Below are 57,671 nucleotides of genomic sequence, written 5' to 3' on the forward strand. Positions count from 1 at the left end.
TTGCTTACAATTTTGCTGAGAAAAAACCATCTTTAAAAAACAACTTTGTAGATACTAAACAATTAATTCTTTTTCAATAATTTTATGTCGAACTCACGTTATTTAGTATCTTTGTCTCGTTAGACATTCTAATTTGGTTGATCGACATACCAATAGCATCTAATAGGGCAGTGGCTCCTCTTGGAGTATATCTTGCACTACTTAGAGACTCGAAGTTGTTGATAGCAACATGTGATTGCACATGATCGATAACGTCATCAAAAATTGTTAGGGATACTTCAAATTCTTGTTCTGGAAATTCTTCTTGTAATTTCTTGATTGTTTCTACTTGAGCATTGAATCCGCTAATTGTTGTTTCAGTGCAGTTTGACATCGAACCACTTCGGTCTAATACAAAATGGTAAAGTGTTTTTTTGTTTTTCATGATATGGATTGTTTAAAATTATGGGACAAAATTAAATGGACCATATCAAAAACAACCATCTTTGCAACCTTGCAATTGAGAAAAAAGGATTAGATAGTATCTGATATTTTTAAATTTTATCTAATTGAATAGTACAATCCATTGCTGTTGGAATTATAATTGTATCCGAATTAGTATTGGTAATTTTAAAATTATATTGTTCTTTTTTAATAGTTATTTTTTTTTCAATCATACCATCTTTAAATACAATATCTAAAGGTAGTTTAGGATTGTAAAGGATAGTGTTTTCTTGAAATTCGGTAGTGTTTAGTACTAATTTCAAACATTGAATTTTATTGGTTGAGGAGTTAATTATCAGTTCAGAAGTAGCTTGGTTGATAAGGTGCTTGGTACTTATTTCAACAGCATTTCTACTTTCTGCTAATGTTATTAATACATGAACAAGTATTCCTAAGGGTATTCCTAACAAGATTGAAAAGCCGAATATGTTTTCTAAAGTCGCGTAATTATAATCTACGTTATACACAAAAATGTACAATTGAAGGAAACCGATGAGCACTAACCCTAGTAGTATTCCAAACCAATAATAAGTTGCTGTTTTTATGGATAACAGCACATATTTGTTCTTGGTTTTTAAAGGTTTGTTACTTGCAGTTAACAAGAATATAAATAATCCTAAAGGCAGTCCACTTAACAAACCGGTTTTTATTATAGTCGGAAGTTCAGGATAGGAATAAAAGGTATCAAATAGCAGTCCATAAATATGTATGAATCCCACTATTATTAGCGACATAACCACTCCATAAAGGTAGAATTTCAGAATTGATTTTAAAATGATCATAGTATTTGTTGTTAAAAGTTGTTGTTATAGTCTAATTTGATGTTTAAATTCCCTTTCAATCGATGTTTAATCGTTGAACTAAATTCAAATTCAATATTGGAAACCAAAAAATTACCAACCTGATTGAATTCAATAGTGTCATTCTTACTACCAAAATAAACGGCAACACCAATTACTACATCATTAAATAGGTTTTCTTTAATCGTTATTTCTTGGTTGATTAAATCACTTGGTCTAAGGTCAACTATTCGTAAATCTTCTTCCGGAAATTCAGGTATAATTGTGGTGCCCGATATATAATATCGGTTTGTATTGATAGTATAAAGCACCATTTCGTTAGTTGCATCTTCTTCTTGAATTACAATAAAATAAGCTTCTTTTTCGTCTTTATTCCGTCTGTAATTTTTAAATCGAACTACTTGGCCTTGTTTAAATTGTGTTTTCATTCTTAATTCTCGTTTATAATTCTAATTACTGTTGGTGCGTTATGTTGCAGTGCCACTCTGAAAAAATTGAAGAATGTTCCTTCGGCTAGTCTTTCAATAATATCGATTTGTTTCACACTTTTTGGTAATGCAGGAAAAATCAATGTGAAATGATGTACCTGTCCTTTACTTTTAAAGTAATATTTTGCAGGCGCTATGGGTATGTTGATGGCACTAACCATTTTATACCGCACTTCAGAACCTATAGGTCTAATATAGCATCCCGAATCCATTTGAATCCACCCACCATTGATGTATTGCTTTGGTGCTATGTACACAAAGTCAATTCTGGTGAAGTCATCCTCTAAACTAATTTTTTCAATACCTAAATGTTCATTTGGAGTGTATTGTGAAATAGGGTTTTCGAATACATAAGATTCAGTTTCTGTAAGCACTTCTTCGAGTGTTTCTTTTTCAAAATTTGATTTCATAAATAGTAATATTTTTAAATTATAGAGCAAAGCTAAAGAGGTCAACCGTATTCTATATACGGAATGATTTTTTTTACTATTTTTATAAAAAAATTAACAATGCCAATTTCTAAATCAGCCTATAGAAGATATAAAGTAATTGATTCCCTTATCAGGAATACTAGCAAGCCTTATCCAACCTTGAATGATATTCAAGAAGCTTGTTTGAATAAATTGGATGTTTTTCCTTCAGAAAATACTATTGAAAAGGATATCAAAAATATGAAACTTCCAGAGCCAGATGGTTTTGATGCACCCATTAAATACAGTAGAAGTAATAATGGTTATTATTATACTAATCCAAATTTTTCAATTAATACTGTTGGATTAACGGATCATGATATTGAAAGTATTAAAGAGGCCATTGAGTTGTTACAAAACATTGGTGGTTCTAGAGTTAGTATCCGTTTTAATCAAGCTTTAGATAAAATTTTAACCACTTATCAAGAAGAATTCCCACAAGGAGACACCAATCGAAAACTGATTCAAACGGATTATGTGAATGGTTCTAGAGGATTTAAAAATTTTGATGTTTTATTTTCTGCTTGTAAAAACAAAACACCTATTTCATTTATTCATTATTCCTTCCAGAAAAGAGAATACAAATCAGTTATTGTTCATCCAATTCTGTTGAAAGAATTTGATAATCGTTGGTATTTAATTGGGTTTTCTGAATATCATACTACTTTGCGAACTTTTGGTTTTGATAGAATTTATGAGCCAATACCCTTGAAAAGAAAATTCATCCTAATAAATCAAACTGATATTGATTTGTATTGTAACGATATTTATGGTGTTTATCCTTATGAAGATCAATCCAAGCAGAAAGTAGTTTTTAGAACGACACCTTTGATTACTAATTATTTTGAATCCTATCCTATTCATAAGAGTCAGAAAGCAAAAAAGAGTCAATATGGCTATTGTGATTTTTCAATAGAGGTGGTTCCTACAGTTGAATTAGTTAGGGAATTGCGATCGTATGGTAAAGAAATAGTAGTAGTATCTCCTGAATGGTTAATTAATGAAGTTAAAAATAATTGATATGAAGTCGCAAAAAAAGAACTATCTATTTCATCCTAAAGTAATCAAAAATCACCATGGCAATCCAGATTTGCTTAGAATACATTTGACACCTGAGTATACTAAAATTGATTTTGGTTATGTTGCTAAAGATATTTATATCAATGGAGGATGGATTAGAATAGCCCCAGAAACTTTCATTGAAAATAAGATAACAAAAAAGCGTTATACTCTTGTCAATGCTGAAAACATTCCCATAGCACCAATGCATCACTACTTTGAAACAAAAAAAGATTGGAGGTTTTTTTCATTGCTATTTCCTCCAATACCTCAGAATGATTGTGTTTTGAATATTATTGAAATTGAAAATGGAAATTCAAACGATTTTAACTACTACAATATCGAATTAAAAATCTCCGATGGAATAGAGGTGATTTAAAATCAATTAAATCTCAAAACTATGATAACGCGTGATGTTACTATCGGTTTTTAATTCTTTCAATACCTTACCATTATATTTAAAACTATCTTGGAGCAGCAGTGTATTATTGTTTTTAAAAAAGTTAAATTCTAACAGTTCTTTTTTAAAGTCGTCTATTAGTATTTCGCAAGAAGCAATTTTACCAAATTCGTAGGTTTCGATGTAAATGCCATTAGAAAGAGTCGTTTGTTGTTCTGAGAATTTTACATTATAAATAGGGAAGAGGGTACTGTTTTTTAAATTAGCCACCCATATTTTTTCTTTTTTTCCGTTGTACCAAATCTCAATTTGATTGGAAGTGTTTTCAGTAATACCGGAAATTACTTCACCTTTTAAATCCAAAAAAGAAGTCGTCTTTTCTAATCTCAGTTTTGGATAAAAGAAAGGATCTAACAAAGCTTCATGAAGCAGTTGATTCGTTCTAGAAGCAATACTCTCATAATACTCAAACTCAATAGGTGTAAGTGCGACTTTCTTTAAAGTCCATAACTCTCCAAAGACATTTATTTTGAGTTTTTGGAGAGATGGGGACATATTAATAAATTATTTTAAAAAATAATAAAAAGTATTAGAAATTAAAAGGAGTTTTATAATTGTTAAGGTTGTAAATCAAATGTATTTTTGATAAAAGTTTTGTGAGGTACTGTTTTTGCACCACTATAGCAACAACATTTATAACTTGGTATTTCTTTTTGTCCTGCAACATCATATTTATTATTTAATAAAATTGTAATTTTTATTGTGCTATCATTTACTAATGTTGTCATTGCTCCTAATTTATTTTTAGTAATATCGAGATCTAAAAAATTACTTTCAACTACGATATCTTCTTTTTCGATTAATTCAGCTAAATAATTACAAATTGTTGGAGGAGTAACAAACGCACTTTTATAAGCTGGTCTTGGTTCTATTTGTCCGGGAAGTTCTTTTATTCTTTCTAAACAAGACTTAAAAAAAACTTTAGTTATTTCCCCATCATTTAATCTTCCACGAAAAGTATACTTAATAGCAAATGGAAACATATCAATTAAAACAACTCCTTTTTCTGCCATTTTAATTAATCTATCTTTTGTTTCCATTTTATCAATTTCTAGTAAGTCAAAAGCATTGAGTATCGAAGTTATATATTGGCCACCTTTAGGGATGGTATTATAAATATATGTTAAATTTTCAACTGCGTTTTTATTTTCTTTTGTTTCTTTCTTTTTTGGAGCAGCTTCCCCTATCAATATATACTGAATACAAGGTTTTTCTTTTGATTTTGGAGTTCCATCAGGATTAAAAAAAGGATGGTCATAATACCAATTTTCGGGTACTATTGGTCTGATAGTTTCAGTATTTCTAGTATTTTTTCCTCTAAAAATATCAAGATAATCCTCGAACATATTTTCGCGAATAACATAGTCAGCGTATGGAGGCATAAATGTGGCAGCTGGAACAATTGGAACAAAATGAAGATTCCATAAATCTTCGTATTCTAATTCAGTAAGCATAATTTATTGGTTTTTAAAGGTTAATATTTTTTCAAAAGTATTATTTTTTTTGTTAAATTTTCTTACATCCTCTCTAAAACGACCAAGTAAATTTTCTAATTCAACAGTATCGAAGACATAAAGATGAACGACACAAAAAATTTCTTCTTTACCGTCAACCATTTCTTTTTGAATTCCCAAGGGAATACGCTGTGAAGGATGTAATTTTTTTTTAAAAACTTGACTACAGGCCCATCTGTAAAATTTTAGTTTGATATGTTTTGGGTCTTCTTTTTTACCTCCATGGTTGGGGTTAAATATTCCAATGCAATGAGTAAAATAATCTTTTAAATTTGTTTCTTTTTCAGCTAAATCTTTATAGTTATAAATCAACTTAATTTTTTCGTTCTCCTTGTTTATTATTTTTGCTTCTTTAACTTTTAAGTTTTCAATCATATCAATTCTAAAAGTATTTATTTGAGGTACAAATTCAGTGTGCTGATACTTGCAACCAACTAAAAAATACATGTCATTGCTCAATCGTATTTGAAGAGGCGCTATCACATATGCTGCTTTTTCATAGGTATTTACTTTTCGGTATTCAAATTCAATGGCTTGACCTTGTTTCATGTAATTTATGATCTTGATACCTAATTCAATAATTTCATCATTGTGTTGTTGAATAAAGTTACTAGAGAAATAAGTTTCATTTTCCCACAAATATTCATTGATGTTGTATTTTTGGTGAAGTTCTTCTTTTAACCATTCTACTGAAGGTAAATGTTCTCCCACATTTAACAGGCTAAAGAGAATGGGTAAATCATTAATGCACTCCTCAGAAATCAACATTTTTTTATTTTTCTTAGGAAATTCAGTTATTTCATAACCTTTGGTATCTGAATTATATTCAATAATGACTCCTTCTTTTTTTAAAAGTGCTTTGTCATAAGAAAATTGCCTATTTACATTTTTACGGTTAAATACTAATTTGAGTTTTCTTTCATAATTGTCTAATATGTTATTTAAAGTAGCACCTTTATGCAGCTCAAGATAAGATAATAGACAATCTATTCGTTTAATCTGTTCTTTTGAGTTTCCGTAATTGTAATCCATATATCTTTTATTACAGTGCAAACATACAAAAAAACTATGCAAACCCACTTTGCATACTAGTATATTATTTTTGCATAGAAATTAAAACACAATACCAATGGTCACTATTCAATCCAAAGTTCTCATCTATCAATCGGAGTTAAATTTTCTCTCCCAATGCACCTTAGACTTTCCCGAAATCGAAACAGGTTGTGACCTTTTCGGCTTCTGGTCGCACACAGGGCATCCTGTAATTCAATACATAATTGGTCCTGGCGAACGATGCAAACGTACTGAAACCACTTTCCATCAAGACGAAGATTATCTAAAGTCTATTGGGGATGAGCTGCGAACTAAACACGGCTTACAGCATTTGGGAAATTTTCATTCGCACCACACCTTTAAATTGAAAAAGCCCTCTCAACAAGATTCTACTACAGTTGTAAAAGCTATGAATACCTATCAACTGGATCGTTTTCTGTTGATGATTGGCAACATAGTGAACGACGATAGTACTACTATTAATGCCTATCAGTACAACAGAGGAAAAGAACATCTTTACGATCATTCAGGATTTGTTGTGTTGCCTGGGGAGTCGCCTATCAGAACCATTTTTGATGCTACTTGTACCTCGTATTTATATCAGCCGAAAACAGAACATGCTCGTGTAGTTAATTTGTTAGAAACTACGCTTGAAGACCAAGTCTATTCCAAACCGAATTATCCGGAAAACTACTGGCTACGAATCAAAAGTAATCGCGAAGTTTTAAATGGCATCATGCACAAATTGAACCAAGAATTTGGATATGTTAAAGCAAAACAAGAGGATGCGACAGACTTGGTTTATTTGCTGTTTGGTTCTGAAGAATCAGGCCTATGTAAAGTTACTTTTCCTGATGCTTTTCCTACTACCGCTCCTTTAGTATACAAATTTGATTTGGACAATATAAGATTTCGTAAACTGTTGGAATCCTCAGATTGGAATTCTGATGGCTCCTTGGTTTTAAATACGTTTAATTATATAGTTGAAATGGCAACTAAAGTAATTGAACCTAATGAAGAATGTCATGAATGAGTCACGCCTTCTTTTTGAAACTGCCATCTTGAAAAGGTATTTTGCCAATCGATTTCTTTTTTCAGAAGTTGATGGAGAAGAAATGTTGTTGGTAGGTGTGAAATCGCAATCTGGTAAAATTTATCAAATCAAGATTGAACTCTCAGAAATCTATCCATTGGAGATGCCCAATGCTTTTATTGTTTACCCAATAGGTTTGAAAAATTTTAAAGGAAAACGTTTGCCTGAGTTCTCGCATCAAATGCACATCCTTGAAAACAGTTCAAAAGGAGTACAGATATGTCATTTCCTTCCTGGTAATTGGAATCCTAACCAAAGCTTATACAAAGTTATTCTCAAGGTAAAGATTTGGATAGAAGCATACGAAGGGCATTTAAAAAACGGCAAACCAATCAATGATTATTTACAATGTTAGGATTCTTAATTATAATTATATACTATCTCTTTATGAACAAAAATGCTATTATTCCTGCTAGCAATACCGAAGTATTGCAATCCTTGGACCAACTTAACAAAGGCAATCGTAAGCCTGCAACTCAATTGGTCTTTGATCCTTCCACTGGTGAATTTGTCATTGCTAAAACCAGTGATAATTTGCCAGCTGATGCTACTACTATCAATTCTATTGCTCAAGATGGCTTTGCAAATAAAGCTAAGTGATGAAAAATAAAGTATTTTTATACGAAGAACAATTATTGGAAGTTCTAGCTTCCAATGTGGAACAAACTACGGCTGTCGCTTATGAATGGCGAGGTGAAGGCGTTTACCATGTATATACCAAACCACCTAAAGTTGCTCCTGCTGGTTATCCTGCAGTGGCTTATATTCGAGTATTCGAAGATAAAAAAGCTTTTGAGGAAAGTAGAGAAGCCTTTTACAATTACTTGTTTGACCATTTTCCAAAAGACGGAGCACATTTGCTATTGATATGTCTGTATCAAGGAACTGAAAAATTAGAACATAAAGCACACCTATTTGATATTGATACTGTAGTAGATTGTGATATTCATTTTATTCCTAAGAAGAGCGAGCTATACTCAAGAAGCAAAGGCTTGTTAGAAACGGAGTATATGGAACAATGCAAGGTGTTAATTATTGGTCTAGGAAGCTTCGGTAGTACCATTGCTGTTGAATTAGCAAAGTCTGGAGTTGGTGAGTTTATCCTAATAGATATGGATTTTATGGAGTTGCACAACATATCCAGACACCAATGTGGAATAAACGATTTGGGAAGGTATAAGACAAAAGCAGTCAGGGATTTGATTCTTCAAAAAAATCCTTTTGCCAAAATTGATACTCATGAAGTTTCAGTGGTTAAGAAGTATCAATTACTTCATACGCTTATGGCTAAATCCGATTTGGTTATCTGTGCTACCGATAATAACACGAGTCGTTTTGCCATAAATCAAGCAGCCATCAAGTTACAAAAAACAGTGATTTTTGGTAGAGCCATAACTAGGGCAGAAGGTGGCGATGTTTTTATATTGAAACCCGATGCTAGAACTTGTTACTCTTGTTTAATTAACGATGATGGCACCAATAAATACAGCCAAGAAGAGGAGATATCTACCAATAAACAATTAGAAGGATTACTGCCAGCGTATGTTTCACCTGAAGATAAGGACGTCTTAGTACAAGTTGGGCTTTCTTCTGATATTATGCCAATCTGCAATATGATAGTTAAATTATGTTTGATAGAATTGAATCGCTTTACTCCAACTGCTATGCCTTATCTAGTAAAAGAGTTCACCTATAACTATTATTTCTGGGCTAATAGAAGAAGCATGTACTATACTAATTATAGACCCTTTAATGATGCACAAGGTCTTCCTACTATCTTGAAGTGGTACGGAACCGACATACCAGCAAACGAAAACTGTACTTGTTGTAATTAATAACTTAAGAAAAATGAAAAATAACCTATATCAAAACGAATTAATTAGCAGCTTGTGTGCTGTTTATGAATATAAAGGAAAATACTTATTAGAAGATTTTGAATTGCAACTTGAGTTAAAAGAGGACATAGACCGAATCCGATTCTTTTTTGATGTGGACAGTAATACAGCGACTGTTATGGCTGTATTGTTGTGCGAACAAATTGCAGGAAATAAGTTTAATGTCAATCAAACGATGAAGTATCTTGGTTACAAAACCATCAATTATTTAGAGGTAAGCGCTAAATTAAATGAGCTTAAAAAGAAAGGTTGGATGGTTCCTAACAAGAATAACTATGATGTTGAGAGTATTAACGATTATAATTTCTCTCAAGAGGTCATGAATTCCATTTTATTGCAAGATAAATCCTTATTGGACATTATTGTTCCTGATAATGTTATCAAAGCCATGTTCAGTATTATGAAATTTCTTAAGAATACTATGGTCGATACTGATAATGAATATTTGGTAGAGGCGGTCTTGGACTACGTGGCGCATTTTAGATGTTTTCCGGTTATTGATTCCATTTTTAAAAATGAACTAATCACCAATCCTGAAAAAACAGTTTTGTTCTATGTTATGGCATTCACTGCAGCAGGTGTAGATGAGTTTGACTTGAATTATGAATTGGATAAGTTTTGTGCTGACCCTTCATTTCCTTATGTTTTTAAAAACAGAGTGAGTTCAGAAAAAAGCATTCTCTTTAAAGAAGAATTTTTAGTTTTTAACGAACCTTTTTTAGCTGATTTTTCTAGAGTAAGTCTAGGTAATCGATTGAGAGACGAGCTTGAAATTATGGAGTCGGATGTAAAGAAACCCTTTAGACCCAAGTTGTCACAAGTTATTCTGCCAGATGCTATTAGTGAGAAGAAGTTATTTTTCAACGAAGAAAATCAAGAGCAAATTGACGAAGTGTTTCAACTGACATCCGATGCTTATGATGAGGTAATGACTCGATTTGAAGAACATGGTTTGCAGTCGGGATTGACACTATTGTTTCATGGAGCAGCTGGAACGGGTAAAACAGAATTGGTAAAACAATTGGCTAAACAAAATAATAGGGTTGTTTTGATGGTTGATATTAGTCAATTGCATAACATGTTTGTTGGGCAATCAGAAAAGAACATTAAACGGGTTTTCAAAGAATACCGAGAGGCAATGACTTATTATGATAGAACTCCAATACTCTTATTTAATGAAGCAGACGCCATTATTAGCAAAAGAGGTATTGTAGAAAAATCAGTCGATCAAATGTATAACTCGGTCCAAAATATGTTGCTGCAAGAACTCGAAGACTTTAAAGGTATTTTCATAGCTACCACTAATATGTTGATTAATATTGACACGGCCTTTGACAGAAGAATGTTGTATAAACTTCAATTTGAAAAACCTAACAAAGAAACAAGATTAGCTATCTTAAAACAGAGTTTTAATGAAGATGTTGATGAAGATTTATTAGTTAAAGCTAGTATGGACTATTCATTAACCGGTGGGCAAATTGACAATGTTAAGAAAAGATGTCTAACAGAACAATTGTTGTTTGGAACATCCTCGTCAGAATCAAGTAAATTTATTTCGTATATTGAACAAGAATTAAATTTCAGAAAAAACAAAAGTGATAAAATTGGATTTGCTTAAAAAATAAACATTATGAACACAAATTGGGACTTATTAGACTTACTAAAAACAGATTTGCAAAAGCGTTATCGAATAACAAACCTTACAAAACAGTCGAATATATTTGCTTGCGTAGACCAACTTAAATTTTTTAAAAAAGAGCTGGAATACGATACCATTGTGATTATGAATTCAAGTTCCGAAAATGAAAACTTTTTTCATCATTATTCAAATACTAAAAAGGTACTTGATGATGAAAATACCATAGCACATATTAAGGTTTTGTCAAAACAATCTCAATCTTTAAGAGAGTCAAACCATTTTGGTTCTCTTAAAGAAAGTAGCATAGAACAATTTTTAGAAGTTCATTCCTATTATTCCTTTAATTTGAATGATCCCTTTATAATCAGGTATCAAATTGATTACAGTGGAAAGGAAAAAAGCGTCTATGTAATAAACTGTGATGCACCAATAGTCTTTTTATTGTTGCAAGGGATTTTAGGGTAATTGGTTGTAATTTATTTCGAAAGAATTTATTAAAATCTTAAATACATCTCAATAATTCTTTCCATAAAATTACCATTCCTTCGGTATCTCGTTCGCAATACACTAAAAGATTGTTTTTTAGATCGGGAGTAAACTCGATAGTGCCTTCAATCAAAGATGAAAAAGTGGAGCTAGCAAGACCACCATCAGAAATTTCTAAATCTTTATAACTGAATTCAGGTGCAATGGCAGGCAAAACCGATTTTATAGAAGCCGATGCTTTCATTTCGGGTTTATAGTACCAGCCATTTTTGAATACCACTAATAAATCCACAAAACGATTTGCCAAATCATTCAGAAAGTTTGCGTCTTCAGGATAAGCAAGTGCTAATTTTTTTAACACATCAATTTCAAAGGTGGCGTTATAGGCCAAAATACTTCCTGTAGTTCCAATGTCTGATTGTAATTGTTCAATTAGTTTCTTTCTTGGATCTTTTGTTTTGTTATTTGTTTTAAAATAGGAGGGTTCCGCTAGAAATTCTTTGTGTAACAATGGAGCATTTTCATCTTCCAAAATATGCAAAGAATATTGAAAAGGGATTTGTTGAAACGGACTTGAATTATCCACTATGGGTAGGGCAGGAAAGATGGTTTCGAAATCAAAAAAATAGAGCGGGTAGTGGCATTTAGAGACAAATTCAACTATTGACGTTTTATCAATATAAGAAGTTCCATTTTTTAATCCTTCCACCTGAAGGTGTTGACGATGGGATAATTCAATGTCATTCGGAATATTTATTAATTCTACTATTCCTTTATTATACAATTCCCAATCTTTTCCTCTAGCATTTCCTAATTCAAAAACAGAATTTTTAGGAATATGTTGCCAACAATGTTCTTTATAATCACAATCAAAAGGAGAGGAGCATTGTTTTCCAATAGCAATTATAGGTTCTGTTTCTTTTGATAGTCCTTTAAATCTAGAAAGATTGTTTTCAACCATTTCTTGATTTGTAATTACTTGATGCGTAATATCGACTAAAGTAAACAGTTGTTCTACTTCAATGGCACCATTTTTAACATAACTATTATTGATATGCATCAAATAAAACCGATCTGGCTTAAATCCCGATTGGGTCATTACCCAGTATTGCAAAGAAGCATCAAGAATATGATAGTCTTTTAGCGAAGTACTACTTTTAACTTCAATAGCCCATCGCTCATTATCTTGATGATGCAAAATATCTAGTGCAGCCAACACTTCATCATGAAAAAAAGCAGCTTCATAAATGGTAGTCACTCCTTCACTAATCCATGATCTTGTTTGTTCAATTGATTTTGAGAAGTCATAATAACTTTCTGGACTGGCATCTTTTCCGTTTGGAAACACTTTTTGCGCCAATTCACCAACTAGATTTCCTGATTCAAAAAGTGCTTTTTGTTGTTCAGATAGTGTGGGTTTTAAATCACCTCTGAACATATCAAAGTATAATTTTTTCTCACATTGCATTCCCGAAACAAAACGAGATTTGGATATTTTGTGTTTGTATGGAGGCATTTGTTATTTGGATAAGTTTTAAGAGGTACTAAATTTATAAATTTAATCTATTGATTGGTTGATATAGATACAACATTTATCAACGGTTTTTGATTTTTAAAACATTTTTTTAAATACCCAAAAATAGAATACAATTAAAACAACAAACCCTATTATCAAACCTACAATACCAATGACTTTGATTAATTTTATTCCAAAATTATCTAATTCAATATTCAGCTTTAAATTATTTTCTTCTATTGTATCTTTTCTCTTAATTCTATTTGTTTTTAACGGAAACTTCATTAACTTCTTTACATTAGATCAATTAATAATACTCTTTTATAATGGTTTCACAACATTGTAAAACTTTATTTTATTCATCATTTCAATATGAAATTTTAATTCCATTAGTAAAACTAACATTAGATTTAGAAATACCAATAGGAGGCGATGCATCATACAAAATAGTTAATGTATTTATGAATTTAACATGAGAGGTCAAAGTAAATGTCAGGCTACTTTGATTGTTTAATCTGTAATTGTTAAAGTCATTAATACAAGGTTGATAATAGGTTACTGTAGTGAATTCCCCAATATCTTTAGCTATTTTTATAGAACCCGATAAGTAGGTTGATATTCTATTTAAGTTAGAATAGTAAATTAGATTATTTTTATTAATGGTTTTTTCATTTTCATGCATATACAATAGACCATAATATAGTTTTAAATCCTTTTTGTTAGGGATTTTGAATCTTGGTCCAATTCCAATCAATTCTCTATAATCTATTCCTAAAAGTTTGTTGGTTTGATATTGCAAAAAGGCTTCTAGTCTAATAAATTTGGATAATTTTCTATTATACCTTCCATGTATTAATAAAGAATTACTGAGATCATCATCATTTACTTTAGAATAATTAGCGTTCGCTAATAAAAGAAAAATATCTTTTAATGACTTAGTTTTTAATTGTGATGTAAATGATGCCCCAAAAACTGAAAATTTTTCATTGTTATTTTTCTGACTAGAATAGCTTAAATCACCATTTATAACAAATCGAATTGAATCTGTTTGAATCCGTTGACTTTCTATATTAACCAATTGAGAATAAGTATTGTTAAAAAACAATATGCATAAAATAATGGTCAAGTTATACTTGTTGATTAGGAACCTCATTTATTTACCAAAAATGGTGTTTATAATTGTTCTACCTATTTTTCTTTCAATTCCTCCTTTTGTGGTAGGAATACCTGTTTTTCTAGCTATACTATTCTTTAAGCCACTGATACCAATTAGTCTATTTAGAGAGAATGAAACTCCATATTTTCCTTTAAATCCAAACATAGTTACTTTAATTGTTTAGTTGATAATTCATTAAAACGTATTTTTAATTCCGATTTTACAGTATCATTAAAATCAGAGATTATGCTAATCAAAACTGTCTTGCCAGAATATTCAAATAAAACAGATTCTTTTTTTAATCTAATAAAAATTATAGTTCTAGATCTTGAACTAGGATATTTACAAGCTATGGTTAAAAAGTTTGGAGTATAATTAAATTGAATTAAATCTTTATATTCTGTCTCAAAATAATCATGAATAGTTTTTAAATCAGGCAAAAATGTAGTAATCGCTTTATTTCCTTTCAACATTTGTTCAAATCCCTGCCAACCTTCAAACCTTATTTTTTCACCTTTTTTAGCTTGTTTTGGAATACTATCTAAACTCACACTTGTTACCGAACTAGCACCTAATATTCTAGCTATTTCATCTCCAAAGTCTAAGTTGTTTGGAACTATTTCGCTTAAATAATTTAATAATAATGAAATCTGAAATGCTCTCGAAGATAGATAAGGATCATTTTGACAAATCCTAAAAAGTACTATTTCCCATTCTTCATCAAATTCGGTAGTATCTTTCAAAGCAATTGACTGAGATTCTGATAACTCCATCAATCTCATTTTTTTAGCAGTTTTATCTGTCCATGATTTATAATCGGGCTCTTCAATAAGTGCCTGGTAAATTTTAGGATAAGCAATTTGGATACATACTAAACCAAAATTGACCACTAATTCATATACTTGTTTTCCATTCTCATTTTTTTGTTCACCAATAATTTTAAGTAATGATATTGTGTTGATTAATCTTTTTAATGATCTAGGGTTAGTCCCAACAGAAAGCATAGCAAAATCGGTTAATCGATCCTTCATAGACTCATTTTCGACAAACTTTTCATCTATGTAGCCAATATCTTCTAACGATTGAATTAGAAAATGATTTACATCATACATAGCGACAGGCATAGAAAATGGTAGTTGAATAATTTTATCAAAAAACGATCTAAATTCTCTTTCATTTTTATCTGTTAAAGGGCCAAACTTAGGAACCAATCCTTTGACTACTACTTCATAATCAATAGCTAATACAAAAATACAATTGTCAACTTCAAAAATATTTTTGATTAATTCTAATATCTCGACCGCTACAGGAGGATCAATTCGATCTAAGTCATCAATAAAAAAAATAAAACCTCTATTGTTATTTCCTTGTTTTTTATCTAATTCTAAACAGGTATTTATGGCTTCTTGTAAAGAGTTTTTAAAATTTAACAAATCAACAGTGTCTTCGCCATTTCCTATAACGGCATCAATTAAGTCACCTTCTAAACCAATTTGAGATACAGCAGCTTTAGCTCCAGCCTTTGCAATTTTTCCAAATAAGCTAGAAACTTTATTTAAAACGGCTTGCGATTGCGTCTCATGTTTTCGCTTTATAATTTTAGAAATTTCATTAGTTAGTCCGCCAATGATTGCCATCAAGGTTTCCTCTCTGGTTTTCATTATAGAATACTGCCATGTATTAATCCATATACCATAATAAGGTAATTTGTCGTCTAACTCCTTATTTAGACCTGTTTCGCAAATTTCATGTTTAATTTGGTTAAGCATCGAAGTTTTTCCGCTACCCCATTCGCCTTGAACGGCAATTGTTGTTGGCATATTACTCGTCTCCACAAACTTAATTAAAGCTTTCATATAATCATCTACCCCTAATAAATCGGGAGCACCAGCTTTTCTTGGTTTGTCAATTATGTTAGAATTTTTCATTTTTAAAATTATGATTTAGTTACCAAATATAAAGTGATTAGACTTATAACTATTGCTACTGCAATGCCTAAAAACAAATAATTTGTTTTTTTGAAATTATTAACTTCTTTCAAAAGCTCATTATTTAGAATATATAATTTGTAACTACCTGTTTTTAAAGGTTCAGATGTAGGTTCTGTGTCGTTAACAATTATTCCATATTGTTTAACATGATTAATTAAATTTTGTAAATCATTTTCACCTGTAAGCGTGTCAGAAGACTCCCAGCTTTTGCTGACTAAAACTTCTATACCATCGCTCGTTATAAAGGTTTCTTCTTTTTCAGTAAAATGAGAAGCGTTGATGTCTAATCCGTTTTCAATAGCTTCTTTTTTAATTGCACCTGGTTGCACAACACCATATTTTCTATTAGGGTTGTAGGGTGCAAATAATGATTTGTAATTTTTGGGTGCAGATGGATTTATAGTATCTGGTAACATCTCCTTAAGTTCTTCAAAAGTTAATTTTGGATATACTATTAAGAGTGCATCTACAATTCCAAGAGCTGTTCTATTCATGTGTTTTCCAATAACCAATATAATTCCTTTTTGAATTTCTTGTTTATTGCGTTTTAAAAAAGAGCTGTATTTCATAGGTGAACGTTTTATATTTACATTTTTTTTTCAATATGGTTATAGATTTAATAATCATTATTACGTTAATTATCGTATTATATTTGATTTTTTACTTATCCTTCCATAAATTTTATTTTCTAATATACTTATCTTTTCTACCTTATAAAGAAAACATGATTGTTTATGTTTTTTACAAACTTAAAACGATTATAGTGTGTGTAACACAACTATAATCGTTTTAGGTTATTCTCTATAAAAGTAGAATTTATGCATAGGATGTAATATCTGTTAATACAATTTTCTCAGCATTCTCACTTTCTAAAGTTCTGTTTGCCTCTGAAATACTCAAAGAATCATATTTTCCTCCGGTTTGTAAATGTTTTCCATTTTTTCGGTAGATTACTTGACATGGTATTCCAAAACACTCCATGAAACGTTTCTCTAATGTACCAACTAGTAAATTACCATTGATAGATAAATCATCAACCTTAATTGGCGAATACTCTCCATTAACTAATGTATTACATTTTGCAATGGTATAGTCATTACTTAATCTTGTTCCTTCTTTATTAACAATTGTAGGAACTAAAAAAGGAAATTTTTTACAAAACTCTGATTGAAAGGTTTTTAATTTCATTTTACCGCTAATTTTAATATCTGCCATACTTTTTTAAATTTAAGTTTATACAAAAATATAAATTAAAATAGTTGAATTTTAGTTCAACTTGGTTCAACTTTATTTTACAGGTCGGTAATGCAATAAACCATTAGCTTCAAAGTAGGGTAGGGATTTTTTGAGTGGTTTTTCAAAAAGGTAATTAGGAATGGCTAAAAACTCTTCTTTAAAAAGGTTTTTTAGTAGTAAATGATATTTAGTGTTTATATTTGAAAGGCAGAATACTTCCGCGATGCAATGAAAAACGATTTTTCTTCCTAGGCTATCAAGTGCATTATAATTGTTTTTGCAATACTCCATTAATTCAATAACATATTCTTCAATAGTATTTTTTGGCTTTCCAATCAATTGATAATACCATATTTTGTAGGCTCTAAATCGAATGTTTGGAAATATAAAAATGCTTTCTAAATCAGTATCAGTGATTGTAGTTTGGGTATATATTTTAGTCCCAATGGAGAATGCTTCTTCACGATTTCCAATTAAAAAATAATGTCTGAATAAAACAGATTGCGAAAACACATAATCTTGAATAGATTCTAATGAATTATTTATAGTACTGTCTTTACAATAGAGTTTATAGGCATAATCATAATTTTTAATTCTAAAAATAGGATCAAAAGCATCTTCTAAAACGTATTGTTTTACGAATTTATTATTGTGAAATTTTGAGAAAAATAATTCTGGTTTTTTGACTTCTAATAAACTATCATAAACATCTAAGGCAACCTTAACTTTGAATTTGTATTCCATATCCTCAATACTTTCAAAAAAAGCATTCAAAGGTTTTGTGGCACCAGATGCTATGCAATGGTAGATTAAGGTATTGGTAACATCATTTTGCTGGTTGATGGAGTAGTTATAGTTTTTAACTTCTATTTTTTCAACAAAATCAGACCAGCACGAATAGCCAATATAATTGACTAACATATCTAACGTATTTTGATATGGAATTATACCATTATAGTTTATAAATAAACGATATAATGTTGTAACAGAAACACTACCATAACCTTCTTTGAGAAGGATTTCGCTTAACTTAAAACAATCCTGTTTTCCAATAACAGGAAAAGTTAATTTTACAGCTATCTGACTTTTTAATTCAGAAAGCGTGAAGGTGTTTAAAGTGTATCTTGATTTGGTCATAAACTTAAATAGTATTTCAAATATAATAAAATAGGTTTAATTATAATCTTTATTGAATTACTTTTTGCTTTTAGGCATTAAGTTAGGACTCTTTTATTATAAAATTGAACTTATCAGTATCGTGTTTTTATTTCATACTGATAACTTTTTAAATTCATCACTATAAATTTTATTATATATGTACGACACTTAAATAAAAGATGTACGATACTTAAATAAAAGATGTACGGTATTCGTATAAAAGTCGTACATCTTTTGCTATATTTGTACTTATCAAACTATTTTATATACCTTAACAAACTATTTTTATGTCAGTACAATTTAAAATGATTCCCAAGCAGAACAATTTGGTATCACCTCCTGAGGTAAAATATTACCCTTGTGCAGTAAGTAAAGGAGAAATGCAATTGGAGGATTTGGCTAAAATTATTTCAGGACGTTCCTCTATGAGCAAAGCGGATTGTTATGGAGTAATTATGGCTCTAAGTGATGTGATAGGAGAAGCTTTGTCTAACGGAAATATAGTTAAAATAGATAGCTTGGGTACTTTTCAACTTATTTTGCAAGGTGTTGCTGCCGAAACAGAACAAGTTTTAGGAAAGTCAAATATAAAAGGTGCAAAAATAAGTTACAAACCTTCTAAGGAGTTGAAGAGTAAAATAAAGCGAATTACATATAAAAGAATGCGATAAGATTTGAAAAACTGGCTACAAAAAAAACAGACCATAATAGGAACTAATCTATTTTATTCCAAAAACGAATCTTGGTGGCTCATTGGCTTTTCTATGTTATTAGCAAGTGGCATCATGATAGAACCGCAATTAATTTGTTCCTCTTTATTAAATGGGCAACTTTCGGATATGTGGTTGTATTGGTGTGCCGCTATAGGTTCGGCTTTTAGTGTATCGTTTTTTGCTCATTTATGGAGAAAAGTTCCGGTAAAAACCGAAAATGAGTTCTTGTTTTTTAGATACTCAGGAACAGGAGCCAAGGTACTTCATAATTTTAGGAGTTTGTATTTAGGCTTGTTGATTGTTCCTTTTATTATCAGTTTTAGTCTTTTGGCTTTTAGTAAGATTTTCTGTTTTATTGTTGGAATAGAAATCAATTTAGCAATACTACTATTGACTTTTCTTGTTATACTTCTAACGTTCTTTAATAGTTTGAAGCAACGTTTAAAATTAGATTTTGTTTTATTTATAGTTTTTATAGTGCTATTTCTAATTATCATAGTTTGCTTATTTCTAAATACTGGAGGTTTATTCCATTTATCAGCTACACTACAATCTTCAAAAACCAATTTCAATATTATTCCGTCTATAGGTTCTAAAACTTTTAATGCTTTTATTGTTTTTGTGTTGGTGCAATGGTGGTCAGCTTCAATATTAGATTATCCTGATATGAATGGACAAAAATTGATGGCAACCAATACTAGTAAAGATTTACTGAAAAGTGTTTTTATTCCTTCCTTATCAATAGTGCTTTTTAGGGTATTACTGTTTACCTTACCTTTTATGGCTGTTTGTTATGGCTATGCCAGTGGTTCGGCAGATAGCGAATTGGCTTTTACTTCCTTATTTGTAAAAGTATTACCATCTTGGATGTTAGTTTTGGTAGTTGTAATATTTATGATTCCTTTTCTTTCGTTTGTTCAAAACACACAAAATTGGGGTGGTTCCTTATTAATTGAGAACTTTTACAAACATACTATCAATCCAAATCTGAGTGATGCTAAAGCAAAGAAGTTCGGAATAATAGCCATGATCTATATTATTATAGTATCTGGAGGTATAGCCATCTATGCCGATTCGTTAGTAGGAATTACGAAGTATTTGTTTGCAATAACAGCAGGAGTAGGTCCAGTTTTTATGTTGCGATGGTATTGGTGGCGCATCAATGCTTGGTCGCAGTTATCGGCAATGCTAGCTGCTTTAATTTATCCACCAGTTTTAGATTGGTTTTATGATAATAATAAAGTATTTCATCAATTCCTTGTTAGTTTAGAACAGAATTTTAACATGGACTATTATCCAATTAAAATCATCATTTTAACCATTGCCGTTTGCATTACTTGGTTGGTGGTTACTTACTGTACAGCTCCAACAGAAGCTAAAGTTTTACAAACCTTTGCCACAACCATAAAACCTGGTGGTTTTTGGAAACCATTTAACAATAGTGGAAAAACTTTTTCTAAACTAAGACTTTTAGCGTGGATACTTCAAACCGGTAATGGTTTTCTATTGTATTTTATCTTTTGGAATTTCTTAATTGGACGCTATGCCTTATTTACTGGATTACTAGTTTTGTTTATATTGAGCTTCTTTATTTCTTATAAGCTTATTCAGAAAGCGAATGCCAGATATGATTTGGAGTTGAGCAAGTAAACTATTGAAATTTCCGGTTTTATCTCATAATCAAAAAGGTAAGTTGATTATAAAAAGTTCAAAAAATGCTATTTCAATAATTTGATACGTAAAATAGACAGCAACTAATAAGATAACAAAAAGAATTAATGCAAATACTCCAGCACCTTCGCCTCCAGCTCTAAAAAGAGCTGAAAATAATAAAGGATAAACAACAAAAAGTACAATTAGTCCTAATATTGAAATAACTATAATTCCCAAACTCTCTGCCCATTTTAATGTGAAAAAACTAATTTCTTTTCTATCGGTTAATTTGGAGGAGAAGTAAACTTTTTTAATACTACTATTTTCTTCAAAATAAAATCCTTTTCTCCAATTTGAGTTTTCATAATTATCATCTATTAGGAGTTCATCGCCATTTTCTAGTTGACTAATTACATTGAAATTCTTTCCTGGACCAGATCTAAGATTTAATTTTTTAACTAATATGCTTGATAATTTTATGTTATTTGAAATAGATTTGTCATTCAAATCCCAATCAAATGTTACATATTCTTTACCATTCGCTGTTTTTACGAAAATAGTATCTACAATTTTAGTTTCTGCAATTAAATTCCCTTTAGTTTTAAAATAATCTAGTACTTCTTTATTACTATTGTTACAATTAAGTGTTAATTTGTAGCTTTCATCATTTAATTTTTCAATAGTTTCAATATCAAAAGACAACAAATCGTTTTTGCTCAAGAAGCGTTGATCAAAAGTATATAGGTTTTTATGGTCTTCAGGCCAAATATATTTTGATGCCGCTGAAATTTCCCCATCATTTAATCTGTTAAAGGTTTTTTTTATGTTTCTTTCGTTAGAATCACATGAAATAAATACTAATGATAGTAGTGTTAGGTAAATTATTTTTTTCATTTTTTTATATATTTTTAAAATCAAACAATAATATGAAGAGATTTGCAATTTGTAACTTAATATTATTTTATTCACTATTTAAGAATCTTTCTTCTAAAGTTTTTGTCTTGGTCTTTGGTTTTTCTCCTAAAATTTCATTGGGATCAAGTCCTATAATTTTTAGATAATTTCGTCTTTTATCATCCCAAATTTCAGCTAGCTTTTTACATTTAGCATCCGCACCAACAGTGGTAGCAACATATTCCCATTTCATTTGTATGCATATAAGCTTAGCATGTTCGATATTTTTTTCGGAAATGTTTTTAGTTAATTCGTTCTCTAAGATTTGTAATCTTTCGATTTCAGAATCAATATTTTTTTGTTCACAACTTGAAAAGAGGCAAACTAGGATACATCCAAATAATAATTGTTTTATTTTCATATTGTAATAATTATTTTTTTTGTAATCATTAATTGTCTTTAAATATAGTAGCAAAATCTGATATGTATTGATAATAATCCATTTCACTTTCTTTCAAAATTGACACATTTACATGTAGCATTAATACTTCATTTTGGGTTTCTGTACTAATGTAATTTGCGATATGTTCTTTTTCTGGTCTCCCAACAGTTGCGTGTTTTGCAATTAGTTTTTCATATTTATCAGCTATAACTTTAGCATTATTATAATATTCTTCTAATTTTTCTTTATTAGAAAAATAAATCCCATTTTCGAAATTATGATCGCCTTTTTCACCACCTACATTAAACTGCATTAAATATTCATTATTTCCAGCATTTACCATAAATAGACAAATTCCATCTTCTTTCTTCAATGAAGTAATATCCTTTTTAATTTCGTGTAAAGCAGGGTGTGATTTTGAATTTTCAAAGAAATTTTTGTTCTCCACTATATTAAGTTGATTTTTCTCTACAAGAGAAACTTTACTAAAAAATTCATTAGAAATGTAATTGGCTTGAAGAATATCTGCTATTGCCATACTAAAATGACCAAAAAAGGGTTGAATAGAGGGGTATAAATTAACTATAGTTAGTTTTGAATTTCTGTTAATATATTGTCCATAGGATCTGTTTGAATTTATATATTCTAAACCAACAGTATCTAGACCATCTATTTTTACATTCTTTAATCTTAATTTTTTTGAAAACTCGCACACTTGTAATAAAGAACTTTCTGAAATGCCTATTTTGTATTTAATGTCTTCAATACTTAACCATTTTCTGGGTAAATGGGATAAATTAAGAACTTTTTTCTTGTTCATTACAGGAACAAAATACTCTACGGAAAATGCGTATTCTAATTTCGATTCAAGGCTTATTAATTCTTTTTGTAATTTGTCTTTCTCAATTTCTTCAATAAAACCTGAAGCAATAATCCCTGCTGGAAGAGCAAACATACCCACACCAAGAATGGCTATTACTCCTGCTAGAAATTTACCAGCTGGTGTTATAGGATTTATATCTTCGCCTCCAGTTGAAGTTAGATATTTATCTACACCCCACCACAAGGAGGAGTAGAGATTTTCAAATGATTTCGGTTGTGCATTGTGTTCTAAATAATACATTAGTGTTGATGCTAATGTAAGCAATACCAAAATCATTCCGAGTGATACCGTAAGTTCTGTCTGTTTGTTTTTAATTGCTTTTAACATTAATTATAACTATTTATTGTCTTGAAGCATCGCCAATGGTAAGATTATTATCTACCAAACTATTAGCCGATTTATCTTTTATTTGAACAGTTATTCCATAAAGAGCATCAAATAATTTTTCTGCATCTCCAACTTTCATACTAGCTTTTAATTTAAGTCCTTCTTTTGAAGTAGTAGCAACTTCTTTTGATGTTTTATTGTTTAACGCGGCCAATGTTAAACTGTCCTCTGCTATCATATTGCCTTTGTAAAAAACCAAACTCAATCCAAAAGCTTCTTTAAACTCTTTTGAAATTGTTTTTAATTTTTTATTTGGTGCAATTGTAAACTCTGCTTTATTGAAGTGATCTTTTATGCTGTTAAATAGTCCCATATTTTTTTATTTTATTAATTCCACATATCTTTTTTACAATCAGCAGCTTCTTTATCTCGGTTTAATTCTGTTAATGTTTTTTCATCATCAGAGCCCATCGTATAGAAACGTGCGCCATTCGAGTCTGTATAACATATTTGAACATACAAACCAAAAATTTCGTTAAATTCTTGTTCTATTGTTTTTACTTTTTTTCTTCCTGAAAATGAAATGGATCCACTGCCATTTTTTTCTCTTACCTCAGTTAAAGTTTTTTCTATGTCTAAAGAAGAAATTCGTTCTCCTTTCTTTGCTTTAATTGCCATTTCTGAAGAATGAATGTAGATGTTCAAATATGGAAAATGTTCGTTAAACTCTTTTTTAAGAGTTTTTAATTTTTTCGAACCTGTTGTAGTTACTTCTCTTGCCATTTTGTTTAAGTTTAAAAGAGGGTAAGCTGATTACACTCGATTACCCTCTTCTATATTAATTTATAATTTACCTGCTTGCGTTAAAGTCAATTCATTACCAGCCAATTTAGTATCATCTGCATTTGATATTTGAACTTTAATACCAAATGTTTCATTAAAATATTTCTCAACATTTTCAACTCTGCTTCTAGCACCAAGTTCTAAATCACCTCCAGGATTATCTGTTTTAGATAAATCACTAATTTTCATTTTGTCATCAGCAAATTTATTTCCATTATAAATTCTAATGTTACAGCTAAATTCCTTAGTAAATTGAGATTTAATACTCTGTACTGAACTTGCTTTTGTTACTTTAATTGTTGCCATTTTATTTAATTTTTAAATTTTCCTACTCTTTGGTTTTTCGGAATACACCATTATTTTCTTTTTTTTGATTCAGCTATTCTTTTTCTTTCTGCAGCTGCACGTTCACGCTCTCTTTTATTTGCTTCGGCTATTTTTTTTCTTTCAGCTACTGCACGTTCACGCTCTCTTTTTTTTGCTTCGGCTATTTTTTTTCTTTCAGCTGCTGCACGTTCACGCTCTCTTTTATTTGCTTCAGCTATTCTTTTTCTTTCAGCTATGGCACGTTCACGTTCTCTCTTTTTTTGTTCTTTATCACTCATAATTAAAAAAAATATAGATTATATTCACTGGGTTTAATCAATTTCGTTAGCAATCTCTGTTACTAAATTTCTATATTTTTCTTTTCCTAAGATTTCATATAGATTAGATTCTAAAATTAAATCATTGTCTTTAGAAATAAAATAAGAGTCTGATGAAATTATATTATATTTAGTACCATAAAGTTCAAAACATTTTTTTACTAGACCAGTGTTGCTTTTAAAATAAATTTTCATTCCAAGAGTCTTTTTTGAAGGATTATCGCAGTAGATAAGTTGGTTTTTCCCTCTGCCACCTTTTGAATCATCATAAAACCCACAACCGCTTTTTGCAAATGATATTCTATAGTTTGAATTAATTTGCTCTTTATCACTTAGCACTTTCCAAAGTGAGCTAAAATTATTTATGGCATCAATTACATATCCTTCCTCTGCTAATTGAGATAATTTTGTTTCAATTCCGTTATAAATTGTTTTATTTCCAACTTTTTGCACGGCTTGTTTCGTTTCCACATCGTCATCAACACTTGTAATTGCAGCAAATTCCATGGCTTTTTCAAGCTCTTGCTCTAAATCTTCGCCATATTTGGTTCTTAACAAATTTAATAATTCTAAAACCGAAAAGGCTCTTGCCTTTAAATACGAATCATTTTGACATGCGCCCCATGCCACTTGTTCCCATTCTTCATCAATTAAATCTGATTCACCAAACTTTTTTATTTTTTCTTGTATATTATCCCATTCCACTCCAAATTTATTTCCAAAACCTTTATTCCAATTTGTAAAATTGGGTTGTTGTGATAATAATCTAAATATTTTTGGATATGAAATTTGAATTCCTAACAGTGCAAATAGCATAAAGTCATCACCGGTAGCCTCATCTTCATTAATTTCAATTTCTTTTAGGTGGTTAATTAAACTGAAAGAATTTAAATAGCGTTTTAAACTTCTTGGATTAAACCCAATACTGTGCTTAACGGCTTTGGTATATAATTCTTTTTCTTCGTCTGTAATTTGAATGCCAATACTATTTAATTTTTCAACTAAGAAGTTTTCAATGTCATAGGTTCCTGTAGGCATTGAAAAGGGTACTTGAATAATTTTATCAAAAAAAGAACGAAATTCCCGCTCATTTTCTTCAGTTTTTGGTCCGAATTTACTTTCTAATCCTTTTACAACTACATCATAATCAATTGCTAAAATGAAAATACAATTTGGAATATCAAATATATTTTTAAGTGCTTCTAAAACTTCTACCGCATCTCCTGGTGGGATTCGATCTAAATCGTCTACAAAGAAAACTACTTTTTGGATTGGATTTTTTGAGTCATTTACCAAGTCATTTATTAATCCTGTGATTAATGATTTAATTTCAGCAATTTCAGCTGTTGAATTTTGAGAAGAAGTTAAGCTTTCGGAAGCTTCTTTAATATTCATTCCTGTTTGGTTGGCGACTACTTGATTCATTAAATTACCTACAAAACCTGTCACCTTTTTGAAAGTTGCCTTACTTTCATCTTTCAAAGTCCATACGCCTCTGCTTTCACAAGATTCCTTTAGTTTTTCTAGCATACCTTTTAACACACCAGGAGTAGTTTCATTTGCTCCACGAAACATACTATATTCCCAAGTGTTTACCCATGAACATGCTATGTTTTTTTCATTAAAATCTTCTAAAAGCAAAGACATTAATGATGTTTTTCCAGTACCCCATTCGCCTTGAAGACCTATAGTGATTGGTGTATCACTTCTGGTAATAAAATTTGAAAGAGCTTGACTATACTTTTCTACTTTTAATAAGTCTTCACCTTTCTTATTAATTGGCTTATCTGTTATTGAACTCATAAATAATTAATTTAGTTTTTAATTTTTGATTAAAAAAAGTAAATATAAAATAATAATTATTTAATTTAGCTCATATTTAGCTCATGTATGCAAAAAGAATATTCAAATCTTATAATCGATATCCAAAAAAAATCAAAGATTGAGGTTTTAAAAGTTAGAGACTTAAAATATTTACAAGAGGATATTTATAATGTAACAACTAAGAATATTTCTTTCAACACTTTGAGACGTTTTTTTGGTTTTTTAAATGCAACAACTCCATCAGTTGAAACTTTAAACACATTTGCTTTATATTTAGGATATAATAGCTATTCGAATTATTTAAAGAATGGAGAAAATTATGATGATTGGTATTTTCAACTTAAAATGTTGAGGTTGCAGCTTAACGAAAATGAATTAGAAAAAAACGAGGTATTGCAATTTAATTATGCCTTACAAAATGAAAATAATATTATTGCTGTTGCAAATTATGTTTGTTTCTTAATTGAGAAAAACAAAACAGACTCTCTAATTGTTTTTTTTACAGTTTTTGATTATAAAAAACTAAAAGATAATGCGCTTACAAAATTTGCTCTATTAATTACTTTTAGTTTTTATAAATTAGCAACCAAGGTTACTTTATCTATTTATAAAACTCTTATACCATTTGAAAGTTTTAGAAACTCTGCACCATTGCGCTATATTGATTATTCGCACCTCAACGGTTATTACATCGAGGTAATTAAAATGATAAATGAATTTAATGCTAATGAATCTGATTTTCTTTTTACTTGTTTAATGGAATTTTATCAAAAATTTTATTCTAATGAAGACTACAGAGAAATTTTAATTGATTTACCAAAAAAAACGGAGCAAATTTATCCTGTTTTGGTGGGTAGATATTATGGTTATAAAATATTGAGTGAGGAAAAAATAGATAAATTACTTGAAAATTCAATAAAAAATGAACTCAAAGCAACTCAACATCATTTATTCTTGATAGAGATAATACCTGCTCTTGTAATAAAAGATGAATATGATTTTTTAAATTTAATTATTGAGAATTATTATGAAGAACTATTTGAAGTGGACAGATGGTCTTCAAAAAGTACTATCGCTAATTATTTAATAGGTTTAGCAAGTGTTAATATATCAAAAGGGAATTTAAAAGCGGCTAAAAATAATTTGGAGTTAATAGAATTAGAAAAGATTGAATTAGCCTACACTGATTATATTACACTTTTCTATTATTTAACAAAAATCAAATTATATTTTTATGAAAAAGATATCAATAAAGTAAATGAAAATTATTCTAAGTTAAAAGAATTAGCCAATAAAATTGGTTTTTATAAGTTTGTTATTGCGGCTCAAAAATATATTGAAGATTAACTTTGTATCTTGAAAAAATTTTCTCTTGTACCTTATTTTTTGAAATTTCTTAATCGGAAGTTATCTTCTATTTATAGGATTGTTGCTGTTGTTTGTAATGTTTTTTTTGTTTTTATCAACTTATTGATAAATCGAACGCCAATTATGATTTGGAGTTATAAAATTAAATTAACCCAACATCTTCACAACCCAATAAACACCCTTATTTTCGCAAAAACTTTTTAAATTAAGCGTAATAATATTTTTATTTTCTCCCGAAGCAAATAGTGAGGCAACTGCAAATTCAATAGCTGTTTTTTCATTGCTTTCATTTTGAAAAAGGATATTATGGATTCTAAATGGGTTGTAAACCGATTTATTATTGAAGTAAAGCGATTTGCAAATCCAATACAATTGGAGCACATACAAAGCGATGCTATGGAACTCTTTCTTTTGGTGCTTTATTAGGTCATCAATACTTTTGTTTAATTCTTCATGATGGAACAATTCTTCTTTAAATCCAAAAAAGACTAGTGCTTTCAATGACCTAGAAAATAACCATGCTTTTTCATTAAACCCTAAACCTTTTGATAAAACTAGTATTTCTGCTACATGAATTTTCCATGTATCATTAAGGATTCTATTAAAACCATCTATCAGTATTTGACATTCCATCCATCTTGAAAGTTCGTGAAAATGGCCATTTTTTTTATCTAATTGAACTGTTAATTTTTGAAATTCTTGAATTAGAGGAGAAGCATTTTGTGCTTTATGCGCCGTTTGGCTTATGACAAAACAATAGACATATAATTTTCTGTAATCGTTAGTAACATTAGGTAAATAATAATTCACTAAAGCTTCTGAAAAATAATTATTGTCATTGTCTTCATCTACATAACATTCATAAAAAAAGCGATGGCCAACACTATTGTCTGCTAAAAATTGAAGTAATTTTTTTTGCTTTTTACATACTCGAACATAAGTGCCAATTAGGGAAGCTGCAGTAAATAATATGGCTTCGTTTTCATTTTTTTTTGCTTTTTCTAACACAAGGTGCAAGGCTTTAAAATCTTCATTGGCCAATGCTAATTGCAATACCGCTAACGAAAAACCATCAGAAGCCTCGGTAAGAAAATAGTTGGGATCAAAAGGAACATTGGTTTGATTGGTACAAAAATCTTCCCAATCGTCATAACTCAAATAACGTGCAATTACATTCAAAGTATCTTTATAAGGAGTTCTAAAAGGTTTTACGACACCAAACATCCTTGCAATGGTGTGCTGAGAAATATATAATTTTTCTAATGCCAAAACCTCCGAACACTTTTGTGCATTTGCAATGTTTTTTATCTTAAATCCTAATTGGATTTCAAGTTGATTGCAAAGCGCTATTAGATAAGGATTCGGTTGATTCATGTTTATGTTTATGGTTGCACAAATATATGGGTATTCCTTTTTGATTATAAAGTTGCAATAACTTGCAATAAAAATTTAAAAAGAAGAATAGTATTTTTAACAAATTTAAATTTAAATACATACAATTTATGGCTACAGAAATTACAATGACAGGTAACAAAAAAATTAAAACTATTGTTAATGAATTTTCAGAAAAATTTAATTATTTGTCTTTAGTATTCAAAAAGGCAAATAATCATCCAATTGATATTGACAAAAATCTATCTGAGGTAAGAGAAAAAAATGGTGGTGAATTATCTATCGTAGGTAATTTAACAGTAGGAAGTTTAGAGAGAAGATTTATGGAGAATTTTGGAATTAATGTTCAGGTTGTTTGTAAATCAGCTGATGGAAGAATCCACAATACAAAAGGCGAGGCAGACACTAGAACGTTAGCACAACAAAATGAAACTGCCAAAGAAGAAGGTTTTGTTTCGTTTGTATAATATTTAAACAAAAAATTCACAATGCTAAAAACCAAATAACATTTGGTTTTTTTTAATTTAAAACTATACTACTATGTTCGATTTTATTTCAAATATTACCGATAAATTTAAAGCTAAAGATTTTCATTTAGCACCAAATAAAAAAATTAGAAGTCTTAAAGCTGATTTTAAAACTAATTTTGGACTTACACTAAGAGTTTATAAAGGCAAACAATTAGCCGATGAAAGTCTAACATTAGCAGCATTAAATCAACGAACAAGTAAAGATATTAAATCATCAAATGAAGATTTAAAAATTAAAGTATCCATGACCATTGATGAATTTGAAAAATTGATTGATGCTCATTTTGGACTAACTGTTCAAGTAGTTAATGAATATGATACTTATTGTATAAATAATAAATATACATTAGGCCAAGCAGCAAGAAAAGAAGATTTAAAAGATTGGTGCAAAGACCGTGGGTTTAATTCGATTGAAGACTGGCTAAAATCTGAAAAATGTAAAACATTAGAAGAATATTATTCTAAAAAATAAATAACTTAATAAAGTCAATCACCAATAAACAAAATTATATCTGATAAGATTTAAATTTAAGGATATCGAAAAAATCTTCAAACGCTAAAAGACTAGCAATATGAATAAAATTAATGCCATTTCAATTAAAGATAAACCAATTGAGAAAAATGAACAAGATCAATTAGACGTATCTCGTTACATTAAATCGCTCTCAAAATTTATTTTAAATAGTGACACTCCAATAACAATTGGTTTACAAGGCGAATGGGGAACAGGAAAAACATCTATGATGTGTATGATTCGAGAAGAACTTTCTAATGAAAATGTCGCTACATCTTGGGTCAATACATGGGAATACAGTTTGTTTAGAGGTGTGAAGGAGACTACTCCTGCTATATTGAATGGATTATTGTACGACTTAAAAGAAACTTGCGGAAGCGACTGGCCAAAAGAAGGTGATGTTGAAAATAAAATAAAAAAAGTTGGAAGATTTTTTGGAAACATAATAAATCAAGCTGTTGCAAATCAAGTAGGAGTTGATTTTAAATCAGCAATTGAAAATAATACGGAATCAATACTTACCAAATCTGAAATTGCAGAAGTAAAAAAGGACATAAGTGATGTTATCAATCAATTAATAAATGATCCAAAAAATAGATATGAAAGAGTCGTTTTTTTTGTAGATGATTTAGATAGAATTAATCCAACTGACGCAGTAGAAGTATTAGAATCCTTAAAAAATATTTTTGACTTACAAAATTGCATTTTTGTACTTGCTATAGATTATGATGTTGTGGTAAAAGGATTAGAAGGCAAGTTTGGAAAAAAGACAGATGAAAATGAAAGAGAGTTTAGATCTTTTTTTGATAAAATCATTCAGGTTCCCTTTAGCATGCCAATTGGCACTTATGACATTAATAATTTTTTAAAAGAAAAACTTCAAAATTTTGGTTTAAAGTTAAATGACGAAAAGATTAAGACTTATCTTGATGTTGTTCAACTTAGTGTTGGATATAATCCAAGAAGTTTAAAGCGCTTTTTAAACACTTTTAGTTTGCTTAATACCATAAGAACTATAGATGATGAAAAGCAGGAAACTAATTCAGATACTTTTGAACAAGTTGAATTAATGTTATTTGCGCTTTTAGGAATTCAAATTTCTTATCCTAAAATATTTAAATACATTGCGATTAATCCTATTTACTTTGATTGGGACAAATCTTTTGCCGCAAAAAATAATTTAGTATGGGAAGGAATTGAAGAAAAAATATCTAGATATGGTGAGAACGATCTGCTAGATGAAGAATGGGAAAAAGTAATTTGGGGATTTTGTCAATCAGATACTTACTTAAAAAGCAAAGTATTTAATGTATTAGAATTACTAAATAGCCTTAAAGAAACCTTTAAAGGTAATTTTAACGAAATAATAAATGATGCTTTAGAGTTTGCGGCTATTACATCGATTGATGATAGCCAAGAGTCTAAACAGAATATAATACAAATAGGAAAAAGTAAAATACGATATAATGGCTTAGATGCTAAGAAAGAACAATTAATTGCTTCTAATTGTAACAAACAAGCTATCACCTTATGGGAATCCATTTTTGAACCTATCAATAACAATCTTGAAGCCATCGGGCAAAAGATAAATTTTGCTAAAACAGTGACCTCTTTTTATAGATGGGTGGAAGGTAAAGGTGGAAAGTCAATTCAAACTATTTATTGTAATGATCCTTCTAAAACGGGTACGGGATTAAATATAAACTATTATGGATATAATGCTCAATTTGTGGATGATATGATTCAAATAGCTTCAGAATTTGGTTGGAAAGTTACTAGAGAAGAATTGTCTTTATCAAACAATTCGAAAATTGAAATTGTTCCAGGTGTTTGGCTAATAAAAGAAATTTCAGATTGGGATTTGGCTAAATTTGGTTGTTTAGCTTGTACTGCCGAATTTAGTAAAAATCAATCACAAGAAACAGTTGCTCTATTTTTTAATAGGGTAACCCAACAATTTATTAAACGTTTAACTAATTAAAAACAGAAAAGTTATGGCAAAATCGAAAACAACTAGTGTAACAGGATCTAAACACACTACTAAAACAGTAACAAAAGCTGGTAAAGCAGATAAAAGAACAACCTTGGGAGGCGCCAAGAAGAAAAAATAAATCATTAATTGAAAAATATAATTAATGCTTGAATAGCACATTCATTTGTTAGTAAGGCTTTACCTAATGCCTATAAAAAATGATGTAGTATGGATTTTTATCATAAATCAAATGAATAAATAAATGCCAAAACAAGAATTAAATAACAATGAAGATTTTTCATCATTATTAAAACAGGCTGAAAAAATTGTTTTTAAAGAGGATGCTAAATCAATTTGCGACCAGTTGGATGTATTGTTTTCAATAGCTGGTAAATCGCCAATAGAAAATGAAGAAAGTGATGTTTTTGAGATAAAAATACGTTCTGGCATTATGCGATTGAAAAAACTAGAAGCTTTTGATGAAGCTGCCTTTTATGAAACGGAAATTATAAGAATAACCAAAACAAACTCAACCAAGAAAAAAAACGAACTGTATTATTTTCTGTTTTCAATTATTGGTTTGACATTAATTGCTTGTTTTGGAAACAAAATTCTTTATGAGTCATTTTCATTATACAAAAAAGTTATCGATACGGTAATCCATTATTTTAAATAAAAAACAAGATGAAATTAACAATACTTTTAACCTTTATGGGAGTACTTACATTAATTGGAACAGGAATTATTGCCTTAATAGGATTTATAATTGGATGGAAATTTTCCGATTTTTTTATTCCACCAAGAGATTTCTGGACTAAAAGTGGTGTTGCAATGTGGGGAACAAAACTTAGTATTGCTGTAACAGGTGCTTGTGTTGCGGTATGGGGTGTTGCGGCTTTAATAACAGCTATTTTCAATTAAGATTATTTTTGCGTTACTTTTTTATTATTTTAGCTAAAAACAAACTTCAATGTTCTTAAATAAACAACTACTTTTTCTTTTCTCATTTTTTATTATTACACTTCTTTCCACTGCTCAAGTTTCTGTTTGCAGTTGGAACATAATGAATTTTGGTAAATCAAAGTCGGATAGTGAATTAGAATTTATAGCAACTACTATAAATAAATATGACATTGTGACGATTCAAGAGGTGGTTGCAGGTAATGGAGGAGCAAAAGCAGTAAGTAGATTAATAGCTGTTTTGAATAATAAAGGATTTCAATGGGATTATGCTATTAGTGATGTTACTACTAGCGAGAATCCATCTAGTAAAGAACGTTATGCTTTTTTGTGGAAAGTTTCGCAAGTAAAAAAAATTGGGAAAAGTTGGTTGGAGCAAAATTTTCAGAAAGAAATAGATAGAGAACCTTTTATGAGTACTTTTGAATTTAAAGGAAAGCAATTTACCTTGGCTTCTTTTCATGCTGTACCTAAAAAGAAAAATCCTGAAAGTGAAATTAAATATTTCAAATTATTACCAGCTTTATACCCAAAATTAAACCTTATTTTTATGGGCGACTTTAATTGCCCCCAATCCAATACCGTTTTTATCCCTCTAAAAAAGAAGGGATATAAAAGTATACTAACCAATCAAAAAACAAGTTTGCGTCAAAAGTGTATAAACAATTATTGTTTAGCCTCTGAGTATGACAATATGTTTTATGATGCAATGAAAACGACTAGTTTAAATTCTGGAATCATACCTTTTTACGAAAAATTTATTACGTTAAAAGAAGCAAGAAAAATTTCTGACCATGTTCCTATTTGGAGTGTTTTTAAAATAAATTGAGAGTATAAAGCAACACTTTTATTAGCCTTTATTTGATTTCGCACTCCATAACTATTTACAATATATTTGAAAACTGAATAGTTCTTTATTTTAAAGTTCAAATGAAGCTCTAAAACATCGGGAAGATGTGTTATTTTGGTCGTAATAAATTAAATAGTCCTTTATTAATTTCAGACTGCATGGTATTTGTAGAATAATATAGTAGTTTTGTAATGTTTAATTATACAGTTTACAACTTGAACTAACTTGAACTATTTTAAACTAATTATATACATTAAATTTACACGTTAAATAAACCAAAATCAGTTAGTGGGTTTTAATTGTAAGCGAAATGCTTACTAAAAAAAGAGGATACTAGTTATCCTCTTTTTTAAACAAAAATCATACTTAAATTTATATGCCAAAATCTCTATGCCAAAAATAAAACAAACAAAAGAAACAATAATTCTCTTTTTAGCAATTGTAGTAATCATCACCTTTTTTATTCTTGTTGCCCTATTCCTTTATTTATTATATAATCCAACATCATCATTTATCTAATCCTGAAACAATGTCCAAAAACCAAAACAAACTATTGAAACAAATTATCATCATAGGTTTGATAATTGCATTTACAATAGTAACTTGCTATTTATTTTATCAATTGATTACTAAGTTTATAATGAAATAGATGTTTTAAAAAGTAATTATATTGTGACCAACTCTTTTTGTAGTTTTTTATAAATGGTATCAGTTACAGGAGAAAAATTTAAATCATAATTAGTACTAGAAATACTTTTAAATAATTCTGTCGCTTTCTCAATTTCATTAGTTTTAAGCAAACTATAAGTATATACTATTTTGTAATGATTCCAATTTTGTTCTCCCCATTGTGTAAAAAGTAAATCGTTTAAAGGAACATGTTTTATAGCTAAATCAATGATGATTTTGTGCTCGTTACATTTATGTAAAAATAGACTTATAATGAATATAGACGTCACTCGGTCACTTACATCTTCATATAAAGACTTAAAATTAATAGCACTTATTTCGTTACATAATTGAGGAACCAATTCTGGTTTATATTGTTTAGCATTAATTAAAGTTATTCCTTTAATCCGCATTAAAAGAATGTTATTATTAATTTTGGAATAATCTATTTTTTTAATTGCCTTATAATGAATTTTAAAAGAGACCCAATCTTTGATTTCAGCATAGTAATTGGCTAAAATTAGATGATAAAAAGCATAGGATTCTAAGTTGTCTTTTTTTACTTCATAATATTGATTTAATAATACTCGGTAAAATTCAAATTGTGGAGTAACTACCCATTCAACAAAAAAATCAGTCTCAAAAGCATAGGTGTTGTCTAAATTAAAATAATAGTTGCAGGCAATTTTTTGCAACCATTCGTTTTTTATACATAGGGTTGTTAAAAGATGCAATATAAAATAAATCGAATATCTATTATTTTCAATATCAACAAAAAGCGTTTCAAATTCAAAAAAGTTTTTAAAGAAATTTTCGTCTTTTTGTAATGCCTTTATTAAAATAATTTGAATAAAAAGATCATAAACTTCTTTGTTTACTTCAAGACTTTCAATTTTTTTAATAAGCAAACTAGTATCAAAATCACCTTCTAAACTTTTTAATAGCAAAATTTTAAATTCGTCAATTGCAACTTGATTATAGTATTCTATGAATTTTCCCCAATCGGAATGCCCACAAAATTCAGCACAATAGTTTAGTGAGTTAATAGAAAGTGTAGTGTTGTTCTTGACAATATTGAATAACCTTCTTAAGGTATCAGAGCTAACATTATTATCCATTTTATTACTCACCCAATCGCAATCAATGGTGTCTAAAATGCTATTGCCATGTTTTTTACAAATCTCTTTTCTAAGAAATTGCAGATGTTCAGGTTTAGGTTTGGTTGCTATTCTAGCCATAATATTAAATTGCTAAAATACAAAAAACTCTAGTATTTTTTTATTTGCTATTATTTGCAATTTCCCACATTTGACAAGTGGATTTAAATTACTTATTTTTGATTATGAATTTAATTAAACTCCTTTTTATTATGATTTATTCTGAAGAAAATGAAGAAGTTAGGTTGCAGTACAAGAATGCAAATGATTCCGAATTACTAACAAATATTAGAATTTCAAAAACGCTGTATTTTCTTTTCTCTAGGAATTTTTACAGAATATTAGTTTTTGGTTTTTCAATGGGTATTAATTTTTATTATTATTACAAGACAGGTAATGAAATGCGATTAATAAATAATTCATTTATAGCATTTGTTCTTTCGATGGTTATTACGAACTATTTAAATTCAGATGAAGATGCAGCGACCGAAAAGCAGACTATTAACACCTTAAGAAAAATGCGACAAGAACTAAAAGAAAAACAAACTATATGAGCAAATTAATTATTGATTACAATCAAACTAAACAACCCGATTTTATAGGTGATATTCATGGGCATTTTGATGCTTTGATACAATTGTTTGAAAAAATGGGCTATACTATTAACGATGGAATCTATAGCCATCCAGAACGGTTTCCAGTTTTTATAGGTGATTATATAGACCGTGGACCTAAGATATTTGAAACGGTTGAATTAGTCAAAAATATGCAAGAAACAGGTAATGCGATCGCTTTAATGGGAAATCATGAATTAAACTTTTTAGAATTAAATCATAAAGATAAAGAAGGAAATTCGTTTAGAAGCCAATCTAAACGCCATCAGGTTAAAGAAACAGATGCTGCTTTTTTAGGAAAAGATTTAGATAGTTATTTAGATTGGATAGCTCAATTACCAATAGCAATTGAGTCGGAACATTTCAGAGCAGTACATGCACAATGGGAAGTAGAGGCTATCGAAAATATAAAAAAATCTACTATTGAAAGATTAGATGAGGAAGGACTTAGAAAGGTTTATGCTACACCCAATTTATATAAATCTATAGAGATATTATTAAAAGGAAAAGAACTTAAATTACCTGAAGCCTTACATTATAATGATCATGGTTCAGAACCAAGAACAGAAGCTAGAATAAAATGGTGGCAAGCTAGAAAAAGAACTCTTTTTGGAGAGGATTTCGCTTCACTTCCAGGACACATGATTGATAAAGATATTTCTACTTTTAACCACGATTATGATTTTTTTTATGAGAGGGAACACACTCCTGTTTTCTTTGGTCATTATTGGATGGATGCAAATAAGGTTGAGTTAATGAGTAGCAATGCGTGTTGTGTTGATTATAGTATTGCTAAAAAAGGAATTTTAGTGGCTTATAGGCATACTATAAGAGAAGTATTGTCAAATGATTATTTTATTACACATCTATAAATTGGAAATATAAGAATTAAATTTAAAATAAATTATGAAAGAAAATCAAGATAAACTAAAAAGAAATTTTGAAATATTCAAACCTTATATACAAAGTACAAATTTGAATACTGAAATGTACGATAATTTGGAAACGATATATTATACTCCAGAATCTTCCGAAATAAAAGACGGCTATTTTGTTGCTGAATTTTGGATTCCTTATTGTGATGGTGTTTTTATAAAAGAGAAATCATTTAAAATTTCCCATGTGTTCAGATTAGATATTCAACAAATAGAGGCGGAATTGAATAAAATCTCCGATGCTGAAAAAAGTAGATTTGAAACTTTATTAAATCCAAAAAACATAGCTTTTGTATTAAAAAGTTTTTACATTAAATTTATTCCATACTTGTCAGGTGAAAATGGCAAAGAGGATTATGGAAAAATAGCAGAAATATTATATAATTATTATGGGTTTATTATAGGTAGTAGATATGGTCAGTAACCTAAACTTTAAAACAATCTAAATGTCAGAAAAAGCAAATTATATAGAAGAACTAAAAGAGAACCCCGAATTATTAAAAATACTTCCGAAAGAATATCCGTCTATTTCGCAAAAAATGAAATTGTAATTACATGCAAAAATTAGAGTATAATTTTCCAAGCAAAGTAAAAAAGTTTAATATTGTAAATCCGATTTTAAAATTTTTTGTGGCAAAATATGAGAATAAGATTCCTTGGCAATCTGTTGTGAAAAGCGAAACTGAATTGGATTCTTATATTAAAAATCATTTATACACTGAATTAATACAAAATGCTACCAATAGTAGTTTAGAAGGTAAATCCTTTTTTTATAAATACAGTAAAACACCAGATGTAAAGTTTTTGTTAGAATTTGATAATGAATTTTCTGAAGCTCAAATCAAAGAAATAAACCAACAACTTATAGAAAATGGGAATGAGTTTGCGGCGAAGCTTGTAGAAAAATACATAAATAATAACAAAGTTGCTGCATTCCAGTTATGGATTAATTTGCTTAAAACAAAATATCCAAATAAAGAAGCTTTCCATTATCTCGTACTTTTATCTGTATTCGAGTTGTATGGAAAAAATCAAAGAAGAATTCTTCCTAAACCTGAAATTAATAGTATAGAAATATTATACAAACGTATTTCTAACGAGCTTCTCAACCCAAATAAGAGCATTGCTAAAACTTATTTTAATAGAGTTGCCACTAAGTACCAAGTTAAAATAATAAACACATGGAAATTTGTAACGAAAGGGATTGAAAATTCTAATTTATTAAGTTCTTTAGCTTATAAGTCAGGTTGGTGTATAGCTTCTAGTTCTTTTGCAGAAAGTTATATTAAAAAATGTGATTTCTTAATATTTTATAATAATGATATCCCTGTTGTAGCTATACGTTGTGATTTAGAAAAAAAAATAATCCACGAAATAAGAGGAAGAAATAATGCAGTACCGTACAATTGGTTAAGTGAAATATATTTAGTGCTCAATCATTTAAAGTTCGATTGTGCGGATATTTCATTAGTAAGTAAAGTTGATATTAAAAGTAAAGATGAAAACTGGTGGAACTTACAATTAAAGCGTTTTCCATTGTTAATTAATAATTCACCTTATCCCAATTTTTCTGAAAATATAAATGTGGAAGAAATTGATTTTAATTCCTATCTAAATGTATACTCTATGGATCAAATAATTATAGATTGTAATTTAGATGAAAAACTTGATTTTTCAAATATTATTAAATCTTCACCCAACATTTTTGAAAAATTGAAAATGTCCTCTTATTATAAAGGTGAATTGTCTGAAGAGCTTTTAATTGATTCATGGTTGGATTTGGTTTTTGACCATATACTTTCTGAAGATGATTTGAAAGCAGTTCCTACATTTGTTTTAAAATCAGAACGATTTCAAAAAGCATTAAAAGTTTATTTTCCGGATGGTTTAAAAAAACTAACTACGAAAAGACCAAAAAACTATTCTGAACGTTCTTTTATAACAGAATTAAATGATTATCTAATTGAAACTATTGATGAACCATTAGATATAGCAATCCACCGTAATGTACAATTAATTATAAATCATAATAATCAGGATTTTTCAGATATTTTTACTCCAATTTCACGTAAAAGAGCAGATTTCAAAATATTAAGAGTTGCGGTTTGGAAAAAAGCCATTGAACTAGATGTTACATTTTATTTTGCTTATCCTAGAGATCTTCAGATTTCTGAACCATTAGTGTTAGGAAGTTTAGATTTATCAATACCTGCTAATAAAAAACATTTAGATAGCCTAAAGTTATCGCCATGGTTATTAAATAGAAGAAGCGGAGGTGTGCCCAAAAAACTGCGTTTTACGAAAGAAATGTTAGAAGGCTATATAAATGGTTGGGGGCATTATATTACAAAAGAACCTTATAAGATGTATAAAGCCAATTCCTTTGGTTCAAGAACTTATATGTCATATGCAGCCCTAAATAGTTTTAATTTAATTAAATATTTTATTCGCGGTTTTGCTCAAAATGATTGTCATCAATATGCTTCTTATAGAATGTTTTCTATGCCTGTTTTTCAATTTGCTGTATTATTAGGATATACAGGTAAAAACGCTTTTCCTGCTGTACGAAGAAAAATTAGAGAAATTAGAGATGATGAAAGGCGAAATTATACAAAGAATTCAATAGATAAAGCAGTTACTGAAATGCTTAAAAACAATGAACTCAAAATTCAAAAGGATTTTTATAAATGTAAAAGTAATGCTAATAAATTTGGCTTTACTATGTTATAAAATAAAAAAAAACATGAACTCTTAAAATTTAACGATCATCAATGAAAATAGATTCTTTTAATTTGATTTTTTTTGTCACAAAACCACATAATAAGTCCTTTACTTTATATAATCAGTGTTTAACTTTTTTAATTTTTGAATATGTATATTGTAAATTTTAATCACCAAACCTATTCCAAAAAGAACTCCTGCTGTTTTCAAAAAGTAGATACCGAATGGGGTGGTTTATCCAATATGAAAGGAATAGTTTATCCGTTATTGGTAAATAAAAGAAGAATTTTAACTTCTGAAGCTTTATACCAAGCGTGTCGTTTTCCTGATTATCCAGAAATTCAAGAAGAAATTATCAAACAAAAAAGTCCAATGGCCGCTAAAATGAAGTCAAAGCCTCATAGACTAAAATGCACAAGAGCTGATTTTGAAGAAGAAAAAGTAGCGATTATGTATTGGTGTTTGAGGGTTAAGTTAGCTTGTAACCCTAATGGTTTTGGTCATTTGTTAAAGAAAACTGGAACAAGACCAATTGTTGAGGTGAGCCATAAAGATTTATTTTGGGGCACAAAAGAAGATAAAAGTAATCCAAATAACGTAATAGGAGTCAATGTTTTAGGTCAATTATTAATGGAGTTAAGAAGTTTTTATTTAGAGAATCAAGTATCAAAAGCATACTTAACCGTTGAACCTTTAGATATTGCTAATTTTAAATTATTTGGAGAACCAATCGAACCAGTTGTGCATCCAATATTAAAACTTAACTAACCCAATTATTTTACCAACCTTTAATTTCAATAAATTATGAAAAAAAACTTATGTGTAGTACTATTATTGCTCTCTCAAATTACTTTGCTAGCACAAAGTATTAAGCAAAAAGATAAGTATGGAAACTCAATTGCCTATATAGATGGGTTGACTTTAAAGTCTAAAGACAAATATGGAACACCACTTTTTTACAATGATGGTCAAGCCATTAAAGTCAAAGATAAATATGGTCAATCACTCTACTTTTTAGATGGAAATACCGTTCGTGTCAAAGACAAATATGGAACCGCTCTATATTATTTTGATGGACAAACCATCAGACAAAAAGATAAATATGGGCAAGCACTCTATTTTATAGATGGACAATGTATTAGAGTAAAAGATAAATATGGAGCATCTATTTACTACTTTGATGGAATCCCCGAGAAATGGGCAGTTATTTGTTTGATAAGATAAAATTTTTACTAAAAAAATAAGAAAATTAAAAAAAATGGCAAAATTAAACTCTAAGAAAGAACAAGAAAAAGTCAAACCAATTTTTGATAATCCCAGACAAATATTAAAAGTAACATTTAAAAATTGTTATCCAAATTGGACTGATTTAGAAGTTAATCATGTTGTTAATTCATTGTATAAAAAATTCTATACTTGTCTTTATCTTGATTCATCTGCCTTAATTGAAATAGTTAATATTGGTTTTGAAAAATTGCTTTTAAAAAATAAAGCAACTATAATTAATCCTGGTTATTGGATGAATCGTGGATTTAAAGAAGGTTTATTAGAAGAATATAGAAGTAAGATAGTTAAAGACGATAATAATCTAGTAAAAAATGAAAGTTTTATAGATATTATTTACGATAAAGCAAAAGATGAAAATGAAATTTATAAAAATATAATACTCTACGCAGAGGAAATTGAAAAAAGAAGTTCTTTGTCTGAATCTGAATCTGAATTATTTGAATTACTAATTACTTTAGCTTTAGAATGCACGGCAACCGGTAGTTTAAATAAAACTCTAAAAGAATCTGCTTTGGCCTTAGGTTATAAAGATGTTAATTATAGAACTTTATTGAAGTTATTAAGAGCAAAATTAAATAGTCCTCTTAATATTAAATCTAAAGAAAAACATTTAATTTCATTTGTCAACACAGAGCAAGATAATCTAGAAACTACACTTAAAGCTTTTTTAAATTTTATAGAAACCCAATTAACTATGAAAAACCACTTGCAAGCTTACCGGTTCTCTGAACAAGAGATAAACAAAATGATTGAACTGAAAGGAATCTTTGAACAAAATGAATTTAAAATAGATCGATTTCCTGAGGTTTATTATGATGATTATGATAATTATGAAGAGATTTATGGAAAAATAAAAGACCTTGATGAAAACATTGATTACTTAGGTGTTTACACTGATTTTTGGATTCCATCGGATGAAATAAACAGTAAAGAAGGTATAATTGTATTATTTAAGGATCGAATCGAAAAGTATTGTTATGAAAAACAAATAGAGGTTAATTCTGTTCGTTTTATTGTTTTAATGCACGAATTGGGTCATTGGCTGACTCATTGGGCTACATATAATAATGAAAACTGGTCAAAAGGTTACAAAGCAGGTACAGATAAAAAAACTCATGAATCATTAGCTCAATTAATTGCATATTGGGCAGTTAAAGATAATTCTAATTTAAAGAATCTATTAGAAACTCATTTAACACCAAGTAAAGTAGATGATCCATATGCTTTATATAAAAATTTAACAAAGATTGATGAGACAATTATTCTAAAAAAAATAGTTGAAATTAGAAAACATGCTTTTTTGACTGATGATTTAATGTATGCTTTTTTATCAAGTGATTCAGAATTTATGTATGAAATATTTATTAATAATATAGAGATAAAAGGATGGTATTGTATTAATCTTTTGAATGAAATTAATAAGCCTAATGAATGTTTTGATGATGCAGTATTTGATTTATTAGTTAATATAAACAAAGAAAGAAAGACCACAAGTTGTAGTGATTTTCCAATTTGTCTTTTGGGAGAATATAAATTCAAAGAAAAATTTAAAAATGAATTTTCTCAAATTTTCATAGATTGTAGAGGTGCCATTTCGGGGTGTAAATTTGGCATTTAAAATAAACATCAAAAATCTGTCACAAAAGCACTAAAAAGTGCATTATAATAATATAACCATTAAAACTAAATAAGATGCTAAAAATTCAAGGCCCTGTACATTTTGATAATGTAGACAAAATTGGAATTTTAAAGAATAATCCAAAAGGATGTTCAAACCCAAATACAAGTGGAGTTTATGTTTGGGGATTTATGTATAAATATGAGAATGGAGAATTCACTGAGCCTATTGACTTTAAAGATATAAAAGTTATAGAAGTTTTAGATTCCTACTATTCTAATAAACGTGAACTGCCAGAAAATTGGAAGTTTTTGCCATACTACGTCGGAAAAAAAGAAGGTAGTATTTTCAGTAGAATAAAGACTCATCAAAAAGTTAGGCAAGGTGATGCACGAAAATACATCCGTTTATCATTTGATTACTTACGTGAGTTTTTTAAAGACCCTCTTTATCCTGTAAAGTATAATAGAAAACCTAATCTTCCGGCTGTTTTAGTCAAACATCAACAAGATCCAAATAGTATTGAGTACTTCAATAGTGATAAGTTTCAAAATTTAAAATATCCAAATTGTATATTGACTCCATCAGGAAGAAATTCAACAGATTATCCAATTACCGATCAAAAAGATTGTAATGGAAATCCATTGCCAGATACGTTAGATAAAATTGTAAATCTAAAAAATAATTTTTGGTTTTGTTATTTGCCTATCGATGAAGATAAATCTTTAACAAAATACGAAACTTTTGTGTTCTATTCACTAAAAGGAAAAACTACAAGCCAAACTCAAGATTTTTCTAGTATAAACAAAAATATTGTTATTAATAATGATACGGATACCGATATTTTTATAGTTGATCAAAATAATAATTTAGTCGCAACTAATACTTTTAGTGGCTATTAGAAATTAAATTTAAAAATAATTAAAAAAAGTTCTTCCATTTCGTCACAAAACACCTTTTAAACACATTATACTATTAGACAAACTATTGTTTAATATTAAAAATGTAAAAAGTATGGTGTTAAAAATGATCTCCGGAGGACAAACAGGTGCAGATTTAGGTGGACTTAAAGCGGCTAAAAAATTAGGAATCCCAACAGGTGGTGAAGCTCCTAAGGGATTTAAAACGGAACTTGGGTGTAATTTAGAATTACAATCAATTTACGGATTGAAAGAAAGTCCTTCTGAGGACTACGGCATTAGAACGGTTGTGAATATTCGGTCGAGTGATGCGACTTTGATATTTTCATCCAATGCAAAATCACCTGGTACGAAACTTACCATTAAACACTGTGAGAAATTATATAAGCCTTATATAATTATCGACCCAAAACTAGAAAGTGCAACTGACTTAACAAAAGCCTTTCTTGAAAAACAATACGTTCGGTTCCGTAAAAGAATCATCTTAAACGTGGCTGGAAATCGCGAAAGTAAATCGCCTGGTACCGAAGCAAAAGTGGGTCAAATTTTGCTAAAAGTGCTTGAACAGAAATAGCATAATTAACTTAGATAGAATCGGGAACAACTCCTGATTCTATCTTTACTTCACGAATTTGCATTTATTTACACTTGCAAAAAAAGGTACTTAAATTTTATTTCAAATATATTTGTTATTATAAACCTTAAAAATCAAACAAAATGGAAACAAGAAAAATCGTTTACTGTCTGTTAGCGCTTTCAGGATCTTTATTAAGTATTGGCTTTTTATGTTATTTCGATCATTATAAATATCATCGAAACTTTTTAACAGCAGGGTTTATGTGCTCCGCAATGTTTTTTGTCTTTTTAGCGATGCACTTATATGATAAAAAAAACAAATGACAACATTTTATGTAAAAGACAATGCTCAATTGCAAAAAGGTAAATCAAGATTTGATAAATTAATTTGCGAATTAAACGCTGGAAAAGTAAAAAAGCCATCGGCAACTACAATAGATTTAGGTCTTTTGACTGAAACCTATAGTATTCAATATAGAGATGAATTTTCACATCAAGAAAGATTAAGTTTTTTGCCGAAAACAGATAAGTATTCTGTTATTATTCAAGGCAATCTATTTGATTTACTTTCAAAAGACCATCGCCTACTTTGGTATCTAAACCCAAAAGGAGATATAAGATTATTCCAAAACACCATGGAAAAGTTAGCACATCAAGCAGCTCCATTTTTGGAAATTTCTTTTGATGATTGTTGTGTTCTAGTTAAAGAGTTGGTAGCTGTTTTTGCAAAAAGTCAACAATTTATTGAAAATTACTTAGAGCAAAATGAATTTAATAAAAAACGTTCCATAAATTATTTTGATTCAAAAGTAGCTCCAATACAACAATTGCTATTCTGGATAGTACTAATACAAATCGATAAGGATAACGAATTAAAAGAACTATTTCTTTTGCTCTTATCAAAGATTTTGCCTGAATTAGATGTATTACTATTCGAAGTCTTTGAGGATAAACTGGTGTTTGATTGTTTAATTGAATGCTTAGAATCTGAAAAGACTTCAAATGAAATGTTTGAATACCTACTGCAAAAACAAAGTTTCACCTAAAGCCAACAAATATGAATAATTCACTTCTTTTTATAGTTATTGTAATATTAAATCATGCTTGTTTTACATTTTTGAAACAAATGAATGATGACCAAGAAAACAAAGATAAATTAGCATCTTTCTATTTGAATCTAGCTATAATTCCTCCTTTCGGTTTAGTAATAGAAGTTTTTTTAGTATCACTTGGTATTATATTAATATTGCATGAAGCCCTAACAGAATATTTGTCAAATAAATAATATGAAAATTTACAATCACAATAGCGAATCGTTTGAATTATTAATCAATGGGTATAAGATTCCCGAATCAGAAGGGATTTTATATAACAGTGATTGGTTAATGGCTACAATTTCGATTAATTCAAATAATGAGTTTTTAAATAAAGAACTTGACTTTTTATTAGTAGAGGATTTCGATAGAATTTTGATTTGGTTGAACAAAAAAGACCAACCCAAAAGACTTGAATTTGTAGATGCTTCATTTTCTTTTTTGAGATTTAAGAGAAGTAATATTCCTTTTCTCAAAATTATTAATCAAGAATTTGAAAGTGATGAAGCTATTACTTGGGATTTGCATTTGACTGAAGAAAATATCAATATGTTTACCAATGAGATTAAAATTTTACAAGAAAAATTTCCTTGTCGGTGTCGACTTTTTCATGATTATGAACAATAATAATTTATTGTTTAAATTCAAATTTGTACTTAGTATTTATCAATTAAACATAAATTAAATTAAATATATATGAGATATAAAAAATTTGATTATTCTAAATTGACGCTGCCTTGCGTGGCTTTGGTTAAAAACTTAAAGTTTGAAGACGATGAGAATGGTATAGGCAGAATTGAATTTGGGGATATTATTAAAATTTCTAAAATTAGAAAAGATTTAATTGCTTTAATACCTGAGCCAAAACAGATCAAAACGAGAAAACAACTAAAAAGACTTATTTTTAGAGAAGAATTATTAGACATGATGCTAGACGATTTTGATACGCTAGAGGAGGTTGACGCTTGTCAGTTAAAGGAGATTTTTATGGATATCGACTTCTCTAAATCAATTGACCACATTGTTTCTGAAATGTTTGACAGAGATCCATATTACTTTAACGTTTACATGAACCAATACTTTGAACAATACAAAATAAAAGACCGAGATATTTTTAACGAATCCTACGTAATCGGTTTTTTTGTATCTTCAAACTATGAGGCCAATTTTGATTATCTTAAAGCTGTGGCGCTATCCATGATGAAAAGTGGTTATTCATCATCCAAAGCCATCAATCATTTACATTATTTTTATTTAGAACAAATGTTAGAGGGTGAGTGGAATGATGAGATGAGTGTCCAAGATATGTTTGAAAGGTTAAACGAAGATTTGCCAAAATTCATAAACGGAATTAAAAAGTTACCAGATGATTATGATTATTTGTGGGATAAATAGTCTTATTATTTAGAAAAATATATCTATTTTAGTGCACTATTAATAGCTCTATAAAATGTCAAATTACCCAAATATTGTTCGCTTAACGACAATAAAATATTTCTTATCTCGAACCTATAAAACCAAAAATGATATTTTAGAGTTTCTTGAAGAAAAAGGAGAGTATATTTCAGCACGAACTTTAGAAAGAGATTTAAAACAATTAAAAGAAGACCTTGGCTTTGAATTGATTTATAAAAAGAATAAAGGTTATTTTATTGATATTTCTAAGAGTTCAGATATTGAATTATTAGAGCGATATGATGAAGTAGTTAAACTTCTAAATTTAACAAGTGAAAATTCAGAAGCAGTGAAGTACATCTTAAATACTTCACCAGTAATGTCAGGAATTGATCAGTTGCCCATTTTGTTTGAAGCTTTTAAAGAAAAGAGAATACTTTCTTTTAAGTACCATAAATTTAATGAGTCTATTGAATCTGATAAAATAAGAACCGTAATACCACTTTGGATAAAAGAACATAACGGACGTTGGTATTTAATGGCGTTACCCATTGATGGAAATGAAATTAGAGTTTTTGGTATTGATAGAATCTATGATATTAACAAATTAGAATTATATGATGAATTGCTAATTACTGAGAATATCCAAAAACAAATAGATAATTACAAATTTATGATTGGTATTAACAAACCAATTTTTAAAGATTTAACACCTCATAAAATAGAATTAGCTATATCTGACAAATACTTAGATTATTGTAAAACAAAACCACTTCATCATACACAAAAAATCACCAATACAAGAATTGATGATTATACTTTGGTGGAGTATATATTGATTCCAAATATTGATTTGTTTAAGTTAATTATTTCTGAGTTAGGTGATATTAAATTGATTGGTTCTGAGAAAGTTAAAAAGCACATGAAAAAGGAATATAATCACCTAATGAAACAAATAGTAAAGTAATGCATTAAAAATTTTAACATCGCCATTATTTGGCAATTTACACTATTACTTTTGCACAAAATTATTTTAAGATGATTCCACCACAATTAAATAATGCCTTAGCTATTTTTAAAGAAGACATTGCACCTATATATCGCAAGCATGAAGAAACTTTTGATTTAGAAAGTCATCATGGCAGATTTCACATAATAAGATGTTTGCTTTTAGCAGATAGTTTATATCGTTATTATGAATCTAATTCAATTTCCCTCTATATTGAAAAATCCTTTTATGCTATTATGTACCATGACGCAATGCGTGAGGATAACGGAATTGATGAATGGGAATTAGATAGTACTTATTGTTGTTATAAATATTTAAGAAGCAAAGGATATGAGCATCATTTTTCTTCTACTACATCTAACATTATACTAAAAGCAAATGAAGCTAACCTTGAAGAGCAGATTTTATATGATGTGGATGTGTTAGACTACAATCGTTTTTTCTATATACCTGAAGAAAGGCACTTATTTAAAGATTATAAGTTAAAATTTGCAGGGCCCAATGATGTATCAGCTTGTAGCGATTTAGAGGCAAGAAATAAAATGATTCAATTAGCACAAGATCTTGTCGAGTTTAGCGAAACTTTATCTATTGAAACAGAAACTAATCAATTGATAAAAACGCTTTCAGAATATTATTTAAAAATAAAACCTTGGTAGGTTAAAAAAATTAAAATATGAGTATTAAAATTTTACATACAGCCGATTGGCATATTGGGAAACAATTGTTAAAAGTTGATTTTTCTGAAGATATGGATCTTTTTTTTGAATGGTTAATTAATTGTATTAAAGACAATAATATAAATGTTTTGTTAATGTCAGGCGATTTGTTTGACCAAGCCAATCCCTCTCAAGCTGCAATGAAACAGTATTATTCTTTTTTAAAGCAACTTTTACCATTAAAATGCAAGGTTATACTAACAGGAGGAAATCATGATTCTCCATATGTTATTAATGCACCAAAAGAACTCCTAGAAATTTTAGAAATCAAAGTTGTAGGTGGAGTTCCTAATGATATTTCTGAATTATTTGTAGAAATTGAAATTGACAATAAAAAAATTGTTGTAGCTGCAGTTCCTTATCTAAGAGACAAAGATATTAGAAATGCGCTTCCAGGCGAATCGTATGCTGATAAAATTGAATTAATTCGTAGTGGTATTGCTAATTATTTTGCGAATATAAATGAATATTATACAACTAATTATGATGGAATTCCTTTTATAGTTATGGCTCACTTATTTGCACAAGGTGCTTCCATATCGGAAAGTGAAAGAGAAATACAAATTGGAAATCAAGCAGGAGTAGAGGCTAAAATTTTTGGAGATACTCCAAATTATGTGGCTTTAGGACACATACATAAACCTCAAATTGTTGGTCAGTCTAACATTCGTTATAGTGGTTCCCCAATCCAATTAAGTTTTAGTGAAAAAGAAGACCAAAAAGAAGTAGTTATTTTAGAATTAGAAGGAAGTGAATTTAATATTTCATCTCTTCCAATACCACAATTCAGAAAATTAGTTTCTATTAAAGGTTCAATAGTTGAAGTAAATAAAATATTATCCGACTACAAATCAGAATCCCCATTAACCGATTTGATAGAACTTTTAATTGAAGAGGAGAATGAAAATATTGAGCATATACGAATGTTAGAAGAACTTTTAACTTCTGAAGCACATACTTACTATCAAATTTTAAAAGGACGTATTAATTTCAAAAATAAGTTAGTTGGAACTTCTGTTTTGCTTAATGCAGGTGAAGATATTGGTGATTTCAGACCTATTCAATTGTTCGAAAAACGATTGGAACAAGATGATTCATTAGAGGATACGCAAGAATTAATCCTTGCATTTAAAGAAATTCTTCAAAAAATAAGTGATACAGCTTTAACCAATTAAAAACCATCATCAGTTCATTATTATGAAAATTTGTAAAGTAAAATTTAAAAATATACATTCTCTAAAAGGAGAACACGAAATTGATTTTGAAAATGGAGTACTTGGCGAAGCTGGACTTTTTGTAATTACAGGAGCAACTGGTACTGGAAAATCATCTATACTAGATGTTATTACCCTGGCATTGTTCAATAGAATACCTAGAATTGACTCTCCAATTACTGAATCAATAATAGAAAAAGAAGGAGTTATACTAACTAAAAATGCTCCTGATTGTTTTGCTGAGATTGAATATGAAGTGAAAGGAATAAAATACCGTTCGAATTGGTCTATTAGAAGAACAAGAACAGGTTCCTTAGATAGCAGAAAACAAGATTTAACTGACGTTGAAACAAATCAAATTATTGTTTCTGGAATAAAAGATGTTGTTAAGAAAAATGAAGAACTAATTGGATTAAATTTCGATCAGTTTGTCCAGTCTATGATTTTAGCTCAAGGGCAATTCTCAAAATTATTATTAGCAAAGAAAGACGAACGTAATTTAATTTTAGAGAAAATCACAGGTTCTTCAGTCTATCGTAAAATTGGTATGTTGGTTTTTGAACGTCACAAGGAAGTTACTAATTTGGTTGCTACTCAAAGAACTAAAATGGGAGAAACTGTTCTGTTGGAGCAAGAAGCTATTGATTCAATTAATGCAGATATTATTGAGAAAAAGCCATTGTTGGAAGCAGAAAACATAAAACATAAATCTTTTAATGATAAAAAAGTACTTAAAGAAAGTATTCAAAAAAATATTTTAATAAAAGAAAAAAATCAAGTTGATTGGAATGCATTTTTAGAAATAAAAAAAACATTTGCACCCAAAGAAAATCAGTTAGCTATACATAATGATTTAGTTATTTTTCGTGATGAAATGAATCAAATAGAATCACACAAGAATACTGCATCAAAACTTTCTGAAACAATATTGACTTTAGATGAGCATTGTAAGGCTTTTGTGACTCAAAAGGCCACCAATATTATTTTGGTATCCAAATTAGTTGGTAAAACAATTCCAGAAGCTGATTTAGAAGTAGAATTGGATTTATTTTTAAAGCAAGTTGTTGTTTTGCAAAATGAGGAGCACACAAAATTTTCAAATAAAGAACAGGAATTCCAACGATTAAAAGACAGATTAGAAGTCCTTGTTGCTTATGGAATTTCATTAAATATAAATGATGAACTAACAGAAAAAATTCAAGAAGAACTAAATTCAATTTCAACAATTATTAAGCAAAGTGGTTTAAATATGGTAGAGGAGGTTTTATCTAAAAAAACAGAATTTGCAAATTTAATTTTGCCAGCCACTCAATTAATTGGAAGTCGACAATTGTATGATTCGAAAAAAGATGCCATTGAAACCTTAATGAAGAGTATTTCTTCTCATAAAGAGAATTTATCTGATGCTATTGAATCTGAAAAAGTATTAAAATTAAAAATAGATGATTTAGTTTTAAAAGTTAGGACTGCTAGTACGGAATTAGAAGATTGGAAAAGCCGTAAAAGTTTAGACCAACATCGAAATGAACTAGAAGATGGAAAACCTTGCCCTTTATGTGGTTCTGAAAACCATCCTTATTCTGAAAATATTGAAGAAGCCTTAATTAATGCCTTGCAAGAAAAATGGGAAGCTTTATCTTCTGAATTGAATCAATCAGAAAAAGAATATAGTATTTTAAATACCAAAATTAAAGCGTTTCAAGATAATATTATTTCGGATAATAGTAAATTAGAAACATTGAATACAGATTTTACTATTACAGAAACTAGTGTTAAAAATCTATGTAATAAATTAAAATGGGACTTAAATGTCGCAATTATTGAATGGGAAGATGAACTTCAAAAATATCAATATAAACAAAATGAGCTTGATATATTAGAGAAAAAGTTCCATGCTTTAAAAAGCTTGCAAGATTTAAAAAAATGTTATGATGATTATTTACTTTTAAATGAAGAATATATAAAAGCTAAAGATGTTAGTATTTCTATTTACAATGGTGATGATATCAATGAAGAAGTAAATGCATTAAAAACAAATTTTGTACAAATCACTACCGCTCTAAAAGGATTAATTTTACAAATAGAAGACCATCAAGAAAATCTAAAAATTGCTATAGACTCTCAAAAAAGTTTATCCGAAATCCTTTTTCCTAAATTAGAAGAAAGAGGAATAAACTCATTAGAAGAATTAAAATCTAAATTATTAGACGAAGCTAATGCAGCACAAATTCGTAATGAATCACTAGAAATAAAGACTCGCGAAGCAGAATTAAAAACTATAATAGCTGCAACGGATAAAACTTTAGAAGAAGAAAACAAATTAGACGATACTTCTATTACTTTAAATGAATTAATTGAATTGCTTCCAAAATTATCAGAGGCAATATCCGAACTCCAAAAACACATCTGGGACCAGGAACAAAAAATCAAAGTAAATGAAGAAAATAAACAAAGACTCCAAAAAAGTCAAGAGACACTAGATGCTTTGCTCAAAGATTTAAGTTTATGGAGTAAAATGAATGCACTTATTGGAGATGCAAAAGGAAAAACATTCTCCAATTTTGTTCAAGATTTAACATTGCGCCAACTTATTGAATATGGTAACAAAAGATTAGTTGGCTTTTCGGACCGTTATTTATTGGAAGTTGCAAATGAATCAGATGCATTACAGGTCATTGATACCTATATGGGAAATTCAAAACGTAGTGTAACTTCTTTATCAGGTGGGGAAACATTTAAATTGAGTTTGGCATTAGCATTCGGTTTATCCGATTTGGCTGCGCGTAATGTAAATATTGAATCCTTATTTATTGATGAAGGATTTGGTTCTTTAGACCCTGAATCATTAGACCAAGCTATTACTATTCTCGAGAATATGCAAAATGAAAGCAATAAATCGATAGGTATAATTTCGCATGTAGGCGAATTAAAAGATCGAATAGGCACCAAAATAAAACTATTAAAAACAGGTGCTGGATATAGTACAATAGAAATTGAATAGAATCTTTATGAAAAACCTATTTATAATCCCACAAAAGATACAAAGTATCATTGCGACTACAGAAAACGAAGGCCTATACAAGTACATTCAAGAAATTGAAGATTGGAAAAATAAAATTACTTTTTCAAACCCTATTGTTGACTTTTGCATCATAAATGATTAATGCATTTATTTTAAACAGAAATGCCCTTTATTGTTATGATTTAACAACAAATCCAAGTATGAATATAACAAAACTTGAAACGAAATTAAAAGATATGGTAGAGCTTATAAAAACAAACTACAACAGAATTGTTGTAGTGAGCGCTGATAGCTATGAGTTAATACCTTTAATTCAATAAAAAGTATGATAAACAAATCCAACTTTAATCTTCATAATGCTTTTGCTGATTATTTTAATGATACTGAATTAAAACCCTACTTGTTTGCCCTATCTAAGAAAATGGGAGAGGGACATATATGTTTAGATTTGAAATCCATTCCAACTGAGGAAGAGTTTTGGAGTGGTTATGATGGAGATAAATCATTAGTGGAATCATCTAGTTTAGAGTTTTCTCAATTTGTAAGTTTAAACGGAATTGATAAAGCCAAACCATTTGTTATTAATAACAATAAACTTTATTTAAACAGATACTTCGAATATGAAACAGCCATTATTGATAATCTAAAAGAATTAATAAAAGTAGCACCAGAGAATAAACAAAAGCGAATTGATTTCTTAAATGCAAATAAAGAGTTCATTTCTAAATTGGCCTTAAATTTAGATACCTCAAATTACCAAGAAGATGAAATTCCTGATTGGCAATTGATAGGTGCTTTACAAGCTTATATAAACAATTTTACAATTATAACAGGTGGACCTGGAACAGGAAAAACTACTACTGTTGCAAAAATAATAGCCATATTGTTGCAAGACAATCCCAAAATTAATATAGCATTAGCAGCTCCAACAGGAAAAGCAGCAGTAAGAATGAAAGAGTCCTTGTTAAACAATAAAGACGCAGAAATTTGGGGTATAAAAGGGTTGATTGATTCCTTAAAGCCTTCAACAATCCATCGCCTTTTAGGTTCCATAAAGGATGCTCCTTATTTTAAAAGAAACAAACAAAATCCATTAGATTTTGATGTTATTATTATAGACGAATCTTCAATGATTGGAACTCCTTTGTTTTCAAAGTTATTAGAAGCAGTGAATCCTGAAAAAACAAAACTTATCCTTTTAGGTGATGCAAATCAATTAGCCTCAGTAGATGCAGGAAGTTTATTTGGAGATATTTGTTTAACCCAAAAGCAGGGTTTAAATAATTTTACAGAGGAGAGTAAAGTCTTTTTCAATTCTTTTTTGAATTCAAAACACCAAATACCTATGCACTCTTTTAGTTTAAAGTTAAAGGAGAATTTACTGAATGAACATGTAATTGAGTTAAAAAAAACATTCCGTTATGATACCACATCAACTATGGGTGTTTTTACTAAAGCAATGATTCAAGGAAATGTAGATAAAGTAAAAGAAACAATTAAAATTAAAGATGATAGTTTAGTTTTTGATTCCGAATATTCCGCCTCACTTTTTAATGAAATTGTGGCTAAATATTCCAATTTCATCAATGAAAAAGATACATATATAGCACTACAAGCAATTAATGATGTAAAAGTAATCTGCGCAATAAAACAGTCAAAAGAAGGGGTGTATTATACCAATGAACGTATTGAAAAAGCACTCAAACTTAAATTTGATAATGAAGCTAACATAGATGGTGTTAAAAACACAAAGTTTAACCCTTCTTCTGATTTCTATCACAATCAACCCATTATAGTAACTAAAAATTATCCCGATTTAGGATTGTTTAATGGAGATGTGGGCATTATTAGAAGAACAAATGAAGAAAATTTATTAAAGGCTTTTTTTCTAGATGGAGATAACCAAGGAAAATTAAAAGAAATTTCACCTGGATTTATTGCAGAGTGTGAAACGGTTTTTGCCATGACTATCCATAAAAGTCAAGGGTCAGAATTCAAAGAAGTACTTGTTATATTACCTAAGAAAAGTGATATTCAATTAGTAACTAGAGAACTTATTTACACTGCCGTTACTCGAGCAAAAGAAAAAGCAACAATTCAAGGTTCAGAAGAAGTCTTATCTGCAGCTACTGAAAGAAAAGTACAAAGAGCATCCGGAATTACAGAACGAATTTTAATAAAAGAATAGTTATGTCTATAAAAATTTACACTTCCTCTTCGGTGGAAACTCTCGCTAAAGAGTTTGGAAATTTATACATAAAACAGGAAAATATTTTTAATCCAATGTTAGTTGTAGTTGGAGCCAATACTACAAAAGATTGGCTAAAAGAAACAATAGCAAAAGACAAAGGGATTGTGGCTAATATTTCTTTTTCAAATCCAAATGATTTAATAGTTACACTATCTAAAATACTAGGAATAACTAAATCAACTAGCGATCTATTAAACCCAGTACAAATCAATTGGCTTCTGTTTTCTGAGCTTGGTTCATATAAATTCAAAGCTAATTTTCCTGAAATCGCAAAATATTATCATGATAATGAGTTAAAAAGATTTGCATTAGCCGAAAAAGTAACCTCATTGTTTGATAAATATCAAAATTTAAAGCCAAGTCTAATTTCCAATTGGAACAATCTAGATTTTGAACCTAACAATCCAGATGAAATTTGGCAATGTTTTTTATGGAGAGCCATCATAAAAAAAACAGAAAGTGGCTTTTCTGAGCGTTCTAAATCAATTGAGAATATACTTCAAATCCTCGGAAATAAGAATCAGAATATTAATGATTTAATTTCAAAGCTACCAAGCATTACTTTTTTTGGACAGATAGAATATTCAGAGGAATTAATCTTATTGTTAGAGGCACTTTCTAATCATATAAAAGTTACTATTTTTAGAATTGAATATGCATTTGATGAAAATGAAAGTAATCAGAACAGATTGGTTAATAATTTTGGGATATTCATGAAAAATCAAAAGGAATTGTTTGTTAACACAAAAAATGAAACAATTCTATTGCAAAATTATAATGCTACAAAATCCAGTTTATTGGGTACATTAAAAAATCATATGCTACAAAATAATGGCATTGAAAAGCAATCAATTGATGATTCAATCACTATAAATAATTGCTTTTCAATTAATAGAGAAGTAGAGGTTTTGTATAATTATCTGTTAAAACAATTTGAAGAAGATGCGTCATTAGGAGCAAGGGATATATGCGTAATGATTCCAAATCTTTCGGATTATTCTTCTGCAATTCATGCCTTTTTTAATTCTTCTAAATATGAAATCAAATATACACTTTATGAGTCAAATACAAATCTAGAAGAGTCACCTTATGCGGCACTTTTAGCATTATTAGATTTGGATTTAGATAATTTAACATCTGAGGAAGTCCTAAAATTATTAGAGTATACATACCTACGAACAAAATTTGAGTTTTCAGAAGATTTAAGTACTGTAAGAAGAGCGGTTAGTTTAACTAATATAAAGCATGGTATTGATGGTAATCCAAATCTAGAGACCAATCTAGTATCATGGCGCTATGGATTAAAACGATTAATGTATGGTATTTGTATTAAAGAAGAAGGGATATTAATTCAAGATGGAAATACCGATTTCTATACTGTAAATCAATTTGAAGGTGCTGATGCTAATGAGATAATCCGATTATATTATTTTGTAGAGCAAGTAATCAAATTTATTGAGAACCGAAGTATCTCAAAAACGATAAGAGAATGGGTAGAATTCATAACCCAAACTACCGAGGATTTTTTGAATACTGCTGAGTTTGATTTAACCTTCTTTTTTATGAATTTAGGAAAAATAGATGAATTGAGTTCCTATCTAGAAGATGAAGTTATTCCTTTTTCGGTAGTGCAACATTTTCTTAAATCCATTTTAAATGAAATGGAAAATGGCTCTAAAAAAGGAACATCAGGAGTTCGATTTACCTCTCTGCAACCTATGATGACTGCTCCTGCAAAAATTATAGCCTTTTTAGGCATGAATAACGCTGATTTTCCACGAAAACAAACCAATTTGAGTTTTGACTTAGCTTCGGATGTCCGTTCACAAGCCGATTTAGAGAAACAATTGTTTTTAAATGGTTTATTTGTAGCCGAAGAAAAAATATACATAAGTTATATCGGTCAGAGTGTGAAAGACAATTCGAGTATTCCTCCATCTACAGTGGTAGATGAATTAAGGGCAGCAATTAAACCTTTACTGAATGAAAATTGTAAAATAGATGATTTAGTTACAAAGCACCCATTGCATGGTTTTAGTACATTATACAATAATAAACCAAATATGACTCGTTATTTTTCACAAGATAATCCGATTAATATAAGCAAAGATGATACCAACAACAACCTAGAACCATTTTCAAATAAAATGGATGTAAATGATTT

The 57,671-nt window shown here is 29.2% G+C and carries 62 protein-coding genes (1 of these 62 running past the window's edge); 38 read left to right on the forward strand and 24 right to left on the reverse strand.

Annotated elements, in window-relative coordinates; genetic code table 11:
* Positions 1 to 82: 82 nt before the first annotated feature.
* From ABD771_RS09625 to ABD771_RS09640, 4 genes are all read right to left on the reverse strand, one after another.
* The gene (locus ABD771_RS09625; RefSeq protein ID WP_345093975.1) at positions 83 to 373 is read right to left on the reverse strand and encodes a hypothetical protein; all 291 of its coding nucleotides are present in this window, start codon (positions 371 to 373) and stop codon (positions 83 to 85) included.
* A 160-nt stretch (positions 374 to 533) separates the two neighbouring features.
* Complete coding sequence (locus tag ABD771_RS09630) at positions 534 to 1,217, reverse strand: hypothetical protein (RefSeq protein WP_345093978.1); 684 nt, start codon at positions 1,215 to 1,217, stop codon at positions 534 to 536.
* A gap of 59 nt (positions 1,218 to 1,276) precedes the next feature.
* Positions 1,277 to 1,711: a hypothetical protein gene (locus ABD771_RS09635; RefSeq protein ID WP_345093980.1), complete on the reverse strand. Its 435-nt coding sequence runs from the start codon at positions 1,709 to 1,711 to the stop codon at positions 1,277 to 1,279.
* Positions 1,712 to 1,713: 2 nt separating this feature from the next.
* Entirely contained in the window at positions 1,714 to 2,181 is a 468-nt protein-coding gene (locus ABD771_RS09640; protein ID WP_345093982.1) for a hypothetical protein, read from the reverse strand.
* A gap of 99 nt (positions 2,182 to 2,280) precedes the next feature.
* Here ABD771_RS09640 and ABD771_RS09645 point away from each other — a divergent pair, with 99 nt between their 5' ends.
* The gene (locus tag ABD771_RS09645) at positions 2,281 to 3,261 is read left to right on the forward strand and encodes a helix-turn-helix transcriptional regulator (RefSeq protein WP_345093983.1); all 981 of its coding nucleotides are present in this window, start codon (positions 2,281 to 2,283) and stop codon (positions 3,259 to 3,261) included.
* A gap of 1 nt (position 3,262) precedes the next feature.
* A complete protein-coding gene (locus ABD771_RS09650; RefSeq protein WP_344816638.1) occupies positions 3,263 to 3,679 on the forward strand; it encodes a hypothetical protein in 417 nt (138 codons plus the stop codon).
* Between the two features lie 6 nt (positions 3,680 to 3,685).
* Here ABD771_RS09650 and ABD771_RS09655 read toward each other — a convergent pair whose 3' ends face one another.
* The 3 genes from ABD771_RS09655 to ABD771_RS09665 all read right to left on the reverse strand — a co-directional run bounded on the left by ABD771_RS09655 (position 3,686) and on the right by ABD771_RS09665 (position 6,306).
* Positions 3,686 to 4,255, reverse strand: a complete 570-nt coding sequence (locus tag ABD771_RS09655) for a hypothetical protein (protein ID WP_345093986.1) — start codon at positions 4,253 to 4,255, stop codon at positions 3,686 to 3,688.
* A gap of 62 nt (positions 4,256 to 4,317) precedes the next feature.
* Complete coding sequence (locus tag ABD771_RS09660; RefSeq protein WP_345093988.1) at positions 4,318 to 5,214, reverse strand: hypothetical protein; 897 nt, start codon at positions 5,212 to 5,214, stop codon at positions 4,318 to 4,320.
* A gap of 3 nt (positions 5,215 to 5,217) precedes the next feature.
* Positions 5,218 to 6,306, reverse strand: coding sequence for a WYL domain-containing protein (locus ABD771_RS09665; RefSeq protein WP_345093990.1), 1,089 nt, complete (start codon positions 6,304 to 6,306; stop codon positions 5,218 to 5,220).
* A gap of 478 nt (positions 6,307 to 6,784) precedes the next feature.
* On the opposite strand from ABD771_RS09665, the gene ABD771_RS09670 reads away from it, so the two are divergent.
* The 6 genes from ABD771_RS09670 to ABD771_RS09695 are packed head-to-tail and all read left to right on the forward strand — an operon-like array spanning position 6,785 to position 11,419.
* On the forward strand, positions 6,785 to 7,360 hold the full coding sequence (locus ABD771_RS09670) for a hypothetical protein (protein WP_345093992.1): 576 nt from the start codon (positions 6,785 to 6,787) through the stop codon (positions 7,358 to 7,360).
* The gene (locus ABD771_RS09675; RefSeq protein ID WP_345093994.1) at positions 7,353 to 7,775 is read left to right on the forward strand and encodes a hypothetical protein; all 423 of its coding nucleotides are present in this window, start codon (positions 7,353 to 7,355) and stop codon (positions 7,773 to 7,775) included. Before ABD771_RS09670 ends, ABD771_RS09675 begins: the two co-directional genes overlap by 8 nt.
* A gap of 32 nt (positions 7,776 to 7,807) precedes the next feature.
* Positions 7,808 to 8,020 (forward strand): hypothetical protein, encoded by a 213-nt coding sequence (locus tag ABD771_RS09680; protein WP_345093996.1) that lies wholly within the window; start codon positions 7,808 to 7,810, stop codon positions 8,018 to 8,020.
* 56 nt (positions 8,021 to 8,076) lie between these two features.
* Entirely contained in the window at positions 8,077 to 9,255 is a 1,179-nt protein-coding gene (locus tag ABD771_RS09685; protein ID WP_345093999.1) for a HesA/MoeB/ThiF family protein, read from the forward strand.
* A gap of 13 nt (positions 9,256 to 9,268) precedes the next feature.
* Positions 9,269 to 10,933 carry an ATP-binding protein gene (locus ABD771_RS09690; RefSeq protein ID WP_345094001.1) on the forward strand — a complete coding sequence of 555 codons (1,665 nt, stop codon included), beginning with the start codon at positions 9,269 to 9,271 and terminating at the stop codon, positions 10,931 to 10,933.
* Positions 10,934 to 10,945: 12 nt separating this feature from the next.
* The gene (locus ABD771_RS09695; RefSeq protein WP_345094003.1) at positions 10,946 to 11,419 is read left to right on the forward strand and encodes a hypothetical protein; all 474 of its coding nucleotides are present in this window, start codon (positions 10,946 to 10,948) and stop codon (positions 11,417 to 11,419) included.
* A 37-nt stretch (positions 11,420 to 11,456) separates the two neighbouring features.
* Here ABD771_RS09695 and ABD771_RS09700 read toward each other — a convergent pair whose 3' ends face one another.
* The 7 genes from ABD771_RS09700 to ABD771_RS09730 all read right to left on the reverse strand — a co-directional run bounded on the left by ABD771_RS09700 (position 11,457) and on the right by ABD771_RS09730 (position 18,476).
* The gene (locus ABD771_RS09700) at positions 11,457 to 12,956 is read right to left on the reverse strand and encodes a DUF2779 domain-containing protein (protein WP_345094005.1); all 1,500 of its coding nucleotides are present in this window, start codon (positions 12,954 to 12,956) and stop codon (positions 11,457 to 11,459) included.
* Between the two features lie 367 nt (positions 12,957 to 13,323).
* Positions 13,324 to 14,109, reverse strand: coding sequence for a DUF481 domain-containing protein (locus tag ABD771_RS09705; RefSeq protein WP_345094007.1), 786 nt, complete (start codon positions 14,107 to 14,109; stop codon positions 13,324 to 13,326).
* Positions 14,110 to 14,277: a hypothetical protein gene (locus ABD771_RS09710; protein WP_344816626.1), complete on the reverse strand. Its 168-nt coding sequence runs from the start codon at positions 14,275 to 14,277 to the stop codon at positions 14,110 to 14,112.
* 2 nt (positions 14,278 to 14,279) lie between these two features.
* On the reverse strand, positions 14,280 to 16,040 hold the full coding sequence (locus ABD771_RS09715) for a KAP family P-loop NTPase fold protein (protein WP_345094009.1): 1,761 nt from the start codon (positions 16,038 to 16,040) through the stop codon (positions 14,280 to 14,282).
* A gap of 8 nt (positions 16,041 to 16,048) precedes the next feature.
* Complete coding sequence (locus ABD771_RS09720; RefSeq protein ID WP_345094011.1) at positions 16,049 to 16,672, reverse strand: hypothetical protein; 624 nt, start codon at positions 16,670 to 16,672, stop codon at positions 16,049 to 16,051.
* Positions 16,673 to 16,919: 247 nt separating this feature from the next.
* Positions 16,920 to 17,318, reverse strand: a complete 399-nt coding sequence (locus ABD771_RS09725; protein ID WP_344816623.1) for a hypothetical protein — start codon at positions 17,316 to 17,318, stop codon at positions 16,920 to 16,922.
* Positions 17,319 to 17,390: 72 nt separating this feature from the next.
* Positions 17,391 to 18,476, reverse strand: a complete 1,086-nt coding sequence (locus tag ABD771_RS09730; protein ID WP_344816622.1) for a hypothetical protein — start codon at positions 18,474 to 18,476, stop codon at positions 17,391 to 17,393.
* 308 nt (positions 18,477 to 18,784) lie between these two features.
* Here ABD771_RS09730 and ABD771_RS09735 point away from each other — a divergent pair, with 308 nt between their 5' ends.
* Together ABD771_RS09735 and ABD771_RS09740 are read left to right on the forward strand one after the other, a co-directional pair.
* Complete coding sequence (locus ABD771_RS09735) at positions 18,785 to 19,168, forward strand: HU family DNA-binding protein (protein WP_344816621.1); 384 nt, start codon at positions 18,785 to 18,787, stop codon at positions 19,166 to 19,168.
* 3 nt (positions 19,169 to 19,171) lie between these two features.
* On the forward strand, positions 19,172 to 20,860 hold the full coding sequence (locus ABD771_RS09740) for a sodium:solute symporter family transporter (protein ID WP_345094013.1): 1,689 nt from the start codon (positions 19,172 to 19,174) through the stop codon (positions 20,858 to 20,860).
* 30 nt (positions 20,861 to 20,890) lie between these two features.
* On the opposite strand, the gene ABD771_RS09745 is transcribed toward ABD771_RS09740, so the two are convergent.
* From ABD771_RS09745 to ABD771_RS09780, 8 genes are all read right to left on the reverse strand, one after another.
* Positions 20,891 to 21,757, reverse strand: a complete 867-nt coding sequence (locus tag ABD771_RS09745; RefSeq protein WP_344816619.1) for an SH3 domain-containing protein — start codon at positions 21,755 to 21,757, stop codon at positions 20,891 to 20,893.
* 67 nt (positions 21,758 to 21,824) lie between these two features.
* Complete coding sequence (locus tag ABD771_RS09750; RefSeq protein ID WP_344816618.1) at positions 21,825 to 22,178, reverse strand: hypothetical protein; 354 nt, start codon at positions 22,176 to 22,178, stop codon at positions 21,825 to 21,827.
* A gap of 28 nt (positions 22,179 to 22,206) precedes the next feature.
* Positions 22,207 to 23,409 carry an ion channel gene (locus tag ABD771_RS09755; RefSeq protein ID WP_344816617.1) on the reverse strand — a complete coding sequence of 401 codons (1,203 nt, stop codon included), beginning with the start codon at positions 23,407 to 23,409 and terminating at the stop codon, positions 22,207 to 22,209.
* A 13-nt stretch (positions 23,410 to 23,422) separates the two neighbouring features.
* The gene (locus ABD771_RS09760; protein WP_344816616.1) at positions 23,423 to 23,782 is read right to left on the reverse strand and encodes a hypothetical protein; all 360 of its coding nucleotides are present in this window, start codon (positions 23,780 to 23,782) and stop codon (positions 23,423 to 23,425) included.
* Between the two features lie 14 nt (positions 23,783 to 23,796).
* Positions 23,797 to 24,192, reverse strand: a complete 396-nt coding sequence (locus ABD771_RS09765; protein ID WP_345094016.1) for a hypothetical protein — start codon at positions 24,190 to 24,192, stop codon at positions 23,797 to 23,799.
* A 60-nt stretch (positions 24,193 to 24,252) separates the two neighbouring features.
* Complete coding sequence (locus tag ABD771_RS09770) at positions 24,253 to 24,558, reverse strand: hypothetical protein (RefSeq protein ID WP_344816614.1); 306 nt, start codon at positions 24,556 to 24,558, stop codon at positions 24,253 to 24,255.
* Between the two features lie 50 nt (positions 24,559 to 24,608).
* Complete coding sequence (locus tag ABD771_RS09775; RefSeq protein ID WP_344816613.1) at positions 24,609 to 24,857, reverse strand: hypothetical protein; 249 nt, start codon at positions 24,855 to 24,857, stop codon at positions 24,609 to 24,611.
* Between the two features lie 33 nt (positions 24,858 to 24,890).
* Positions 24,891 to 26,699, reverse strand: coding sequence for a KAP family P-loop NTPase fold protein (locus ABD771_RS09780; RefSeq protein ID WP_344816612.1), 1,809 nt, complete (start codon positions 26,697 to 26,699; stop codon positions 24,891 to 24,893).
* A gap of 87 nt (positions 26,700 to 26,786) precedes the next feature.
* Here ABD771_RS09780 and ABD771_RS09785 point away from each other — a divergent pair, with 87 nt between their 5' ends.
* Positions 26,787 to 28,067, forward strand: a complete 1,281-nt coding sequence (locus tag ABD771_RS09785) for a hypothetical protein (protein ID WP_344816611.1) — start codon at positions 26,787 to 26,789, stop codon at positions 28,065 to 28,067.
* A gap of 168 nt (positions 28,068 to 28,235) precedes the next feature.
* Here the strand turns inward: ABD771_RS09785 and ABD771_RS09790 are convergent, their stop codons facing one another.
* Positions 28,236 to 29,462 carry a hypothetical protein gene (locus ABD771_RS09790; RefSeq protein ID WP_344816610.1) on the reverse strand — a complete coding sequence of 409 codons (1,227 nt, stop codon included), beginning with the start codon at positions 29,460 to 29,462 and terminating at the stop codon, positions 28,236 to 28,238.
* Positions 29,463 to 29,590: 128 nt separating this feature from the next.
* Between ABD771_RS09790 and ABD771_RS09795 the strand changes: the two genes are divergently transcribed.
* The 7 genes from ABD771_RS09795 to ABD771_RS09825 all read left to right on the forward strand — a co-directional run bounded on the left by ABD771_RS09795 (position 29,591) and on the right by ABD771_RS09825 (position 34,825).
* Positions 29,591 to 29,947 carry a hypothetical protein gene (locus ABD771_RS09795; RefSeq protein WP_344816609.1) on the forward strand — a complete coding sequence of 119 codons (357 nt, stop codon included), beginning with the start codon at positions 29,591 to 29,593 and terminating at the stop codon, positions 29,945 to 29,947.
* 73 nt (positions 29,948 to 30,020) lie between these two features.
* Complete coding sequence (locus ABD771_RS09800; RefSeq protein WP_344816608.1) at positions 30,021 to 30,482, forward strand: hypothetical protein; 462 nt, start codon at positions 30,021 to 30,023, stop codon at positions 30,480 to 30,482.
* A gap of 100 nt (positions 30,483 to 30,582) precedes the next feature.
* A complete protein-coding gene (locus ABD771_RS09805) occupies positions 30,583 to 32,505 on the forward strand; it encodes a KAP family P-loop NTPase fold protein (protein ID WP_345094020.1) in 1,923 nt (640 codons plus the stop codon).
* Positions 32,506 to 32,758: 253 nt separating this feature from the next.
* Positions 32,759 to 33,172, forward strand: a complete 414-nt coding sequence (locus ABD771_RS09810) for a hypothetical protein (RefSeq protein ID WP_345094022.1) — start codon at positions 32,759 to 32,761, stop codon at positions 33,170 to 33,172.
* An 8-nt stretch (positions 33,173 to 33,180) separates the two neighbouring features.
* The gene (locus ABD771_RS09815; RefSeq protein WP_344816604.1) at positions 33,181 to 33,417 is read left to right on the forward strand and encodes a hypothetical protein; all 237 of its coding nucleotides are present in this window, start codon (positions 33,181 to 33,183) and stop codon (positions 33,415 to 33,417) included.
* A 49-nt stretch (positions 33,418 to 33,466) separates the two neighbouring features.
* A complete protein-coding gene (locus ABD771_RS09820; protein ID WP_345094024.1) occupies positions 33,467 to 34,285 on the forward strand; it encodes an endonuclease/exonuclease/phosphatase family protein in 819 nt (272 codons plus the stop codon).
* Positions 34,286 to 34,696: 411 nt separating this feature from the next.
* Positions 34,697 to 34,825, forward strand: coding sequence for a hypothetical protein (locus tag ABD771_RS09825; protein ID WP_345094026.1), 129 nt, complete (start codon positions 34,697 to 34,699; stop codon positions 34,823 to 34,825).
* A gap of 146 nt (positions 34,826 to 34,971) precedes the next feature.
* On the opposite strand, the gene ABD771_RS09830 is transcribed toward ABD771_RS09825, so the two are convergent.
* Complete coding sequence (locus ABD771_RS09830; RefSeq protein ID WP_345094028.1) at positions 34,972 to 36,213, reverse strand: hypothetical protein; 1,242 nt, start codon at positions 36,211 to 36,213, stop codon at positions 34,972 to 34,974.
* Positions 36,214 to 36,344: 131 nt separating this feature from the next.
* On the opposite strand from ABD771_RS09830, the gene ABD771_RS09835 reads away from it, so the two are divergent.
* From ABD771_RS09835 to ABD771_RS09930, 20 genes are all read left to right on the forward strand, one after another.
* Positions 36,345 to 36,686, forward strand: coding sequence for a hypothetical protein (locus tag ABD771_RS09835; RefSeq protein WP_345094029.1), 342 nt, complete (start codon positions 36,345 to 36,347; stop codon positions 36,684 to 36,686).
* On the forward strand, positions 36,683 to 37,618 hold the full coding sequence (locus ABD771_RS09840; protein WP_344816600.1) for a metallophosphoesterase: 936 nt from the start codon (positions 36,683 to 36,685) through the stop codon (positions 37,616 to 37,618). Before ABD771_RS09835 ends, ABD771_RS09840 begins: the two co-directional genes overlap by 4 nt.
* Positions 37,619 to 37,652: 34 nt before the next feature.
* Positions 37,653 to 38,105 carry a hypothetical protein gene (locus ABD771_RS09845; protein WP_344816599.1) on the forward strand — a complete coding sequence of 151 codons (453 nt, stop codon included), beginning with the start codon at positions 37,653 to 37,655 and terminating at the stop codon, positions 38,103 to 38,105.
* Positions 38,106 to 38,236: 131 nt separating this feature from the next.
* Positions 38,237 to 40,411 carry a hypothetical protein gene (locus ABD771_RS09850; RefSeq protein ID WP_345094032.1) on the forward strand — a complete coding sequence of 725 codons (2,175 nt, stop codon included), beginning with the start codon at positions 38,237 to 38,239 and terminating at the stop codon, positions 40,409 to 40,411.
* 141 nt (positions 40,412 to 40,552) lie between these two features.
* Positions 40,553 to 41,170, forward strand: coding sequence for an NADAR family protein (locus ABD771_RS09855; protein WP_344816597.1), 618 nt, complete (start codon positions 40,553 to 40,555; stop codon positions 41,168 to 41,170).
* A gap of 84 nt (positions 41,171 to 41,254) precedes the next feature.
* Positions 41,255 to 41,626, forward strand: coding sequence for a hypothetical protein (locus ABD771_RS09860; RefSeq protein WP_345094034.1), 372 nt, complete (start codon positions 41,255 to 41,257; stop codon positions 41,624 to 41,626).
* 34 nt (positions 41,627 to 41,660) lie between these two features.
* Positions 41,661 to 43,307 (forward strand): hypothetical protein, encoded by a 1,647-nt coding sequence (locus ABD771_RS09865; RefSeq protein WP_345094036.1) that lies wholly within the window; start codon positions 41,661 to 41,663, stop codon positions 43,305 to 43,307.
* Between the two features lie 74 nt (positions 43,308 to 43,381).
* The gene (locus tag ABD771_RS09870; protein WP_345094038.1) at positions 43,382 to 44,209 is read left to right on the forward strand and encodes a hypothetical protein; all 828 of its coding nucleotides are present in this window, start codon (positions 43,382 to 43,384) and stop codon (positions 44,207 to 44,209) included.
* A 112-nt stretch (positions 44,210 to 44,321) separates the two neighbouring features.
* A complete protein-coding gene (locus ABD771_RS09875) occupies positions 44,322 to 44,801 on the forward strand; it encodes a YpsA SLOG family protein (protein ID WP_345094040.1) in 480 nt (159 codons plus the stop codon).
* Between the two features lie 322 nt (positions 44,802 to 45,123).
* On the forward strand, positions 45,124 to 45,849 hold the full coding sequence (locus ABD771_RS09880; protein WP_344816592.1) for a hypothetical protein: 726 nt from the start codon (positions 45,124 to 45,126) through the stop codon (positions 45,847 to 45,849).
* Between the two features lie 11 nt (positions 45,850 to 45,860).
* Positions 45,861 to 46,088: a hypothetical protein gene (locus tag ABD771_RS09885; protein ID WP_345094042.1), complete on the forward strand. Its 228-nt coding sequence runs from the start codon at positions 45,861 to 45,863 to the stop codon at positions 46,086 to 46,088.
* A 1-nt stretch (position 46,089) separates the two neighbouring features.
* Complete coding sequence (locus ABD771_RS09890) at positions 46,090 to 46,524, forward strand: WapI family immunity protein (protein ID WP_345094044.1); 435 nt, start codon at positions 46,090 to 46,092, stop codon at positions 46,522 to 46,524.
* Between the two features lie 69 nt (positions 46,525 to 46,593).
* Positions 46,594 to 47,292 carry a hypothetical protein gene (locus ABD771_RS09895; protein ID WP_345094046.1) on the forward strand — a complete coding sequence of 233 codons (699 nt, stop codon included), beginning with the start codon at positions 46,594 to 46,596 and terminating at the stop codon, positions 47,290 to 47,292.
* 55 nt (positions 47,293 to 47,347) lie between these two features.
* A complete protein-coding gene (locus tag ABD771_RS09900) occupies positions 47,348 to 48,259 on the forward strand; it encodes a helix-turn-helix transcriptional regulator (protein WP_344816588.1) in 912 nt (303 codons plus the stop codon).
* A 71-nt stretch (positions 48,260 to 48,330) separates the two neighbouring features.
* The gene (locus tag ABD771_RS09905; protein WP_345094048.1) at positions 48,331 to 48,960 is read left to right on the forward strand and encodes a hypothetical protein; all 630 of its coding nucleotides are present in this window, start codon (positions 48,331 to 48,333) and stop codon (positions 48,958 to 48,960) included.
* A 17-nt stretch (positions 48,961 to 48,977) separates the two neighbouring features.
* On the forward strand, positions 48,978 to 50,195 hold the full coding sequence (locus ABD771_RS09910; protein WP_345094050.1) for a metallophosphoesterase family protein: 1,218 nt from the start codon (positions 48,978 to 48,980) through the stop codon (positions 50,193 to 50,195).
* Between the two features lie 22 nt (positions 50,196 to 50,217).
* Positions 50,218 to 53,235: an SbcC/MukB-like Walker B domain-containing protein gene (locus tag ABD771_RS09915; protein ID WP_345094052.1), complete on the forward strand. Its 3,018-nt coding sequence runs from the start codon at positions 50,218 to 50,220 to the stop codon at positions 53,233 to 53,235.
* Positions 53,236 to 53,242: 7 nt separating this feature from the next.
* Positions 53,243 to 53,398 (forward strand): hypothetical protein, encoded by a 156-nt coding sequence (locus tag ABD771_RS09920; protein ID WP_344816584.1) that lies wholly within the window; start codon positions 53,243 to 53,245, stop codon positions 53,396 to 53,398.
* 183 nt (positions 53,399 to 53,581) lie between these two features.
* Complete coding sequence (gene recD / locus ABD771_RS09925) at positions 53,582 to 55,444, forward strand: exodeoxyribonuclease V subunit alpha (protein ID WP_345094054.1); 1,863 nt, start codon at positions 53,582 to 53,584, stop codon at positions 55,442 to 55,444.
* Positions 55,445 to 55,446: 2 nt separating this feature from the next.
* On the forward strand, positions 55,447 to 57,671 hold the 5' portion of the coding sequence (locus ABD771_RS09930) for an exodeoxyribonuclease V subunit gamma (protein WP_345094056.1). It continues 883 nt past the right edge of the window; 2,225 of the gene's 3,108 nt are visible here — the first part of the coding sequence; it begins with the start codon at positions 55,447 to 55,449; its stop codon lies off the right edge, out of view.

The sequence above is a fragment of the Flavobacterium chungnamense genome (assembly GCF_039539165.1).
GTDB lineage: Bacteria > Bacteroidota > Bacteroidia > Flavobacteriales > Flavobacteriaceae > Flavobacterium > Flavobacterium chungnamense.

What these genes read in the sequence shown, in the direction of transcription:
- ABD771_RS09885 (WP_345094042.1), top strand. Translation starts at nt 45,861, where the DNA reads ATGAATAATTCACTTCTTTTTATAGTTATTGTAATATTAAATCATGCT.
- ABD771_RS09810 (WP_345094022.1), top strand. Translation starts at nt 32,759, where the DNA reads ATGCCAAAACAAGAATTAAATAACAATGAAGATTTTTCATCATTATTA.
- ABD771_RS09880 (WP_344816592.1), top strand. Translation starts at nt 45,124, where the DNA reads ATGACAACATTTTATGTAAAAGACAATGCTCAATTGCAAAAAGGTAAA.
- ABD771_RS09895 (WP_345094046.1), top strand. Translation starts at nt 46,594, where the DNA reads ATGAGATATAAAAAATTTGATTATTCTAAATTGACGCTGCCTTGCGTG.
- ABD771_RS09625 (WP_345093975.1), bottom strand. Translation starts at nt 373, where the DNA reads ATGTCAAACTGCACTGAAACAACAATTAGCGGATTCAATGCTCAAGTA.
- ABD771_RS09875 (WP_345094040.1), top strand. Translation starts at nt 44,322, where the DNA reads ATGGTGTTAAAAATGATCTCCGGAGGACAAACAGGTGCAGATTTAGGT.
- ABD771_RS09700 (WP_345094005.1), bottom strand. Translation starts at nt 12,956, where the DNA reads ATGCCTCCATACAAACACAAAATATCCAAATCTCGTTTTGTTTCGGGA.
- ABD771_RS09865 (WP_345094036.1), top strand. Translation starts at nt 41,661, where the DNA reads ATGGCAAAATTAAACTCTAAGAAAGAACAAGAAAAAGTCAAACCAATT.
- ABD771_RS09680 (WP_345093996.1), top strand. Translation starts at nt 7,808, where the DNA reads ATGAACAAAAATGCTATTATTCCTGCTAGCAATACCGAAGTATTGCAA.
- ABD771_RS09900 (WP_344816588.1), top strand. Translation starts at nt 47,348, where the DNA reads ATGTCAAATTACCCAAATATTGTTCGCTTAACGACAATAAAATATTTC.
- ABD771_RS09650 (WP_344816638.1), top strand. Translation starts at nt 3,263, where the DNA reads ATGAAGTCGCAAAAAAAGAACTATCTATTTCATCCTAAAGTAATCAAA.
- ABD771_RS09660 (WP_345093988.1), bottom strand. Translation starts at nt 5,214, where the DNA reads ATGCTTACTGAATTAGAATACGAAGATTTATGGAATCTTCATTTTGTT.
- ABD771_RS09630 (WP_345093978.1), bottom strand. Translation starts at nt 1,217, where the DNA reads ATGTCGCTAATAATAGTGGGATTCATACATATTTATGGACTGCTATTT.
- ABD771_RS09920 (WP_344816584.1), top strand. Translation starts at nt 53,243, where the DNA reads ATGAAAAACCTATTTATAATCCCACAAAAGATACAAAGTATCATTGCG.
- ABD771_RS09795 (WP_344816609.1), top strand. Translation starts at nt 29,591, where the DNA reads ATGGCTACAGAAATTACAATGACAGGTAACAAAAAAATTAAAACTATT.
- ABD771_RS09770 (WP_344816614.1), bottom strand. Translation starts at nt 24,558, where the DNA reads ATGGCAACAATTAAAGTAACAAAAGCAAGTTCAGTACAGAGTATTAAA.
- recD (WP_345094054.1), top strand. Translation starts at nt 53,582, where the DNA reads ATGATAAACAAATCCAACTTTAATCTTCATAATGCTTTTGCTGATTAT.
- ABD771_RS09825 (WP_345094026.1), top strand. Translation starts at nt 34,697, where the DNA reads ATGCCAAAAATAAAACAAACAAAAGAAACAATAATTCTCTTTTTAGCA.
- ABD771_RS09890 (WP_345094044.1), top strand. Translation starts at nt 46,090, where the DNA reads ATGAAAATTTACAATCACAATAGCGAATCGTTTGAATTATTAATCAAT.
- ABD771_RS09765 (WP_345094016.1), bottom strand. Translation starts at nt 24,192, where the DNA reads ATGGCAAGAGAAGTAACTACAACAGGTTCGAAAAAATTAAAAACTCTT.
- ABD771_RS09805 (WP_345094020.1), top strand. Translation starts at nt 30,583, where the DNA reads ATGAATAAAATTAATGCCATTTCAATTAAAGATAAACCAATTGAGAAA.
- ABD771_RS09755 (WP_344816617.1), bottom strand. Translation starts at nt 23,409, where the DNA reads ATGTTAAAAGCAATTAAAAACAAACAGACAGAACTTACGGTATCACTC.
- ABD771_RS09635 (WP_345093980.1), bottom strand. Translation starts at nt 1,711, where the DNA reads ATGAAAACACAATTTAAACAAGGCCAAGTAGTTCGATTTAAAAATTAC.
- ABD771_RS09655 (WP_345093986.1), bottom strand. Translation starts at nt 4,255, where the DNA reads ATGTCCCCATCTCTCCAAAAACTCAAAATAAATGTCTTTGGAGAGTTA.
- ABD771_RS09695 (WP_345094003.1), top strand. Translation starts at nt 10,946, where the DNA reads ATGAACACAAATTGGGACTTATTAGACTTACTAAAAACAGATTTGCAA.
- ABD771_RS09750 (WP_344816618.1), bottom strand. Translation starts at nt 22,178, where the DNA reads ATGAAAATAAAACAATTATTATTTGGATGTATCCTAGTTTGCCTCTTT.
- ABD771_RS09745 (WP_344816619.1), bottom strand. Translation starts at nt 21,757, where the DNA reads ATGAAAAAAATAATTTACCTAACACTACTATCATTAGTATTTATTTCA.
- ABD771_RS09815 (WP_344816604.1), top strand. Translation starts at nt 33,181, where the DNA reads ATGAAATTAACAATACTTTTAACCTTTATGGGAGTACTTACATTAATT.
- ABD771_RS09800 (WP_344816608.1), top strand. Translation starts at nt 30,021, where the DNA reads ATGTTCGATTTTATTTCAAATATTACCGATAAATTTAAAGCTAAAGAT.
- ABD771_RS09690 (WP_345094001.1), top strand. Translation starts at nt 9,269, where the DNA reads ATGAAAAATAACCTATATCAAAACGAATTAATTAGCAGCTTGTGTGCT.
- ABD771_RS09915 (WP_345094052.1), top strand. Translation starts at nt 50,218, where the DNA reads ATGAAAATTTGTAAAGTAAAATTTAAAAATATACATTCTCTAAAAGGA.
- ABD771_RS09780 (WP_344816612.1), bottom strand. Translation starts at nt 26,699, where the DNA reads ATGAGTTCAATAACAGATAAGCCAATTAATAAGAAAGGTGAAGACTTA.
- ABD771_RS09785 (WP_344816611.1), top strand. Translation starts at nt 26,787, where the DNA reads ATGCAAAAAGAATATTCAAATCTTATAATCGATATCCAAAAAAAATCA.
- ABD771_RS09820 (WP_345094024.1), top strand. Translation starts at nt 33,467, where the DNA reads ATGTTCTTAAATAAACAACTACTTTTTCTTTTCTCATTTTTTATTATT.
- ABD771_RS09910 (WP_345094050.1), top strand. Translation starts at nt 48,978, where the DNA reads ATGAGTATTAAAATTTTACATACAGCCGATTGGCATATTGGGAAACAA.
- ABD771_RS09845 (WP_344816599.1), top strand. Translation starts at nt 37,653, where the DNA reads ATGAAAGAAAATCAAGATAAACTAAAAAGAAATTTTGAAATATTCAAA.
- ABD771_RS09705 (WP_345094007.1), bottom strand. Translation starts at nt 14,109, where the DNA reads ATGAGGTTCCTAATCAACAAGTATAACTTGACCATTATTTTATGCATA.
- ABD771_RS09775 (WP_344816613.1), bottom strand. Translation starts at nt 24,857, where the DNA reads ATGAGTGATAAAGAACAAAAAAAGAGAGAACGTGAACGTGCCATAGCT.
- ABD771_RS09850 (WP_345094032.1), top strand. Translation starts at nt 38,237, where the DNA reads ATGCAAAAATTAGAGTATAATTTTCCAAGCAAAGTAAAAAAGTTTAAT.
- ABD771_RS09830 (WP_345094028.1), bottom strand. Translation starts at nt 36,213, where the DNA reads ATGGCTAGAATAGCAACCAAACCTAAACCTGAACATCTGCAATTTCTT.
- ABD771_RS09645 (WP_345093983.1), top strand. Translation starts at nt 2,281, where the DNA reads ATGCCAATTTCTAAATCAGCCTATAGAAGATATAAAGTAATTGATTCC.
- ABD771_RS09720 (WP_345094011.1), bottom strand. Translation starts at nt 16,672, where the DNA reads ATGAAATACAGCTCTTTTTTAAAACGCAATAAACAAGAAATTCAAAAA.
- ABD771_RS09760 (WP_344816616.1), bottom strand. Translation starts at nt 23,782, where the DNA reads ATGGGACTATTTAACAGCATAAAAGATCACTTCAATAAAGCAGAGTTT.
- ABD771_RS09855 (WP_344816597.1), top strand. Translation starts at nt 40,553, where the DNA reads ATGTATATTGTAAATTTTAATCACCAAACCTATTCCAAAAAGAACTCC.
- ABD771_RS09715 (WP_345094009.1), bottom strand. Translation starts at nt 16,040, where the DNA reads ATGAAAAATTCTAACATAATTGACAAACCAAGAAAAGCTGGTGCTCCC.
- ABD771_RS09870 (WP_345094038.1), top strand. Translation starts at nt 43,382, where the DNA reads ATGCTAAAAATTCAAGGCCCTGTACATTTTGATAATGTAGACAAAATT.
- ABD771_RS09640 (WP_345093982.1), bottom strand. Translation starts at nt 2,181, where the DNA reads ATGAAATCAAATTTTGAAAAAGAAACACTCGAAGAAGTGCTTACAGAA.
- ABD771_RS09725 (WP_344816623.1), bottom strand. Translation starts at nt 17,318, where the DNA reads ATGGCAGATATTAAAATTAGCGGTAAAATGAAATTAAAAACCTTTCAA.
- ABD771_RS09905 (WP_345094048.1), top strand. Translation starts at nt 48,331, where the DNA reads ATGATTCCACCACAATTAAATAATGCCTTAGCTATTTTTAAAGAAGAC.
- ABD771_RS09730 (WP_344816622.1), bottom strand. Translation starts at nt 18,476, where the DNA reads ATGACCAAATCAAGATACACTTTAAACACCTTCACGCTTTCTGAATTA.
- ABD771_RS09665 (WP_345093990.1), bottom strand. Translation starts at nt 6,306, where the DNA reads ATGGATTACAATTACGGAAACTCAAAAGAACAGATTAAACGAATAGAT.
- ABD771_RS09840 (WP_344816600.1), top strand. Translation starts at nt 36,683, where the DNA reads ATGAGCAAATTAATTATTGATTACAATCAAACTAAACAACCCGATTTT.
- ABD771_RS09735 (WP_344816621.1), top strand. Translation starts at nt 18,785, where the DNA reads ATGTCAGTACAATTTAAAATGATTCCCAAGCAGAACAATTTGGTATCA.
- ABD771_RS09710 (WP_344816626.1), bottom strand. Translation starts at nt 14,277, where the DNA reads ATGTTTGGATTTAAAGGAAAATATGGAGTTTCATTCTCTCTAAATAGA.
- ABD771_RS09675 (WP_345093994.1), top strand. Translation starts at nt 7,353, where the DNA reads ATGAATGAGTCACGCCTTCTTTTTGAAACTGCCATCTTGAAAAGGTAT.
- ABD771_RS09835 (WP_345094029.1), top strand. Translation starts at nt 36,345, where the DNA reads ATGATTTATTCTGAAGAAAATGAAGAAGTTAGGTTGCAGTACAAGAAT.
- ABD771_RS09790 (WP_344816610.1), bottom strand. Translation starts at nt 29,462, where the DNA reads ATGAATCAACCGAATCCTTATCTAATAGCGCTTTGCAATCAACTTGAA.